Consider the following 57,671-nt stretch of genomic DNA (forward strand, 5'->3'; position numbering starts at 1 on the left):
GATCTTGTAGGTCATCACCTTCGGTTAAAACGGTGAAAAAGGCGGTAATAGATCCCTGTTCTTGGCTTCCGTTACCCGCTCGTTCTACTAAGGCTGGTAGTTTTGCAAAAACAGAAGGTGGATAACCTTTCGTTGCCGGAGGTTCACCTACAGACAGTGCTATTTCACGCTGTGCTTGGGCAAAACGTGTCAATGAATCCATTAAAAGCAAGACATCTAGCCCTTGGTCACGAAAATACTCCGCAATCGTCAAAGCGGTTTGGCAACCTTTTAATCGCATCAGTGCCGAGGAGTCAGCAGGGGCAGCAACTACCACTGATCGTTTACGCCCATCTTCTCCAAGAATCTCTTCAATGAACTCTTTAACTTCCCGTCCACGTTCACCAATTAACCCTACCACAACAACCTGCGCGGTCGTGCCTCGCGTCATCATCCCTAGGGTTACGGATTTACCCACACCTGAACCAGCAAATAGGCCAATACGTTGTCCTTTACCGACAGTAAGAAGCCCATTAATCGCTTTTAAACCAACATCCAAAGGTTCAGAAATTGGTTTACGTGCCAAAGGGTTGATCGGAACTGCGTTTAGTGGAGCTCGATTTTCAGTATAAATAGCACCTAAACCATCAAGTGGGTTACCAACACCATCGATGACACGACCTAATAGTTCCATCCCAACAGGCAAACCACTTTCTCGGGTTAAAGGCGTCACTTTTGCACCGGGCAAGATACCGGATATTTGTTCACTTGGCATAAGGAATAAGTTGTCATTAGCAAAACCTACAACTTCTGCCTCCATCACGCCAGACATGGTTTCCACATGACACAAACTGCCGACTGGTGCTCGGCAACCTGTCGCTTCAAGAGTTAACCCAACAACACGTACTAGCTTACCAGAAGCGATTGGACGACTGGTTAGCCCTTCGACTTTATATTGTTCAAGTCTTTCTGCCAGCGCCAACATCACGAGTGTCCTTGATGTCGGTTAGCGCCACAAAAACCTTGGATCACAGTATGAATACGATCTTCCATTCGATAATTAACGCTCGATTCTCCAGCTTCGATCTCCACGTCTCCGCGGTTTAACGCAGGCTCTGACGCTAACGACCAATTACGGCAATCAAGTTCGTTATCACCATAAGCGGCATGCACTATCGCGACATCTTCAGGGTTTAACTTAATGGTGATCGCATGTCCAGATATCGGCAAGGCTTCAACTGACTCTTTAAGGGTATCGAGAATGATCTGTGGATTAGTTTGAACTTCAACGTGGACGACCTCTTTTACCAAGGTCAATACCATATCAACAAGCTGTTTTTCTACCTGAGCATTCATTAATTCAAGTGGCTGAGCAAATTGATTGGCTAATCCCATAAAGATACTCACTTGTTGCTGGATGTACTCTTGTCCAGCAGTCACGCCTTCAAGCTTTCCAGCTTCATTGCCTTCGGAATGGCCCGCTTCGAAACCCTCTTCTTTACCCTTTTCATAACCTTGCTTAAAGCCAGCTTCTTGCCCTTGATGCAATCCATCTTGGTAGGCGCCTTGCTTGATCAATTCAATCTGTTCTTCGGTGAGTTCTAAAGGAGCCTCTGGTTCGGGTTCATCAAAATCAGGCATCCAACCGGGATCGTAATTAAACGCGGTATCTTTCGCTTGTTTATTTATTTCAGCCCCATAATCGGGCAGACCCCACTTTTTAGGTTGCTCAATGTTTTCATCTTCATCGGGGCGTAAGAAGCCTCTTTTTCTTTCACCTGACATATTGATACCTGTATAAAATGGAATTGGGGAATTTGGATTAACGTACAAACAATAATAATGAAGCCTCACGAGGAGGCTTCAGGGTCGTCTTTATAAGAACTCGTCTGCGCCGCCAGATAGCATAATCTCACCACTATCAGCCAAACGCCTCGCAACAGTAAGAATCTCTTTCTGAGCAGATTCAACATCGGCAACACGAACAGGAGGCATCGCTTCGATATCATCACGCATCATATCAGCTGCACGTTTAGACATGTTCTTGAAGATCTTCTCACGCAAGCCTTCGTCAGCACCTTTAAGAGCACGTTGTAGTACGTCTTGTGGCACATCACGTAGAAGTTTCTGAACGCCTTGATCATCCACTTCGATAAGGTTTTCAAATACAAACATGAGGTCTTGAATTTGAGTGGCCATGTCTTCATCTTGATCTCGGATTTGATCCATCAAGATGCCTTCAACGCTGTTATCCATGTAGTTCATGATTTCAGCAGCGGCTTTCAGGCCACCAATTTTCGCGGCTTGAGCACCTGCTTGACCAGCGAACTGTTTCTCCATGATCTCATTTAGCTCTGCCAACGCTGAAGGTTGTACTTCTTCAAGGTTAGCAATACGCATCATTAAGTCTAGGCGTACACGCTCAGGGAATTGAGACAGTATTTCGGCTGACTGATCCGACTCCAAGTAAGAGAGCACAATAGTTTGGATCTGCGGGTGCTCATTGATAATGATGCTAGCCACTTGTCTTGGATCCATCCATTTGAGTGAATCCAGACCTTTTGAGCCTGTACCCAGTAAAATTTGGTCAACTAAGTTGTTCGCTTTATCTTCACCAAGTGCGGCAACCAGAGCATTACGCATGAAGTCTTCACTACCCATACCGATATTGGTGTATTTCTGGATATCTTCGAGGAATGCGCGGTGCACAGCCCCAACCTTCTCTTGGCTCAAATCATTGGCTTTTGCCATCGCACTACCAACTCGTTGGACTTGCTTTGGCTCAAGATGGCGGATAATACCCGCTGCATCTTCTTCATTAAGGCTCAATAAAAGAATAGCGGCTTTTTCATCGCCACTGATCCCTGAAATATCAACTTCAGTTCCAGCGCCATCAGCGCCTTCTTCTTGGTTTACGAGTTCGTTAGGCATCCATCATCCAATTTTTCACAACTTGAGCAGCAAGCTCTGGTTCATTCGCGACAAGAGCACGAACAGCTTTAAGTACATCTTCATCTTTATGTAGATTTGGTAAATCGATACCTGAGCCAAATTCGAACAGCTCACCGCCTTCAATATCACCACCAATCAGGCTGGTTTCGCCATCGCTACCGATAGGCAAACCATCTGGGCCGTACATTGGGTCTTCCTCTTCTTCCGCAGGGTTAAGCAATTTCTTCATTGCTGGGCGAACCAGTACAAGAATCACAACGATGATAACCAACGCGCTTGCAAACCAACGGATCCAGTCATTAAAGTTCGGGTGTTCCCAAATTGGAACATCAGCGATTATGTCTGCCTCTTGAACGGCAAACTTCACGCTTAATACGTTAATTAAATCGCCTCGCGCTTCACTGAAACCAACCGTACCAATAAGTATTTGTCTGATGGTATCAATTTCGCTAGAAGTTAATGGTGTATAAGTGACTTCACCTGTTTCAGTATTAATTGAGCTGTGCTCTTTAATTGCCACTGATACCGTTTGACGATTAACAACGCCCGTCTGTTTTCGTTCGTGGCTGATAGTAGTATCAAGCTCAAAATTTCGAGTCGCTTCTTTATGGACAGAGCCTTGACCTAATATTGAACCATCTTTCATCTGAGCAACGTCTTGTGGAATTGAAGCATCAGCAGGTGGCTGGTTACTCAACGCACCAGGAACACCCGCAACCACATTGCCATTGTTATAATCTTCAAGCGTATATTCACTTCGAGTCGCCGGTGTACCAGGATCAAAGCGTTTACGCGTTTGTTCTACCGCGCTGAAATCAAGTTCAATATCCACTTGAGAAGTATAGTTACCGAGCCCTAAAATTGGGATAAGTACGGAGTCTATTTTTTCTCTTAGCTCTTGCTCTTGATTACGTTCTAACTCTTGCTCTTTACGACGAGCACTTGATAGTGGATCTTGTGAGCCTGAACTTAATAAGCGTCCGTGTTGATCTGTCACCGTGATACGAGATGTTTTCATACCAGGTACGGCACTCGCCACCATATCAACCACAGAGTCTATTTCTTGCTGACGTAAATTTGCGCCCATACTAAGAGTTAAAACAACCGATGCTGACGCGTCTTGGCTATGTCGAACAAAAACACTCTGTTTAGGTAGTGCCAATAGAACTTTAGCTTTTCTCACTTGCTTCATCTGTTCTATTGCTTTGGCAAGTTGACGCTCACGGCTTAACTTGAGACGCTCTTTTTCCAAGCGTTGAGATACACCAAAACCCATATCTTGTAACAGGATATCATCGCCTTCATTTCTGGCTTGATTCACTCCTGCTCGAACCATATTGAGTTTTAATGAACTGTATTCACTAGCTGGAACCTGAATGGTATTCCCATCCAATCGGTATTCGATTTTTTGCTGATCAAGATAATCAAGTACTGGGATCATCTCTTCGGTTTCATAAGCACCAAGCGGTCGCATCTCTGGCTCTTTGACCCAGAAAAAAAGCATCACAATCAACGCGACACAGATTGAGATTGAGAGAACCAGTACCACTTGTCTTAGAAGATCGAGATCACCAACAGCCATATCAAATTTAGACGAACTGCGCTCATCTAAATCTGGATTCTGTCCATCTAAATGGTTATCAGACGATGCCATCAATGCACTGTCAGCTCCATCTGTCACGGTTAAGTCTGTAGAATTATTATCGTCAGCCACTATTTACTACCCAAAATTTATACCGGCATATTCATCAATTCTTTGTAAGAGTCCACCAGCTTATTTCTAATCTGAATGGTCGCATCAAAGGCAACACCTGATTTATTTCTAGCGATCATGACATCTGAAAGTGAGACATCTTCATCACCGCGATCAAACCGCATTTGTAAGTTACCTGATGTCTTTTGTAATGAATTCACATTATTAATGGCTTGATTCAACATATCACCGAAGTCAACTCCGGCTTGCTTTCCCGTCACCGCAGGTCTGCTGTTTGTTGCTTCTAGCATCATGGTTTGCATTTCACCTTGTAAACCATCAATTCTCATTCTTACCTCAGAAGCCAAAGTTTTGACTATTCGTTATGCCCTAATATTGACAGAGCAAATTATATGCCATTCCTAATATGGTACAGCAAATTCCATTTATAGTGATTGTTTACTGATACTAATTTGGAATATCTATCCCAGCATCACGCATCTTAGCGAGTTTATAGCGTAAGGTTCTCGGGCTAATACCTAACTTATCCGCCATCTCTTTGCGCTTACCATTACACTCAATTAAGGTTTCAAGGATGATAGCGTACTCTTGATCTCGCAATTCACCACCTAACCCTTCACTCGGTATTTTTGCAACCGATGCATCCGCTTCTGCGATAGGTTTAATTTCAGGTGTGGCTATATTACCTTCAGATACAATATTTTGCAGGCTAGTAGCGTCTGCCCAATCAACGCCTTCTAATAAAATATGATCACAGGTAATGTTTGATTGCTCGCTTAAAATCAATGCTCGCTGAACAACATTATCAAGCTCTCTGACATTCCCTGGCCATGGGTACTGGAGTAGTTTATTGATCGCATCAGGTGAAACCGTCGGAACCGCCAAACCTAACTTGGTACAGTGGCGCTCAACAAGGTGTTTAGCCAATGGTTCGATGTCACCTTTACGCTCACAAAGCGCAGGCCACGTAATTGGGAAAACATTCAAGCGGTAGTACAAGTCTTCACGAAAGTTACCTTCTGACACGTATGTCTTCAAATCTCGGTTACTGGTCGCTAGTACTCGAACATCTAACTTAATGCTTTTGCGACTGCCCAAACGTTCTACTTCTCTCTCTTGAAGTACACGTAACAGCTTAGCTTGTAAGTTCATGTCCATTTCACTGATTTCATCAAGTAAAATGGTGCCACCTTGAGCTTGTTCGAATTTTCCAGGGCACGCCTGAATTGCGCCAGTAAATGCCCCTTTTTCATAACCAAACAAGGTTGCTTCTAGCATGTTATCGGGGATCGCGGCACAGTTAATCGCTATAAATGGGCCATCTTTACGATTTGAGGCGTTATGAATATAGCGTGACATGACCTCTTTGCCTGAACCACTAGGCCCCAAAACCATCACGTTCGCATCAGTTTTTGCGACTTTTTCAGCAAGTACTAATAATTTTAAACTTTTTTCATCGGCAACAATCGCATCGCCATTATCATCAGATTTTACAGGCGCATAACGGCTCACCATATTGAGCAATACTTCAGGGGCAAAAGGTTTTGCCATATAGTCAATCGCGCCTTCTTTCATTGCGGCAACGGCATCTTCAATATTGGCATAAGCCGTCATAAGTAAAACAGGCAGATTTGGCCAATGCTGCTTAATATTGCGCAGCAGTGCTAACCCTCCCATTCCCGCCATTTGGACATCGGAGACCACAATATCAACTTGGTTCGCTTTAAGTTTAACTAAAGCATCTTCTGCACAATCGGCCTCTAGCCATTCATACCCTGCGAGTGCCAAGGTATCAACGAGAGCCTCACGTAGACCTTCGTCATCTTCTACGATTAACACTTTGCTTTGAGCCATTATGATTCTCCAGTGTGATTTTTATCTAGCGGTAAGCACATGGTAAAACACGCGCCATCCCCTTCTTCTGATATTAATTCTAGTCGTCCCTCATGAGCACGACAGACCATTTGTACGACAGCAAGCCCTAAGCCTGTTCCCTGTGAACGAGTCGTAAAAAATGGTTCCATGATTTTACTTTGAATCTCTTTGGGAACACCCGGTCCACTATCTTGCACAGAAATACGTAATTCACCATTAACCGGTCGGAAAAAAACATCAATCTGTGACGCTTTACCAGCAATCTGGATGGCGTTAAGCACCAGGTTACTTAATGCCGACGCAATTGCATTGGAATTGCCAAGCATTTGCGTCTCTTCATGTTCTATCTCTTGGCAATAGTCGATCTGATTATTTTTCAATGCAGTTTCAACCATTGGTTGGTATTCAGCGACCAAATCCTGAATTGTAAATCCGCTCACAACTTTATTATCACCCCCCTTCGCAAAGAGCAGCATATCATTGACTTGTTTTTCTAAATCATGAAGTCGATCCATCAATTTGGATTGAAAGCGGTCTTTGGTTGCCGTGGGTAAATTGGGAGCGGCTAAATTTGAAGCGTATAACATTGCACTTGAAAGCGGGGTTCTGACTTGGTGCGCAAGAGATGCCACCATACGCCCTAATGAGGATAATCGCTGAAGGTCACCAACACGCGCTTGAAGTAACCGGGTTTCGGTCAAATCGGTCACAAGAATCAGTTGGCCTGTCGCAGAAGCGGAAATGGCTAGACGAACTTTTCGTCCATTCTTTAGTGATATTTCATGCCCATCATCTTCACGTGGATCAAAGGCACTTTGAATAATGGAAAACCATTTCTCACCGACTAGAGTCACACCCAGAATACGATGAGCTTCAGGGTTTGCTTCTCGAACTTCCCCTTGAGTATCGAGCAAGATGACCCCAGCAGGCATAACATCAAGCACTTGCTTATAACGTTCAACTTGATGCTCAACAGAATCTAAATGTGACTGATTCTCTATATTATTCGATGATGACATGTCGTCTTTATTCCTAACAGGCGCGGCTAAAAACTAGAATAGCCTGATATGCAAAAACACACCAGGCTATTATTATTTAATAAACAATAAGTTAACACCAGTCAAAAAATTGACCGCTATCCTCTATGAGCCGAACTCTTTATCGTTGTAAATTATACTTACGCATTTTTTCGACTAAAGTTGTTCTTCGCATTCCTAGCATATCTGCCGCTCTTGCCACAACGCCACCTTGAGCCTCTAGGGCTTGGCTGATCATATTGACCTCCAAGTCGGCTAACAGCTCTTTCAAATTCACCCCTTCTGGAGGAAGAGATTGTGGCGCGTTCATATGCTCAGCAAGTTCATCGGGTTGATCAAAGCTAAAATCTTCAGCGAAAATATCGGCAAGGGCATCTCTTTCTTGCTCTTCAACTGTGCCATAAAGCTGATTTTCAGGCTGAAATTCAGGAATGTCACTATAGCGATACTTTGTTGGTAAGTGATTAACATCAACAAGGCTATTTGGATATAGAATCACCATTCGCTCGACAAGATTTGCTAGTTCACGAACGTTACCAGGCCAACTATGCTCCATCAAAGAGTTAATAGAACGTGGGGTAAAGCAAATTGGCAAGCTACCTTCTGCTTCCATGCGAGTCATTAACTCTTGCAAAAGCAGTGGGATATCCTCTTTTCTGTCCTGAAGCGCTGGCATTTCAATTGGGAAGACATTCAAACGGTAATATAAGTCTTCACGAAATGATTCATCGTCAATCATCGTTTCTAAGTTTCGATGAGTCGCAGCGATCACTCTGACGTTAACTTTGATCGTGGTGTTTCCACCAACACGTTCAAAGCTGCGCTCTTGAAGCACTCGAAGCAGTTTAACTTGCATCGACATTGGCATATCACCAATCTCATCAAGAAACAGAGTGCCACCTTCCGCTAACTCAAAACGGCCTTTACGCGATGTGATCGCCCCTGTGAATGCGCCTTTCTCATGTCCAAACAGTTCACTTTCAAGTAAATCTGGCGGAATGGCTCCACAGTTAATAGGAACAAATGGGCCTTTTCTTCGAGCAGAATGGTAATGAACATTGCGAGCCACTACCTCTTTGCCTGTTCCTGATTCGCCGAGAATAAGCACATTGGCTTCGGTATTCGAAACTTGCTCAATTAAGTGACGTACATGCTGAATACCATGGCTCTGCCCAACTAAGCTTCTAAAGAGTGTGTTTTTTCGTGCTGAAGCTAAGACTTGTACGCCTTTACGACCGAGAAACTCTTTGCAGTGTCTTAAAGCATCACTTAATTGCGGGTAGTTTAAAGGTAGAGCAAGATCTCCTACATAATTAGGAAGATCATCGACTGGATATAGGTGTTCACCCATGATTAACAGCGGGATATGGTTAGATTGCGCAAGTTTATCTATCAGCAGCGGGGAAAAGCCACCGCCTTTGATCGAACCGATAATGCAGCCCGACCAGACACGAGACCAATCAATAGTATTGATCTGATCGGTGCTGATTACTTCGCAGAGTTCTCCAACGAATTCTAATATGTTGCTTAGATTTAAACGACTTTGAGCGTCGTCTTCAATTACAAGCAGTTTTGCTAAGCCTTGCATAAGTAAGAATTATTGCCTTAATTTTTGAAACGTTGCGGTCAAACTTTGAGATACGTCACCTGAAATAGCGCTATTTTTAACAGTTCTATAAGATAACGATAGACACATTACGGAAATCAGCAACAAAAAAGCCATTAGGCTGTCTAATGGCTTCTATTTTATTTGATTAAAAAAATAAGGCAACCAAGCAATTAGGCGATGTGAGCTTGGTTTAAACTTTAGTTATTTATATTCCTACTTCAGCAGCCGTTAAATTGTGATATTCGTTCGGAATTTGATCCCATGCTGATTTAATTTCGCGAATAATGTCAATTACATCATCAATGGGTTGAGGATCATTTTTGTGATTTGCCGTTGAAATTTGTGTAATCATAAATTCATAAAGCTGATCTAGGTTTTTTGCTATCTCTCCACCATCAGAGATAGAGAGACAACTACGCAAGCTAATGATGATATCTAGAGCTTTACCTAAACGTTCGCCTTTCACAGGAATGTTACCTGCTTGCATCGCTGCTTTACCTTGAATAAGGCGTTCGATAGCACCACCCATCAACATTTGGATCACTTTATGCGGGGACGCAGCGCTTAGCTGGCTATCCACTGATACCTTTTTGTAAGCTTGTAAAGAACCACGCATAGTATTCCTCTTTTATAAAAACTTTTTATATTGCTGAAGTGATTTGCTTCCGTGTCGATACTTTTGAAGTATTTGCCCGACTCGATTGGTTTCTGATTGCATCAATTCAACTAATTGTTTAGTTCGAGCAATAGCCTCATGCCATTGCTTACTTTGTTTAAATTCTGGGTTTTCACCTAGAAAATGCAGAGTACTCTGCAGCAACTGTTCTCTTTTATCGACCAAGGATACGATTTCTTCAGCATTAATTTCTTTTTCTTCTAATGCTTTCAGTAATTGGTGATCTAACTCACAAAGGAGTGTCAATTCTGCTTGCATCATATTAGCCTAATGCATTCATCATGCCAGAAAGCTGTGACTGCATATTTCCTGTCGCTTCTTGCATGGCGGTAAATTTCGAGTGAGTTCTCTTTTCTAAGCCTTCCATCCGTCGATCTAAAGTGACTTGATCATCACTTAAACGGTAATTCTGTTCAACCATACTTTTTTCGCGAGTACGAATCGCACCGGTTACACCAGTCATGCTTTGAATCGCATCTTCGACTTTTTTTGCAAAACCATTATTGCCACCAAAAAAATCTTCCAACTTATTGAAGTTATTATTTAATTGGCGATCAAGCATATCGTAGTTGATTTCAAGTGTACCTTGACGCGTGGTGGTGACACCAAACTCGGTTAAACTTTGAATATCTTTTGGTGCTTTAGAAATGCTGCTGGAGAAGACACTCTTTAAGCGAGAATCGGCACCTCTAACAATGCTGTCTCCCGCTAATGGGCCTTTCTGCCCTGTCGTTGGGTCAACCGAAGAGAGCTGCTTAGACATCTGATAAAACTGGTTATAAGCGGCAACGAACTGCTCAATATCATCTCGCACGCTTCGTCTATCGTATTCGATACCAATTTCTGCCGGAGCTTTATTCTTCTCTGTTTTTCCTTTGAGAGTTAAATCGACACCTTCAATTGCATCTTCAATAATGTTGTTATTACTCGACAACTGAGCAATACCATCTAAGACAACAACGGAATCTTGACCCGCTTGAACTTCCGTCATCCCATTATAACTGTCAAATGAGCGCTGAGCTTTTTCTAGATCGACTTGAGCTTTTTCCACTTTCTCAAGATGCGCCCTTTCTTCTGGTGATAACTTTGCTCGTTCAATCTGCTTTGCTTGTTCTGGTGTTAACTCTCCAGTTAAAACGGCATTTTCAATCGCTGCTTTTTCATCTGCGAGCTTTTTATCAAGCTGGATTTGCGCTTCTTTCGGCGTCACAAAAGAGTCAGTAAGCGTACCTGAAGCCGTATTTGTCCAGCCTGGTACATCGGGCGCTTTTTCGATCGCTTTCGAATCCAGTTCAGCTTCAGGCGTGTAATATGAATCAAGCAGCGTTCCTGAAGCAGTCTCTGTCCAACCTGGAATATTATCTTGTGGTAATAAAGAAGCGGTTTTAGCGGCAGCTTGCAGAGCATCCGTTGCCGCGTCCACAGGTAAGCCTGTCACGGGGTCAATCGTTTGAGCTTGTGGACTATTGGGATCGGTAGTGGCGTTTGGACCCGTTGTTTGATCTTGTGGGATTTGATCTTGTGAAGAAAGTGGGTCGTTGCCGTTGGCTTTATCTGAACCTTCTGAGTTAGCCCCTAGGCCATTAATCGCATTAGGATCGTCAGCCACTATCAGCTCTTGAGCCGCGTTTCTTGCTTTCTCTAAATCGGAAACACGCTCTTCAAGAGTTTTATATTCAAATGTTTTTAACGCATCACCGGGCTCGGCATCTACGTTAATTTTTATCGCATGGTCTTTACCTGACAAATTAGAAGCCAGTATAAGACGTGGGCCTTCAACGTCGTTAATTAAAGAAGCACGAACGCCAGGATTTTTACCGGCGCCGTTAATACCTCTAACAACATCAATCAATTTTGAATTAGCACTGATATCAACGTCGAAGTTTTTATCACCAAGCGAAACCTGCAGCTTGCCAGGGCCAAATTTAGTATCTTCCGGAATGACATCGGAAGCCACTTTGTGACTCTGAGCAAGCTGCAACACATCGATGGCATATTTACCAGCTATCGCATCTGTTGTTGCAGTTGCTGAGACAACTTCATCATTGGTGGTATCGACTTTTCGAACTGCAAAAGCCTTCTCCTGACGAAAATTTGTCATCAGATTTTTCATCGTATCTAGCGATTCTCTGAGTCGCCCATAAGCACTAATGCTTGAGTCATTCTTCATTCGCTCATTATCGATACGTTGCTGCTTTGGCACACGCTCCGCATCGACAATTTTGCTGACCATGGCATTTATATCCATGCCAGAAGACATCCCCATAGGGCCTAAACTCATTAAATCACCTCAAAAACGACTTATACCTTCTCCACTAGTAATCCGCTACTAGAGGTGTGGGCTGCTAAGCGCCGCAGTATCTCTAACATTTCTTCATCTGGTATCTGACGAATGATATCACCCGTTGTTGCTTCATAAATTGTCACAACATCTCGACCAGACTCTTCGTCCACTTTAAAAGAGACCCCTTTGTTGATGGAAGAAATAAATTCATTCATTTTTTCAACCATCTTCACACGCTGTTCTTTGTTTAGCTCTTGTCGTTCTTTTGCAAGTTCGATTACAGCTCCAACGGTAACATCGTGCTCTTCCACAACCTTTTCTGGTTGTTTGACCTCTTTAGAACGAGAAACATTAGGTGCGCCACTATTGTTTTCAGAAGCAATTTGTATGCCACTTGGCGAACCGTAAGGCTGGATGTTCGATGTGTAGGATGAAATGTCCATAACAATCTCCCTTCCGCCTCATGGGCTAGTAACAGTCATACCCTTATCTGCTACCACCTTTAAGCTATATGTTTAACTTTAGGTGTATTAGCCCAATAAGCTAAGAGCTGCAGATGGTGTCTGCTTCGCTTGAGCTAAGATTGAAGTACTCGCCTGTTGTAGGATTTGAGACTTAGTCATAGCGGTTGTTTCTTTTGCGTAATCCGTATCTTTAATTCGGCTTTGAGATGCGTTTACGTTTTCGTTGATGTTATCAAGGTTGCTGATTGCATGGTCAAAACGGTTTTGGAATGCACCCAGTGACGCACGTTGGCTATCAACACTTTTTAGGGCGCCATCAATAATAGACACCGCTTCTTGTGAACCCGCAACAGATGTTACATCAATATCTTTAACCGTAACATTTTTAGCGCTACCGATGCCAATCTCACCAGCCAAACCACCTGAGAATTCAACTTCACCATCCACTTTTTGAGTTGAAGCAAAAAGTTGCAGTTTGCCATTTTCACCAACCGACGCTTTGACTTCATCGTTTTGACCATTGATGTAAGTCGCAAGCTGCTCTAAATCATCGCCTTGTTTAGCGTTGATTTCGACTTCTTTCTCTTCACCTTGCTTATTAGTATAGGTCATTGTTAGATCGGTATCTTCAGATACTCTCCAACTAGGATCTTTACCTTCTTCAGCAGCGTAACTTTTACCACCCATCTCCATAGTGTCAGAACGTAAGCTATTCATAGAAAGCATCACGCCTTCACCTGAATCTGCACCGATTTGGAATGATTTAGTACCGAAAGTACCATTGAGAAGCTTGCTACCACCAAATGATGTCGTTTCTGCGATACGGTTTAGCTCGTCATTAAGTGCTGTTACTTCCTCTTGGATAGCAACACGCTCTGATTTTGAGTTTGAACCATTTGATGATTGTAGCGATAGATCACGCATACGTTGTAGGATGTTGGTTGTTTCATCCATTGCACCTTCAGCAGTCTGCGCAATAGAAATACCATCATTTGCATTTCGAACCGCCATATCTAAACCACGGCTTTGCGCGTTTAAACGGTTAGAAATTTGTAGACCAGCAGCGTCGTCTTTTGCGCTGTTGATTTTATAACCTGAAGACAAACGCTCCATTGATTTTTGAGTACCTTCAGCAGCACCGTTTAGGTGACGCTGTGCGGTCATTGCTGATACGTTTGTATTTACATTTATAGCCATAGTTGATCTCCTTAAGGCATTGTTTGATGGCCTTGGTGTCTCTCACCACACCTTGGCACATCTCATTTCTCTCAATCCCTTTAACGGCCCCTATATTAGAAGCTTTAGGAAAAAAATTAGTTTTTTTGTGTTTTTTTTCAACTAAAAAGAAAAATGTGATCAACTTCTAAACTATTGGGTGATTTCCTCTTAAAAATATCATCTCGTTTCAAACCAAAAGCCAATGAACAAATCGTTCATAAAACGCGCTACACGTATAAATAAACAACACAAAAATCACCCTATGCAGGACATCAAAAAGTGAAAGAAGCGTCTTCAGGCCTAACTTGGGGCGCTATCAGCACCCTATTTTATTATTTCCAATAAAAAACCCAGCCAACGCTGGGTTTTAAACTTTTTAACTATCTCTATTTTAATTCACCTGATTAAAGGTGCTTAAAATCATTAGCCTAGTAGGCTTAACGCTGAGTTAGGCGCTTGTTTCGCTTGAGCAAGAATTGAGCTTGATGCCTGACCAAGAATTTGTGTCTTCGTCATTTGCGTCGTTTCTTTCGCGAAATCGGTATCTTTGATACGGCTCTTAGAAGCATTAACATTTTCGTTAATGTTATCTAAGTTGTTGATTGCATGTTCGAAACGGTTTTGGAAAGCACCCAGTTCTGCACGGTGGCTATCGACATATTTAAGTGCTGCATCAATAACCGCTACTGATTCTTGTGAACCGCCAACCGTTCTTACATCAATAGTATCAACCGTTTCTTTACGACCCGCTTGCATGTCTAGCTCACCAGCAAGACCGCCAGAGAATTCAACGTCGCCCGATACTTTGTTGCTACCCGCAAACATTTGAAGTGCGCCATCTTCTGTAACTGATGCTTTTACTAAATCTGTTTGACCATTAATGTAAGTAGCAAGTTCTTCGATATCGTCACCCGCTTTCGCGCTGATGTTGATTTCTTGTTCTTGGCCTGCTGTATCAGTCAGCTTAATCGTAAGGTCGTTAGCGTCTGATTTAACCGCCCAATCTTTATCTTTTGCTTCGCCAGCTTGGTAACCTGTACCACCCATTTTTGAGTTATCTGAACGCATATCGCGTAGAGAAAGCATGACYGCTTCACCGTTATCAGCACCAATTTGGAATGATTTCGTGCCGTGAGTGCCRTTWAGTAGCTTGTTRCCACCAAATGATGTGGTTTCTGCAATACGGTTWAGTTCATCGTTAAGCGCCGTTACTTCTTCTTGAATCGCGACACGCTCAGCTTTTGAGTTTGAGCCGTTTGAAGATTGTAGTGACAAGTCACGCATACGTTGAAGGATGTTGGTTGTTTCATTCATTGCACCTTCTGCTGTTTGTGCAATTGAAATACCGTCATTTGCGTTGCGYACTGCAACATCAAGACCACGGCTTTGTACGTTTAAACGGTTCGAAATTTGTAGACCCGCTGCGTCGTCTTTCGCACTGTTAATTTTGAAGCCTGATGATAGGCGTTCCATTGAGGTTTGCTGAGCACTTGTCGARTTATTAAGGTGACGCTGTGCTGTCATCGCTGATACGTTAGTATTTACATTCACTGCCATGGTRATTTCTCCAATTGATTTTTCGTTGTAGCGGTTTTCGACGTCTCGAAAAACCAAGTAGTTCTCTCAAAGTTACTTTTAATAACGGCGCTAATTGGAAATTCTTTAACTTTTTTTAAAGGTTTTCTTATAAAAAAGGCAGTTATACCTAAAAAGGTGATGAAGTAAGAAAAAAGAACAAATAACTGAAAAAAATACTCAAGTATCAATCGATACGGTCGATGAGCGCACGAGCTATTCCACTGTTACTCACTCTTACTACGTATGCTTAGATACTTAGATACTTAGATACTTAGGGTGCTTTGATTTTAGAAAAAGGAAAACAATGTATGCCTGTAGAGTTGGCAGGTTATGATTTTTGGTTGAATGTAAGATTTATAATATAGGAGACTAGAACGCCAACTTGTAGATAGGTTTATTGTACTAATTCAATAAAGTTAACGCTAAATTGGGCGTCTGTTTGGCTTGAGCAAGAATTGAGGTACTTACTTGTTGCAGGATTTGTTGTTTGATCATTTGTGTCGTCTCTTTTGCGTAATCAGTATCCACAATTCGACTATTGGATGCGGCTAAATTCTCATGAACGTTATCGAGATTATTGATCGCGTGATCGAAGCGATTTTGCAATGCGCCGAGTTCCGCACGGTGGCTATCTACATATTTCATCGCCGTATCTAAAACGGATACGGCCCTTTGCGCGCCGCCTACATTGGTGATATCAATATCATTCACGGTTTCATAAGCGCCAGAGCTCATCGACAACTCATCCGCCAAGCTCCCACTAAACTGAATGGTACCTGCCGTCTTTTCACCCGCCATAAAAACCTGCAGTTGCCCCTCATCATTAACCGATGCTGACACCTGATCCGTTTTACCATTGATGTAAGTCGCTAACTCCTCGATATCATCACCAGCTTTCGCCTTAATATCGATGGTTTGTGGCTGACCCTGAGCGTCCGTAAATGTCATTGAGAACTGACGACTACCCGGTGACACTTGCCAACTGGAGTCCATCGCATTCATTGATGTATAACTAAAGCCGCCCATATCAATGCCATCGGTTCTCATATTATTCAGGCCAACTTGAACCGCTTCACCCGAACTGGCACCAATTTGAAATGAAGCCTTCCCAAACTGACCATTCAGTAGCTTCTTTCCACCAAATGATGTTGTCTCTGCGATTCGATTCAACTCGTCATTAAGAGCCGTCATCTCCTCCTGTAAGGCAACTCTTTCAGCCTTACTGTTAGAGCCATTCGAAGATTGTAACGAGAGATCTCGCATGCGCTGCATAATGTTTGTCGTCTCATTCATGGCCCCCTCAGCGGTTTGCATGATTGAAATACCATCATTAGCGTTACGAACCGCAACGTCTAAACCTCGCATTTGAGATTCGATACGATTGGAAATTTGTAAACCGGCAGCATCATCTTTTGCACTATTAATACGCCTCCCCGAAGCTAAACGCTCCAGAGATTGGTTCAGCATATCTGTTGCGTTCGTCAGATTTCTCTGGGCAACTAGTGCTGATACATTGGTATTAACGGTAATAGACATTCGCTCTGCAATTCACCAAAAATAAGGGTCTGTTCTCTTATCGGCGAAAATTGAGGCAACTTTAGTAAAATAAAAGGGAAACCATTCGCTTCCCTTTACAGGTATGTAACTAATTGAACTAATGACTAGGCCATAGATAGTGTTAGTAACACCTCTTGAGAAGGCGCGAAGAAATACGCGCCAGTGACCGCATGTGTAAATCGTAATAGCTGATCGGTTTTACCATCTGTTACGCCATACATACTTTCAAGCATTGCCGTAAAGTTATGCACGTTATTACAGTAAGCGATAAACAGCAGGCCATGATCGCCACTTGCGCTACCGTATGGAAGGCTATGACGAACTATTTTCAATCCCTTACCTTCCTCTTTAATATCAACACGACCTACATGAGATGCAGCAGGAACATCATCTAATTCAATAGAGTCTGGTTTCGTTCTTCCAATGACCTTCTCTTGAGCTGAAACACCTAAGCGGTTCCAAGCTGGCAGGTCATGCAAAAAACGTTGAACCATGACATAACTGCCACCAGCAAAATCCCCTTCTGAGACCAGTGCCACCTCTTTACGCTGTTCAGCTTTAGGATTCTCTGTGCCATCGACGAAATCCGTCATATCTCTTGAATCAAGATAACGGTAACCATAAGTTTCATCGACGACATCGACATCATCTGCGATCTCAGCCAATAATTTGCGTACCACATAGAAATGCAGGTCGTGGCGATTAGAGTGGCAGTGAATCAACACATCGACATTTGTACTAGGTGCAGTAATATCGCCTTCACCAAGCTCTGGGAATTCAATTAATTCTGAAGGCGCAGCTTGGCTAAAGTTCTTCCAAAAGGCATGAGAAAACGCAACGGAGACCGTGAGATCAGATCCAGGTTGCGCTTGATTGAGTTCTTCTACTAATGCAGGTAAGCCTTGAAGTTGAGTTAATACATCAGCGGCATTGCTTGTCACTTTTAGTTGAGCATAAAGTGCAAATGGGCCAGCTTCAGGCAATATTGCAGATTGCGGTTGTACCATGAGAAATCCTCTCTTATTTTTTGCTCAGTGTAATATTTTTCTTGCGGTATATCTTGATTCTGATCACTAAGCCTCTGAACTAAAATCAGGAATTTTAAAACAATCTTTTACGGTTCGACTTTTATATAAATAGATCGCAGCCCAAAGAAGTAGCAATAGTGTAATACCATTCGGCCAGCTAAAAAGCCCGTTACTCAAATAGACATGATAAGCCGTTTGAACAACTTGTAATAACACCACACACAGCGTCACCCAACGTCCCTGACTACTTATTGAATTAATCCATTTTCTATCGGGGCTACGTAGGTTAATCAACCACATATAAATAATGCTAGGTACTCCAACCACCAACCCAAGGTAGAGCATGGCATGATCTGGATAGACGATCTCTAATATTTTGGCACCACTGTCCCTGCTCGCGCCTGCCACAACAAAGACAACCCATGCCTTAGCGAGAAAAAGCCAACTTAACCATACCAGCAATGGGGCTTTTAAGAACCCATGCTGGTCATACTGTTCAAAAGCGTAGCGCACTTCACGGTCTCAAATTACAAAAATGAAAAAATCACTTTAACTTAATTCTTCGTAAAAGTTATAGTGAATAAAGAAGATATTATTTAAGTGTCGTGCTCACTTCAGCATTGCTCTTTGACCTAAGTTGACTAAGAACATGAAAACGAAAAACAACACCTCACTGGAAACGCAACAAGAAGCCATGAAAGTCGCAAAATCTATTCAAAAGCCTAACCAGACCAAAGAGCAAACAAAGCTCGTTGCAGCAGGTATTGAGAAAGGGATAACTCTGTATAAAAAACAGCAGAAAGAGAAAAGTCGTCAAGCGGATAAAGCGAAGAAAAAAGAGCAAAAATCAAAGCAACAACAAATCAAATCACAAGACGAGATATCAGACTCTTCATCGTCAGAGGTTCAGCAGTCCAAAACCTCATTACTGCCTTGGCTATTACTCGTCATAAGCTGGATCGGTTTTGCGCTCTATATTACGCAACAATAGGAAACATCACACAACAGCAGGAAGCCGTCCATAGTCTCAACTTCAGCTCAGTAATTTGAAATAACGATTATTGACTCGAAAGGAATACGAATGAGCGATGCATAGATCTAAAAAAGCCAGCATGATGCTGGCTTCGTTTTCCAAGTTTAAGCGGTAAAGCCTAAACTCGTTGCGATATCATCTTCTCGCTCGGTTACCCACTGACTATCAAATGGTCCCCAATCCGATAATTGATAATAGCCGTCATTGTGACGTCGTCCATCTTGAACAAACATCAACTCAATACCAATACCCGGCAATGCTTTCAATACATCTTGGATAGTACGGCGAGGCCAGCCCGTCTTCTCAATGAGTTTCGGTACATTTGGCCTTTCAAGGCTTTCCACTAACAAAGCTAAATACAGTCGCCTTGCAAAAACAGGACTCAGTTCCATTGACACCTCCATTACTGTGCAACAGTATTATTTCTTTTTTCGGTTTGTGTGTGTTGAGATTGATCAATAACTCTCCAATTGGCATGGTTTGTGCGCTTTTTTTTGGTCAACAAATTATTTATCGCTCTATTTTGTGTGTCTCGACGCTTCCTGTTAGGATTTAAACACAATAATAAAGTTGCAAACTTACTTGGTGAACCGCGTAATAATTGACTCATTGAGCAACTCAATTCGTTAACTACGCTAAAAATCACCAACTGCGTTTAGAAAGGAAGAGAAATGACAGCCATCATGTACGGCATCCCAAATTGCGATACCATCAAAAAAGCAAAAAAGTGGCTTCAAGCCGAAGAGATTGAATTTACGTTCCACGACTATCGAAAGCAGGGAATAACGGAAGCGTTAGTGAACGAATTTTGCCAGCAACTTGGTTGGGAAAACGTATTAAATAAGCGTGGAACGACTTACCGTCAGCTACCTCAAGAACAGAAAGATAACTTAGATAGCGACAACGTAATATCTCTACTTGTGGAGCAACCTGCAATGATCAAGCGCCCTATCATTTATATTGGCGAGCAGTATCATGTTGGCTTCAAAGCGGATTCATACGTTTCAATTTTCAAATAAAAGGATTTTCAAGGATGACAGATAGCCCAGTACTGGCCTTAGCAAAAGATTTAATTGGTCGCCAGTCAGTGACTCCCGAAGATGCGGGATGTCAAAAACTCATGATTGATCGCTTAAAAGCACTCGGTTTTACTATTGAAGAGATGATCTTTGAAGATACCACCAATTTTTGGGCTCGCCGAGGAACCGAAGCGCCACTGTTTGCCTTCGCAGGGCATACTGATGTCGTGCCCGCTGGACCATTAGAAAAGTGGGACACTCCACCATTTGAACCGACGATTATTGATGGCTACCTTCACGGTCGTGGTGCTGCGGATATGAAAGGCTCACTTGCCAGCATGATCGTAGCCGTTGAGCGTTTTATCGCTGAGCACCCTGATCATAAAGGTTCAATTGGCTTTCTCATCACATCTGATGAAGAAGGACCATTCATTAATGGTACGGTTCGTGTTGTTGAAGCACTAATGGCACGCGGTGAAAATATTGATATGTGTATCGTTGGGGAACCATCAAGCACCAATTCCGTTGGCGATGTAGTTAAAAATGGCCGTCGTGGTTCGATCACTGGCGATTTATGTGTCAAAGGGATCCAAGGGCATGTCGCCTACCCCCACCTAGCACGTAACCCTGTTCATCAATCACTGCTAGCCCTTAATGAGCTATCAACAACAACGTGGGATGATGGTAACGCGTACTTCCCTCCCACCAGCTTCCAAATCCCCAACATTCACGCCGGAACAGGAGCATCAAACGTTGTTCCTGGTGAGTTAAATGTTCAGTTTAATCTGCGTTTTAGCACCGAGCTTTGTAACGATGTCATCGTAGAGCGTATCCGCGCCATTTTAGATAAACACGATCTCGACTATGAGCTCAAGTGGACATTCAATGGCGACCCATTCTTGACGGACACTGGCGATCTACTCGATGCGGTTGTTTTTGGTGTAAATACCGTTAACCAACACAAGCCTGAACTTCTTACGACAGGTGGAACATCTGATGGCCGATTTATCGCTCGTATGGGCGGTCAAGTTGTTGAACTAGGCCCGGTGAATGCCACAATTCATAAGGTCAATGAGTGTGTCAAAGTGGAAGACCTAGAGCTTCTTGCCGACATGTACCAACATACATTGCAATATCTTTTCGCTAATAAATAAGGGCGAACCATGACTCCTGAGCAGCTAACAGGTCAAACAAACGATCATTTAGTTCCGGTCACCATTGGGCAAAAAGAGTTTTTAATTCATCCTAATGTACAGAACGATTTATTGGCATTATCTGCTGCTGCTCAGCAAGCTGGATTTCAAATGCACATTGCCAGCGGGTTTCGAGACTACGCTCGGCAAAAAGCCATTTGGGATAATAAATTCTCAGGGCATAGCACCATTAACGATACGCACAACCAAGCTATTCCTTTTGACTCTATGACCGAAGAGCAGAGAATATTTGCGATTTTGCGCTGGTCGGCACTGCCCGGAGCCAGTCGTCATCATTGGGGGACTGATTTTGATCTCTTTGCTGCAGACCGACTACCTGAAAATACAAAGCTTCAATTAGAAACTTGGGAATATGATACTGGTCATCAAGCGGAGTTCTCTATTTGGCTAAAAACGAACCTTGGAACGTTTGGTTTTTTCATCCCTTATTCTCAAGATCTAGGCGGCGTCGCGGTTGAGCCTTGGCATATTAGCCACCGTTTAACCGCAGCATCTTGCTTAGAGCAATTGACGCAAGATCAATTAGCCAGCCAAATCAAAACATTGCCGATTTTGGGGCAGGAACAGGTGCTACAGAACCTTCCTACCATCTATACTCAATATGTTACTAACATCCGTTCTTAACGTTACTGAGCCCAACAAAGCCAATGGGGACAAGTTTGGTTCCTAGAGCGAGAGGATAAATTCATGGAGTTTTTAACTAACCCGTGGGTGATTAGCATCATTGTGGTGAGCGTGGTGGTTGGAAATATTGCTGCGTTAAAATACACCGCAAACATGAAGTTTGGGCCGTTAGATCCATCCAAAAGAGAGAAGAGTGATTTAGATAAGCTCAATGAACTTGATCAAATCAAACAAGCTCAAAAGACAGAAATAGATAAGTAAAACGAATAAAGTGAAAAAGGGATCAAATGATCCCTTTTTATATCTTACTAACAATATGAACCAGATTACTCTTGTTCAAACATCGCAGACAATACTGGAGCGAGCGACTTAAGTAACGCCTCTTCTACCGGTTTACCACCAGCATCAGTCACGTTGATTGAAGTACGGTTGCCTAAATCACCAAACAAGAAGGTGTAAGTACCGCCATTAAGTTCAATCGGCTTAGTTCCAATGGACTCCCAGAATTCATCATCAGGAGCCGCATATTTCGCTTTCATTGTACCTTGAGATTGATTGCGTCCTTCAAGGCTAAACCCTAACTCAGGCAGTAAGCTTGGAAGGCGCTGCCACAAAATATTATATGGCGTACGAGCAATAATCACTGGGAAGCCACTACGGTCAACCCCCATACTGATAGGAATTTGTTTTACTAACTCTTGTGCTCGAATTGCGGCTTCATCACGCAAGTTTTGATCGTACTTAACGGTGACTAGATTGGTCATAAATGCGTTATAACGCTCTTTATTGGTCTGGGTCACTGGTTTTACCGTCGAACCCTCTCGCCAATCAATCAAGTTAACTTTAAACGCAAAACGATTGTTCGCTTTAAAACGAGTGATTTCGTAACGACTGCCAATTTCAGTCTCTTCATCTTCTGAAATCCAGCTAACCCAATCGGTTTCAACACGATCCGAGCTATTTTCAAGCAACGCAATGTTTCGAGTATTCAGCATATCGATTGCAGTTTGCCAAACTTTATCCATTTCGCCTTCAGTTAACAGCCATAAGGTGACTTCACCATTTTGGCGCTCTGCTCTTGCTCCTGGAATCAACTCGAGAACTTGCTGTGGCGGACGAATATCAACGTTTTGTCCAACTCCACCTTCGAAATCACCCATCGGGATATCAAAGTTTGGGTAGAACTGAGGCGTTGCATCTTCTGGTAAATTCAGCTGGGTCAGTTCAGGTGTATTTAGATATTCAAAATCATCTTTCGCTTGACGACGTCGATCAGCACCTCCAGAGCAGGCGCTAAGAACAAGAACAGCCAGTGAACCAACCACTAGCTGATGAGAAAATTTCATTTAGGCTCCTAAAATGCCGAGAAACTACATTCGGCATTGTGTGTTCAATTTAATAAATACAAGCTTCTGTCATTGCTTGAGCAACAAGTGGACGAGCTGATTCTGATAATTCAGTTAAAGGTAGACGTAATCCACCTTCGGCAATTAATCCCAATTTATGTACAGCCCATTTTACTGGGATAGGATTAGATTCAACAAACAAGTTTTTATGCAAAGGAATCAAACGTTCGTTGATGGCTTCTGCTTCTTCAAAGTTCCCCTCTTTTGCAAGACGGAACATCTTCGCCATATCCGCAGCCGCGACATTATTGGACACCGAAATAACACCTTGCCCACCACGCTTAACGAATTCTAGCCCCGTTAAATCATCACCACTTAGTAAGATAAAATCTTCGCCACAAAGTTCACGGTGAATTGAAATTCTTTCTAAATCACCCGTTGCATCTTTTAGCGCCACAATATTATCAATTTTTGATAGACGAGCAACGGTTTCAGGTAACAGATCGACTGCAGTTCTTCCTGGTACATTATACAAAATTTGAGGCACGTCACTTACTTCAGCAATCGCTTTGTAGTGTTGATATAACCCTTCTTGAGTCGGCTTATTGTAGTACGGAGTCACACTCAAGCATCCCACAATTCCAGATCCATTTAATAGACGACTAAAAGTCACCGATTCATGTGTAGCGTTTGCTCCCGTGCCTGCAATCACAGGGATACGTCCCTCAGCAAACTCGACCACCTTAGTTACCACCTTAACATGCTCTTCTATTGTTAAGGTCGCAGACTCACCTGTAGTTCCTACCGCGACGATGCCATCGGTACCAGCAGCAATGTGATGCTCTACTAGTTTCTTCAAGCTATCAAAATCGACTTCGCCATCTGAGTTAAAAGGTGTAACTAACGCAACGATACTTCCTGAAAACATATCTATCTCCCTTATTTGATTCTTTTTGCATGGTACTGTAATGCGATTGATAAACACAAGGGAATAACCCGCTTACTTAGTACAAGTTAGTGAATAATTATCAGTTGTTAGAGTTTTATCCAAATCCACACAACCGATTCGTATATTCAATGAATTTAAACTTAGTATAAAGTGACACACTTACTCGGTGTCATGTAATGGTGATATTTCATTTAGTGCCTTTAAAAAGCCTCCTCATCTCTCATCCCGCCCCGAGAACTGTGCTAACATGCAACCAATAATGGAATAAAAAATAAGTGATATTATGACTCAACATCTAGTAATCACAGCTGTTGGCGCTGATCGCCCAGGGGTGTGTAATCAAGTCGTACATTTAGTAACTCAATCTGGCTGTAATATTATTGATAGCCGAATCGCTCTCTTTGGGAACGAATTCACATTAATCATGCTGCTATCTGGCACAACCAATACGATTACACGAGTTGAAACGACGCTCCCTCTACTAGGGCAAGATCATGATCTCATCACCATAATGAAGCGCACCTCTCCTCACGAATATTTAGATAATAGCTATACTGTCGAAGTCTTTGTCGAGTCAGATGACAAACTAGGACTGACAGAGAAATTTACTCAATTCTTTGCCGATCAAAACATTGGTTTAGACTCACTCAGCGCAAAAACCATCAATAAATCCAAAGTGCAACTTGATAGTGACCAGTTCCATATTGCGATCACCGCTTCTATCAGTTCAGATTTCAACCTGATGCAACTACAAGAAGATTTTGATGCGCTATGTGCTGAGCTTTCGGTTCAAGGCTCGCTCAACTTTATAAAAAACAGTCAATAGAAAGGAAAATCGATGAATACGCTGACTGCTGGCACTCCTGCTCCAGCCTTTTCTCTACTCGATCAAGATGGAAAAACAATAACGCTTGCTGATTTTGCAGGTAAGAAAGTACTTTTTTATTTTTACCCGAAAGCAATGACTCCAGGTTGCACAGTTCAAGCTCAAGGCTTAAGAGACACGAAAAAAGAGCTGGATGAGCATAATGTTGTGGTGCTTGGTGTCAGTATTGACCCTGTTAAACGCTTAGGTAAATTTATTGAGCGTGACAACTTAAATTTTTCACTTCTTTCCGATGAAGATCACCAATGCGCAGAGCAATTTGGTGTGTGGGGAGAAAAGAAATTTATGGGCCGTACCTATGATGGTTTGCACCGTATCAGCTTTTTAATTAATGAAGAGGGGATCATTGAGCACGTTTTCAACAAATTCAAAACGAAGACTCATCATGAAGTGGTTCTTGATTACTTAAACGAAAAATAAGACTGGATCACATCATCTAGGCAACACCTTCTACAAAAAAGCCCTGAGTATGAACTTAGGGCTTTTTCGTTATTGAGCAAAAAGGTTTATGACTACACCATCATGCTTAGGCAAACAATAATCACGATTCCGCAACGTCAGATTCAATCTCAGTACTTGGCAGGGCGTTCCATACCGCTTTGACTAATGTGGCTAAAGGAATCGCAAAGAATACGCCCCAGAACCCCCATAACCCACCAAACACCAGTACAGCAACGATGATTGCCACTGGATGCAAATTCACAGCTTCAGAGAATAGAATCGGGACAATCACATTGCCGTCCAAGGCTTGAATAATGCCGTACGCGATCATCAACCAGTAAAATGGAGTGTCTAACCCCCACTGAAACAGACCAACAATGGCCACAGGAACCGTGACCGCAGCCGCACCAATATATGGAATCAAAACCGACAAACCAACGGCAACCGCCAGTAGCACTGAATAGCGCAAATCTAAAATGGCAAAAGTAATATAGCTCACACCACCAACGATCAAAATTTCCAACACCTTACCTCGGATATAGTTAGAAATCTGTTGATTCATTTCACGCCATACTTTCGTCGCTAAACGACGATTCTTAGGCAGTACTCCACTCGCCATTCTAACCATCTCTTCTTTGTCTTTTAATAAGAAGAAGATAAGCAGAGGCACAAGGATGAGATAAACCCCTAGCGTTGCGATACTGATAAGAGATGCCAGAGATCCTTTTACAACGCTCTCCCCCATGCCTAATACTTTGTTTTTTGCATTAGAGGCTATCGACTCGACAATCTGCAAGTTGGCGAGCTCAGGGAAACGTTCTGGAATGGCAATAATGAATTTTTGCAGTTCATTGTACATGTTAGGGATATCATTGATGAGGTTCCCCACTTGATGCCAAATCGTTGGAACCAAACCAAACAGAGCCAACAAGGTTAAACTGAAGAAAACCATAATAACAAGCACAACGGACAGGGTTCTTGGTATCCCCACACGGCACAATTGAGCAATGGGCCATTCAAGAAGATATGCCAATACTATTGCCACAAGCAGCGGTGCAATCAAATGGCCGAAGAAATAAATGGTAATGAAACCAAAGAATAAAATGGCGACCAAACTTACTGCATGTGGATCTGAAAAACGTCGTTTATACCAACGACTGATCATTTCAAGCATGTGACAATTATCCCTGTTTTAAAACGGTAATAGTGTAGAAACTACGATGAGCAACACTCTCAATATCAAATTTTTTGAGGCGCAAAAAGCTCACGATATCCTGCATAGAGCTAGTATCTGAAATCTGAATGGACAACGACTCGCCCTCTTGAAGCAAAATTGCACGCCGTTTAGCAAGTAATAGTGCCATTGGGCAACGTTCTTCACGTAAATCAAGAATATTAGGTTCCATTCTCAGACTCTATGCATATTATAAGGTACGTATTGTAATCGCTTTTTAGCCCCATACCAGCTTTTCTATTCTTTACGTTATTTGCTCTAGACAATCTATCAATAACAAGTAAATTCAATAACAGCAATAAACTGAAGAAACCAAATTAAGACTTTATTGTCTCAATGTCAGATGACTACGGAGTACCACTGACTAATATGTTTACACGCACTCGCTCACTTGTTTGCCTCTGTGTGGCCACCGCTTTAGGTTCGCCACTGCCTAGCTATGCTAATTCAAATTTAGCGAGTAATGCTAACTTGCCCGATATTGGGACAGCAGCTAGTGGTACGTTAACGATAGATCAAGAGATCATTTATGGGGATGCTTACATGCGAATGCTAAGAAGCAGCCAACCCATCATCAATGATCCCGTTTTAAATGAGTACATAGATAGCTTAGGGCATCGTCTTGTCGCAAACGCAAATGATGTCAAAACACCATTTAAATTTTTCATGATTCGAGATCGTAATATTAACGCTTTCGCATTTTTTGGTGGCCACGTCGCATTGCACTCTGGGCTATTTCTACATGCTCGCAGTGAAAGCGAGCTAGCTTCTGTCGTAGCACACGAAATTGCTCACGTAACTCAACGTCATTTAGCCAGAAGTATGGAAGACCAAGCCCGACGTTCACCAGCCACTATTGCAGCGCTCGCAGGCTCGCTTTTATTAGCTATCGCAGCACCAGAAGCTGGAATCGCCGCATTGACGGCAACAACGGCAGGTTCGATGCAAGGCACCATTAATTATACTCGTAGCAATGAGAAAGAAGCCGATCGCTTTGGGATTAATACCCTAGCAAAGGCAGGCTTCGAGGCCAAAGCAATGCCACGATTCTTTGGTCGATTGGCTGATGAATACCGATACGCAAGTAAACCGCCGCCAATGTTGCTTACTCACCCATTACCAGAAGATAGAATCACAGACAGCAGAGCGCGCGCACAAAGCTACCCTTCAATGCGCGTGATCCCTTCTCTTGATTATCATTTAACTCGTGCTCGTATTGTGGCGAGATATGCGGGTATTGAAAATGACTCAGCTCTAGACTGGTTTGAACGAACAGCCAAAAAGGCACCAAGTGAACTGAACCCATCATTTGAATATGGCAAAGCGCTGGTCTACCTAGATACCAAAAAGCTAGATTTAGCCGAGCCTATTTTACTTAAGCTACTCAAAAGTGATCCAGAAAATAATTTCTATCTTGATGCCGTGTCCGATCTTTACATCGCACAAAAACAACCAGAAAAAGCAATCACCTTATTAGAAAAGTCACTGAAAGCAAAACCAAGTAATTCAGTGCTCACAATTAATCTTGCGAATGCACTTTTAAAGAAAGAGCAATACCAAGAGGCCATCCGAATTTTACAACGCTACACCCATGACAACCCAGATGACGTCAACGGATGGAGCTTACTTTCAGAAGCGAATATTCGAATTGGCAGTAGCGATGAAGATCTTGCGGCACGCGCGGAAATACTGGCACTCAAAGCTAATTGGAATAAGGCGATTCAATACTATAGCCAAGCGAGTCAACTGGCAGAATTAGGCAGTTTAAAACAAGCAAGATACGATGCACGAATTGATCAGTTGATGATTCAGCGAGATCGCTTCATTGCATTGTAAAGTAAATAATTTATACAAATAACATGCACTTATTCAATGACTCAGCTGCTATGAATAAGTCATGATGAATAAGTACGATAATAATAATTAAACTAGGAGAAAAACATGCCAGTCGTCATTTACCACAACCCAAAATGCTCAAAAAGCCGTCAAACACTCGCTCTATTAGAAGAGCAAGGCATTCAACCTGAAGTGGTAAAATATTTAGAAACGTCATTTACCATTGATGATTTAAAAACACTCTATTCACAACTCGGCTTTGCATCGGTTCGTGAAATGATGCGTACAAAAGAGGCGCTATATAAGGAATTAAACCTAGGTGATGAATCTCTATCCGATGACGAGCTGTTTGAATCCATGGTGAAAAATCCAAAGCTATTTGAACGTCCAGTCGTGGTTGCGAATAACCAAGCAAAAATCGGACGCCCACCAGAACAAGTCCTTGAGATCATTTAAGATTTATTAAAAATGAATATTAAAATTCTCGTTTTATACTATAGCCGCCACGGCAGCACGTTATCGCTCGCGAGACAAATCGCACGAGGCGTTGAATCGGTTCCCAATTGCGAAGCCGTTCTACGCACAGTGGCCGATCTTAGCGATGATGTGCAACAAGCCAATGACCCGATAGCCTCCCTTGACGAACTTCGTCAATGCGATGGCTTAGCATTGGGCAGCCCAGTTTGGTTCGGAAACATGGCGGGCTCAATGAAACACTTTTGGGACAGCACAACACCACTATGGATCAGCGGCGATCTCATCGATAAACCAGCATGTGTTTTTACGTCTTCATCCTCGATGCATGGTGGGCAAGAAACGACTCAGCAAAGCATGATATTACCTTTGCTGCATCATGGAATGCTGATTTTGGGGATCCCCTACTCTGAGCCATCTCTACACACGACTCAAAGCGGTGGTACCCCTTATGGTGCTAGTTCTGTTTCCAGTAACTCGTCATTAACGAAAGAAGAGATAGAACTCGCGCAATACCTTGGAAAACGCCTAGCTAACGTCGCTCGCAAACAAAAGGAGATTGTATAATGTCGGAGATGTCATCCAGAACACGACAATATCGGTATTTAGCTCTATTTAGTAACCTCTTTCTACTTGCTTGGGTCGCATTGTGGCAGCTCTTCATTTCCCCGCACCCAGGTCTGTCGAACACAACTCTAGCCATTGCGTGGAGTATTCCGCTGCTACTTCCTCTTCCAGGCATTCTGGCTGGCAAAGCTTACACCCACGCATGGGCAAATTTCATTCTCATGCTGTATTTCCTGCATGCTTTAACCATCTTATATGTTGATGGCGGTGAGCGATGGCTAGCGCTGATCGAATTAGTACTCACCATGCTATGTTTTGCTGGGAATATTCTATTTGCTCGCGCAAGAGGCAAGGAGATGGGCTTAAAGCTAAACCGTCTTTCTGAAGTAGAAAAGCAAGAAAAAGCGAAATTTAACCAGGACTAACTCTCATAAGTTAAAGCCCACTGACTAGTAAAAACTCGCAGATTGACTCAAATATAGAGACATCGATAGAAAAAGAGCCCGCTAACATCGCTAGCGGGCTCTTTTCATGACCATCTCTTATTCATAGCAGAAGAGAGTGGGATAACACTATCTATCTATCCACTCGAATACGATAACAGGCTCACTTGGCTGAACATCTTCGGTTAAGCTAACTTGATCAGCTATAAAGGCTTCGTTGTCATTAGTGGCTACTACTGCTGATTCAACAACCGCGGTTTGAGGAAGCGTTTCTTGCGCAAGGCTAGTGCTTTGATCCGTCGTTTCCTGAGTTAGAACAGGCGCAGTCTCCACCACGTCAGACTCTGATGTAAATGCCGCAACTTGCTTAATGTTAGTCATCTCTTGCTCAAATTCACTTTTCGATGTTAATAAGTGAACACGAAATGTCACTTCATCGCCTTGAATCTTAAGGATATCGATAGAAGCTACTGAATTTAAAGACTTCAATTGGTTCTCTAGATGAAAGAAACTGACCGCACTCTTAATATTGATGAATTGCGCTAAAACAGATTCAGAAGATTCACTTGCAACATTCACAGCACTTTTTGTCGCGTAGTACTGACTCACCTGATCAATCAACTGAGCACTAATTTCAGATACTGAACCGTTTTCCTGACCAAAGACAGGTGAACGAGGAGAAGCAGAGATCGCTGCAGGTTGCTGGTCATACAGAGTCCAGCGCAATGAATTACCTTGAGCGCGCAATACTAAGACCGCATCAACAGGATAACGTTGGCTGGCTAAACTGATTGGTGAAACAAAACCGCCCCACAGGTCAGAAACCGCGATACCAGTAATATCATCAAAATCCCCGACAGGAACGGTAATAGGTAGGCCACGAGCATCCGCTTGTTCTCGTATAGACGTAATCAATGCAGAAGGTGAATGCTCCCAGCTAATGATTCGGTCATAATTTTGCTCTTCTACCAACCACACCAAAATATTGGCACGACTCTCTGGCCAATAAGGCAACTGAGCCTGAGTTAATAATGCGCGTAATTGTGGACCATTAAATGACATTTTTAGCGTTTGTTGCTGATCAAGTTCGCCATACCCCATTTGAGTTAAATATTGCGCACTCTGCCTTAGGGCTTTACGAACCACTTCATTTTCAAGTGCCACCGTCGAACCTGTCGCTCTTACAATAACTTGTTGCAAGCCTTGAACACGAGCCACTGTTTCCGCATCCTTCTCTTCATTATTAATAACGATTTCAGAACGATACAGATCCACTTGAGTCAATGCATAAGTTGGCAAGGATAGTAATCCCATAAACAGTAGAGCGAAGTTGCGCATAGTAATCCTAAAAATTAGTACTTAAGCGTTGATGATAAGCAACTATGAATGCAGGAGCAAGACAACAACTTCAGCGCTAGGTGAAAATTTGCACCTTTATTGTCGATTATCTCAACAAACATTAACTTTTTTTGCTATTTGCCAGTTTTTTTTGATCAAAACACTAAAGCAATCGTTTGCAGAGTGGTAGAATCCTGCAAATTTTATTTTCAGACTTACAGGGATACCAAATATGAAAAATGCAATTCAAGGTGCACAAATGCTATTTGTCGCCTTCGGCGCATTAGTTCTTGTTCCATTATTAACAGGGTTAGATCCAAGCGTTGCTCTATTTGGCGCAGGCGTTGGTACACTTTTATTTCAATTTATCACCAAACGTACAGTCCCAATTTTCTTAGCTTCTTCTTTTGCGTTTATTGCACCAATCATGTTCGGCATTCAAACTTGGGGAATTGGCGCAACCATGGGTGGCTTAATGGCCGCTGGGGTTGTGTATGTATTGATGGGTGCTTTAATCAAGGTGAAAGGCGTAGAGATCATTCATAAGATTCTTCCACCAGTTGTGGTTGGCCCAGTGATTATGGTGATTGGTTTAGGTCTTGCACCAACAGCGGTAAACATGGCGCTAGGTAAGAGTGGTGATGGCGCGATTCAACTTATCGATGGTAGCGCGGCATTATGGATTTCGAGTGTGTCACTATTTACAACTATTGCAATCAGCACTATTGGTAAAGGCTTTCTTCGATTACTGCCTATTGCTGGCGGTATCTTAGCGGGTTATGTTTTAAGCCTATTCTATGGCGTGGTTGATTTCACTCCTGTTGCACAAGCATCTTGGCTTTCAATGCCAAACTTTACGTTCCCTGAGTTCAATATCAATGCGATTTTATTCATGATCCCTGTCGCCATTGCACCAGCAGTTGAACACGTAGGTGACATGCTCGCAATCTCTAACGTAACAGGTAAGAATTACCTTAAAAAACCAGGTCTACACAGAACTATTGCTGGCGACGGAATTGCGACAATTGCAGCCTCTATGGTTGGAGCGCCACCGAATACAACTTACAGTGAAGTCACTGGTGCAGTAATGCTGACCAAAGCATTTAACCCTGTCATTATGACTTGGGCGGCGATTACCGCGATTGTTCTTGCACTTGTTGGCAAACTTGGCGCGCTATTACAGACCATCCCTGTACCAGTTATGGGCGGTATTATGATTTTGCTATTCGGTTCAATTGCAACGGTTGGCCTTAATACTCTAATCAAGAACAATGTGGATCTTCACAAGTCTCGCAACTTAGTCATCGTTGCTGTAACGCTAGTATTTGGTATTGGTGGTATGGCTCTGGGTGTCGGTGACTTTAGCCTACAAGGCGTAAGTTTATGTGGCATTGTCGCAATCCTACTTAACTTAATTTTGCCTCATGAGATGGGTGAAAACCATATTGTCGATAATGCTCAAATGGAAGAGAGTGAGCGTTAGTTTTCGCTGACAATCAAGTAAAAAATCGAGCACACAAAAAAAGCCATACCTTAATCGGTATGGCTTTTTATTTTCTAATCGATTTTAAACCCTACCAAGGTAGAGATTATTTAGTACCGAAGATCTTATCGCCTGCATCACCTAAACCAGGAACGATGTAACCTTTATCATTCAATTTTTCATCGATTGCAGCAGTATAAAGCTCTACATCTGGGTGTGCTTTTTTAAGCGCTTCAATGCCTTCAGGAGCCGCGACAAGTACTAGCACTTTAAATACCTTACAGCCTTGTTCTTTCAGTAGATCTAAGGTTGCAATCATAGAACCGCCAGTCGCTAACATTGGATCAACAACTAATGCAATGCGCTCATCAATGTTTGATGCTAGCTTGTTGAAGTACGGTACTGGTTCTAGTGTTTCTTCATCACGATAGATACCAACAACACTAATACGAGCACTTGGCATATGCTCTAACACACCATCCATCATGCCAAGACCAGCACGAAGAATAGGAACAACCGTCACTTTTTTACCTTTAATTTGATCCACTTCAACAGGACCATTCCAACCTTCAATTGTCACACGCTCTGTCTCAAAATCTGAGGTTGCTTCGTAAGTCAGTAGGCTACCCACTTCAGTTGCTAGCTCGCGGAAACGCTTAGTACTAATGTCACCTTCGCGCATTAGGCCAATTTTATGCTTAACTAGCGGGTGTTTTACTTCAACAACTTTCATTTCCATCTCCGGTTTTTAGGCAATATTTAAATAAACCTTCAGATTATACATCTTTCCATGCAAAGTTTCAGAGAAAATCCCCAGCAAAACTGTGTCAATTATGAATTTACAAAAGGCTAATAACTTATTCTGTGTTTCATAAAAGAGTGAAAATACTTCGGTCATTTGAGCTCATACCTTGATAGATCAATAGGTGAACAGTTTCAACGGAAATGACAAATAAAAAAACTTGCGCAAACGTTTGCTCTTTGAGTTTAAGCACTGGTAGAATAGCGCCGTTTTCACATCTAACTTAAGACCGAGGACTGTCCCGTGAGCGGTAATAACTCTTCTTTAAGCTACAAAGACGCAGGCGTAGATATCGATGCAGGTAATGCACTAGTTGACCGTATTAAAGGTGCCGTAAAACGCACTCGTCGCCCAGAAGTGATGGGTGGCATTGGTGGCTTTGGTGCCCTTTGTCAACTTCCAACTAAATACAAAGAACCCGTACTAGTTTCTGGTACCGATGGCGTTGGAACTAAACTCCGCCTTGCTTTGGATATGAAAAAACATGACACCATTGGTATTGATCTAGTGGCGATGTGTGTGAACGATCTTATCGTTCAAGGTGGTGAGCCTCTTTTCTTCCTAGATTACTACGCAACTGGAAAACTGGACGTTGATACGGCAGCTGATGTTGTGTCTGGTATCGCGGAAGGTTGTGTCCAAGCTGGCTGTGCTCTAATTGGTGGTGAAACCGCTGAAATGCCAGGCATGTATGAAGGCGAAGACTACGACGTTGCAGGCTTCTGCGTTGGCGTAGTAGAAAAAGAAGACATTATCGATGGCACTAAGGTTGCCGCTGGTGATGCGCTTATCGCTGTCGGCTCTAGCGGCCCTCACTCCAATGGGTACTCTTTAATTCGTAAAGTGCTTGAAGTCTCTGGTGCTGATAAGAATGAAGAGCTAGAAGGTCGTACAATTGGCGAACACCTTCTTGAGCCAACAAAGATTTACATTAAGTCAGCACTAAAAATGATTGCTGAACATGATATTCACGCTATCTCACACATTACTGGCGGCGGTTTTTGGGAAAATATCCCTCGCGTACTACCTGAAGGCACGAAAGCTGTCATCGATGGTAAAAGCTGGGAATGGCCTGCAATTTTTAGCTGGCTACAAGAGAAAGGCAATGTGGACACATTTGAGATGTACCGCACGTTCAACTGTGGCGTAGGTCTTGTGGTTGCTCTACCTAAAGATCAAGCCGATGCAGCTGTGGAACTTCTCAAAGCGGAAGGTGAGAATGCTTGGGTTATCGGTGAGATTGCCATTGCCGCTGAAAATGAAGAACAAGTTGAGATCAACTGATTCATTTCAAATCATAACTTAGTTTAATGAATGAGGGCTCTTGAGTCCTCATTCTGCTATCTAGCCTATAGAAAACCCTATAATTTCTAAGTACATTGTCTATCTGACATTCTAACGTTGAGCCAACAGCATGAAAAATATTGTCGTTTTAATTTCTGGTAGTGGTAGTAATCTACAAGCAATATTAGATGCTTGCGAATCTTCAATCACCGATGCAAAAGTGTGTGCGGTATTTTCCAACAAGCAAGATGCTTATGGTTTACAGCGAGCAAAACATTCAGCCGTAAGTGCTCATTTCGTTGACCCTCTCAACCATGATTCAAGAAAAGAGTTTGATCATGAGTTAATGTGCCAAATTGACGCTTACCAACCGGATTTGATCATTCTCGCGGGGTATATGCGAATTCTGAGCCGCGAGTTTGTTCAGCACTATGTAGGAAAAATGCTGAATATTCACCCTTCTCTGCTTCCTAAATACCCAGGCTTACATACTCATCAACGCGCCATTGACGCACAAGATAAAGAACACGGAACGAGTGTTCACTTTGTGACAGAAGAATTAGATGGTGGGCCTGTTGTTTTACAAGCCAAAGTCCCCGTATTTCCTGACGATAGTGCTGAAGATCTTGCCGAGCGAGTATTAACTCAAGAGCACCAAATTTACCCTCTGGTGACTAAATGGTTTATTGAAGGCCGATTAGCCATGATAGATGGAAAAGCGCATTTAGATGGTAAGATACTTGGTGAGCATGGCTACGCAGAAGAGTAACCCATTTAAGAAATAAACCCGTAAACATGTTCTAAGTTCGGTATTGACGCCATCACAGTTGATGACCGAAAAGCCGAACTTAGACAAATGTTTGTGTGACGAACAATAAATTACTCTAACGGCTGAGTCGGAGCTTGGCTGGCAACTTTAGCAGGCGCATAAGCCACATCCACTAACGCTTCCGCATTCCCATCGATCAGTTCACCAAAGTGGAATAACGCGAATTCATTCGGCTTCATTCGATGCCACTGCTCATTATCCGTTAAAGGTTGAGTCGCAATGACGGATACAACATCATTGGGTGTCGTCTCTTCTTGAAAGTTAATTTCAACGTCTTCATCAATCAAGCTCGCTTTACCAAAAGGCGCTCGGCGAGTGATCCAGTAAAGATGATTGGTACAATATGTCATGACGTATTCACCATCACTGAGCAACATATTAAATACACCTTTCTCTTTTAGCTTCTCACTGCACTGAGCAACATAGCGAAACATGCCTTCCATATCTTGTGGAGGCTCTGGGTATCGCTCTTCTAGCTGTTTAACGAGCCAGCAAAAAGCCATTTCACTATCGGTTTCGCCCACGGGACGAAAGCGCCCTGAATTGAGCTCTTGGTACTCAGTCAACTGCCCATTATGAGCAAAAGTCCAGTAACGTCCCCATAGCTCACGAGTGAAAGGATGAGTATTCTCTAAATTAACGCCACCACGGTTCGCTTGCCTGATATGACTAATGACAGCTCGACTTTTGATCGGATAATTCTGAACCAATTCAGCAATTTTAGACTCACAGCTCGGATTAGGATCCTTAAAGGTACGAAAACCTTTACCTTCATAAAAAGTAATCCCCCAGCCATCACGATGAGGTCCAGTATTTCCACCACGTTGCATCAAACCGGTAAAACTAAAACAGATATCGGTTGGAACATTAGCGCTCATTCCGAGCAATTCACACATGGCTTAACTTACTCCCTAATATATAAACCATCATTGGCGCTCACTTTCGCGCCAATGTTGAATCAATGGTATGTTGCTTATTCCATCTCTTTTTCAATGAGTTGGATAATGATATGAATAATTTTGATATGGATCTCTTGGATACGATCAGCATATCCAAAATGCGGCACGCGAATTTCAATATCAGCACAACCCGCCATTTTGCCTCCATCTTTGCCCGTCAAAGCAATGCTCTTCATACCTTTCGCTTTAGCGGCATCAATCGCATTAAGAATGTTTGCTGAGTTTCCAGAAGTGGACAGCCCAAACAATACATCACCTTTACTGCCCACGGCTTCTAAGTAACGCGAGAACACAAAGTTATAACCAAAGTCATTACTTACACATGAAAGGTGGCTTGGGTCTGAAATCGCAATACCAGGATAGCCAGGACGATCCTCACGATAACGCCCGGTTAGTTCTTCAGCAAAATGCATCGCATCACAGTGTGAGCCACCGTTACCACAAGATAGCACTTTGCCACCCTGTTTAAACGAGTCAGCAATCATTTTAGCTGCCGCTTCAATTTGGGCAATATTATGGTCATCCGATAAAAATGCATTTAATACGTCAGCCGCTTCTGTTAGCTCATTTTTAATTAGATCTTGATACATAGCGTGTCTCTTTATGATTTTGCAACATTATTGTTATGCAGCATTCTTGTCGCGTAAAAACGCCTTACAAAAACCAACTGCAAACAAATTAACTCAATTAGGAATGAGAGCCGTTTATTACTTTGAGTTTACCCACAAACATTTCAGAGTGTCGATAGTTAAGCTTCAAGAAACCAAGTTTTATTCCACTCCATCACTCTATTTGTTCAGTTAATCAGCACCAAGATCGCAATTTTAGAACGTTTACTCTACTTAGATCACTTTTTATACAGTTAGATGTTTTACATTTTATTAATATTTCATTTACACTTGTAACTGGTTAGACCTCTCCTGTTAGGTCAGGGATTTTAAAACAGACAAACGTGCACACGAGAAACGCGTTTGATAAGGACATATTTATGGATATCTTGCTCTCTATATTAGGATTTACGGTCGTGTTAGGACTGTGCTTCTACCACCGCACATCACTCACTCGGTCACTGTTATTACTTACCGCCACCATGCTTGCACTTACCGCCTTTGGTTATGCGGGGCTTATAGGTTGGTGTACTTATGCTTTATCTGTCGCCGTTTTCTCCGTCCCTAGTATTCGCCAAAGCCTTATCAGTCGAAAAGCTCTGAAAATCTTCAAAACAGTCCTTCCAGCCATGTCACAAACGGAGAAAGAAGCCTTAGATGCAGGTACCGTTTGGTGGGAAGCAGAGCTATTTAAAGGTAAACCTCAGTGGGACAAACTTCACAATATAACGCCACCTACGCTTTCAAAAGAGGAGCAGGCGTTTTTAGATGGTCCTGTTAATGAAGTATGTGCAATGGTCAATGATTACCAAGTCACTCATGAATCGGCAGACCTCTCTCCAGAAGTTTGGCAATATCTAAAAGACCACAAATTTTTCGCCATGATCATCAAGAAGAAGTATGGCGGATTAGAATTTTCAGCCTATGCGCAGTCCTTAGTTCTACAAAAACTTACCGGGGTTTCTGGTGTTTTATCTTCTACCGTAGGTGTTCCAAACTCTCTTGGCCCTGGTGAATTACTGCAACACTATGGAACTAAAGATCAATGTGATTACTACCTACCTCGACTTGCAGAAGGTAAAGAGATCCCATGTTTTGCATTGACGAGTCCAGAAGCGGGTTCTGATGCTGGTTCTATCCCTGATTTTGGTGTGGTATGTAAAGGGGAATGGGAAGGCGAAGAAGTTCTTGGTATGCGCCTGACGTGGAATAAACGCTACATCACTTTAGCACCTGTAGCGACTGTTCTTGGGCTTGCATTTAAGCTTCGCGACCCAGATGCGTTACTCGGCGATAAAGAAGATCTAGGCATCACTTGTGCACTGATACCGACTCATCTTAAAGGGATTGAGATTGGTACACGACACTTCCCACTTAATGTGCCATTCCACAACGGGCCAACTCGCGCTAATGATATTTTTGTACCTTTGAGCTTCATTATTGGCGGTTCTAAGATGGCAGGCCAAGGCTGGAAAATGCTGGTGGAATGCTTATCTGTCGGTCGAGGCATTACGCTACCGTCAAATGCAACAGGTGGTTTAAAAACAGCAGCACTAGCCACTGGAGCTTACGCGAGAATTCGTCGTCAATTCAAACAGCCTATAGGCAAAATGGAAGGCATCGAAGAGCCACTAGCGCGTATTGCAGGCAACGCCTATGTAATGGATGCGGCAAGTAATTTAACCGTCGCCGGGATCGACCTCGGTGAAAAACCATCGGTTATTTCAGCGATAGTAAAATATCACTGTACTCACCGTGGCCAACGAAGTGTTATTGATGCAATGGATATCGCTGGTGGTAAAGGGATATGTTTAGGCCCATCGAACTTCCTTGCTCGTAGCTACCAAGGCGCTCCTATCGCTGTCACTGTGGAAGGTGCTAACATTCTTACCCGTTCGATGATTATTTACGGTCAAGGGGCGATTCGTTGCCATCCATACGTGCTCACTGAAATGAATGCGGCTTACTCAGAGAGTTCTGATGCTGTTGAAAAATTTGATGCTGCTCTTGCAGGTCACACTTGTTTCACAATCAGTAATTTGATCCGTAGCTTCTGGTTCGGTTTGACTGACGGCATCGGCTCACACTCACCAACCTCTGATGCAACTAAGCGATACTACCAACAACTGAATCGTTACAGTGCAAATCTTGCTTTACTTTCAGATGTGTCAATGGTTGTACTTGGGGGTTCGCTCAAGCGTAAAGAGCGTTTATCTGCTCGTTTAGGCGATATTCTAAGTCAGCTATATTTAAGCTCAGCAACGTTAAAGCGCTTTGAAGATGATGGACGTCAGGTCGAAGATTTGCCACTTGTACATTGGGGCCTACAAGACAGCTTAAAACAAACAGAAAAAGCCATTGATGACTTCTTAGCTAACTTCCCGAACCGAGTGATTGGTGGTTGTTTACGCTTTATTCTACTTCCATATGGACGCGTTCGTTCAGCACCAAATGATAAGTTAGATAGCCAAGTTGCACAGATCCTACAAACACCGTCAGCGTCACGCTCACGTATCGGTCGTGGACAATACTTGGAACCAACGGAGAATAACCCTGTAGGAAGAATTGAACTGGCACTTGAGATTATTTTAGAAGCAGAGCCGGTGTTTACGAAAGTATGTAAAGCGATAAACGAACGTCGACCATTCTTACGCCTTGATCTGATTGCCGACATAGGTTTAGAGCGAGGTTTGATCAACGAACAGGAAGCCTCACTTCTGAGACAGGCTGAAATCCATCGTTTGTACACAATCAATGTTGATGAGTTTGAGCCGGAAGAGCTCGCGGCAAAGCCCCAAATCCCAAGCATGGATAATGTCGCTTAATTGATGCGTAGAATATTGATGCGTGGAATTGGGACAACGCTTTAAATATAAGATGTGAGTAACAAAAAGGGACTTCTATTAAATAGAGGTCCCTTCTTAAATTCCGCGATTTACTTATTTCTTTGGAGCAGCAAGTTGCATCTCTGGTAATGCCGCCTTTTTCGCTCGGATCTTGCCAATCACGAACCACACTAATAGCCCTAAAATGATCACCACGACATTTCCTATCGCAATAACCATCATACTTTTCTGCCTTGCCGCTTCACGGGCTGCAAGCATCTGCTGCTCCATTTCTATCTTTTTCTGCGCGGCAAGCGCCTCTTCTTGAAGACGCCTCGACTCCTCTATATCAACATCTTTTACGACACTATAAGTCTGCTCACTTATTGGAAAAACCAAGCCGCGCTGTGTGGCGGCGTCTGTCGCGAATATGCGCCCATTCCAAGAGTACTTTCCTAATTCAAGGTGGTTCTCTAGCATCAATGAGACTTTAAACGCCTCTTTCTCCGCTTGGCCTTCAACATAGTTGATAAGATCAGTCGGTGTCAGCTGTTCAATATGAGCCGCGATCGTTCCCGGAGCAATCATCCCTTGCTCTCCTGAGATCACAATATTATGGTCCACACCCTCTTTTCTAGACTGAATAAACGTGGTGGAAATCGGTGAAGGGTACACTAATACCGTACTCTCTTGAGCTCTTAAAAATACACCGTTACCTGACGTGACTCGAACCCGGTATTTACCTGGCTCAACTTCTATCGGTAAGCCTACCGTAAACACACCATCGCCCGCTTTTTCGTCTAACTGTTTACCGTCATCAAGAAATTCACCAACCACAATGGGGATTGGACGAGCCTCTTTCACCAACTCATCTTCATTCTCAACAAACTTAGTAAACGTCACCTTTAGTTTCACGCGATCTAAGAAGTCACGTAGCACCAATGGTTTATCACCTGTTTTGAGCTGAGCGGTAAACTTTAAGAATTCAGTTTTATACAGACGATTTGGAAATCGGTCTGTCCCCAAAGTGAGGTGTGACAATAATTTAATATTATTCTTGGGTGACACTTGCCCTACCGCCTGCCACGGGCCCGCCATAGGTTTATCAATAGAGATAATATCCATCGATGATTCTTGATACCAACGGACGCTATCAGGCGATCGCCATGAGTAATATTTTTTACCATCAGGGCGCACTAACACAACAGGTTGAGAATCTTTAGCTCTATAAATGACAAATGTTATCTGCTCGATCGTTGGATCCACTCGAAATCGATTATCGAGTAGCGACATTGAGGATTCAGGTGTCGCCCATGCGCTCAAAGTGACCAATAACAAACTGAAAGTAGCAAAAATCCTCAACATATATTCTCCTAAATGCGCCAGAGGCAACTTCCGTTCTCTTCAACGATATCTAAACGGGACTGATGTGCATCTAGTTCATCGGCCGTTGCATGTAAAACCTTTAATGCTTTCCGTCCAGAATCCGCTCGTTTTATGACGTCGACACCACCTTGCTGGCCTGCGTTAAACTGTAACGTCGTTTGACCACCCGTCATCAACAGGTAAACATCAGCCAATATCTCCGCATCGAGCAATGCGCCGTGGAGGGTTCGGTGAGAGTTATCTATGCCGTATCGATCACAAAGAATATCAAGGTTATTACGCTTGCCCGGGAAGATCTTCTTCGCCATGGCTAACGTATCTGTCACTTTGCAGTAGTCTGCCGTCTTACCAATTGCAGGATCAAGTTTTTCAAACTCGTAATCCATAAAGCCCGTATCGAAGGGAGCGTTATGGGCCACCAGCTCAGCACCTTTAATAAACTCAAGGAACTCTTCATGCACATCTTGATAGAAGGGTTTATCGATCAAGAATTCATCGGTGATGCCGTGAACTTCAACCGCTTCCGCTTGGATCTCTCGATCGGCTTTCACATACACATGAAAATGACGACCGGTCAATTTACGGTTAATGATCTCCACCGCGCCAATCTCGATAATGCGATGACCAAGGTAATGTGGACCACCTTCGGTATTCATACCTGTGGTTTCCGTATCTAATACAATGATACGTTTCTGTTCAGAATTGTTACTGGTATTCATAATGATATGTATGTCAGACTATGTGAATTATGTGCTTCTGCTAATAGTATCAAATCATGGCTAAACAAGTTGAAATTTTCACAGATGGTTCCTGTTTAGGTAATCCTGGACCCGGCGGATATGGGATCGTATTACGTTATAAACAGACCGAAAAAACGCTCTCCAAAGGGTATACCTTAACCACCAACAATCGCATGGAAATGCTTGCCGCAGTGGTGGCGTTGCAAACGTTAAAAGAGCCCTGCCAAGTTGTACTTACTACGGATAGCCAATATGTAAGACAGGGGATCACTCAATGGATCCATAATTGGAAAAAACGCAACTGGATGACATCAGACAAAAAACCTGTAAAAAATTCAGATCTCTGGAAAGCACTTGATACAGAAACAGCAAGACACCAAGTTGAATGGAAATGGGTAAAAGGCCATGCAGGCCATCGTGAAAACGAAATTTGTGATGATATCGCCAGAGCCGCGGCTGAAGCGCCAACGGAAGAGGATATCGGCTACCAACCGACCAGTTAGTCTATGGCTTATCTTTACCCACGCTATAATTTACCCCTAATGGCGATAAACGACGCTTAAGCTTCCAATGAGGTTTAAGCGGTTTGAGTGGGTAGGTTCTTTTTCTGGCGACGATAAAGTACATGCTGCCCATCGGGGATGCCCAATCACCTAAGCTATTCTCAAGCCAAGTCCACATCGTTTGATATCTTTGCATCGGAAACAGCGCATAGGTATCACAATGCACCACTTGATAATTAAGCACACCCAACCAATCTTTGATTCGATTCGGCGTGTACATTCGACCACTCCACGGAAAATTATTCTTCCGCCATGGAAACAAGCTTGCCAGCCCGGTAAAACTAAAAGGGTTATAGCCAGTGATGATCAAATACCCGTCATCCATCATTACCCGATCAACTTCGCGTAATATTCGATGTGGATCGTTGGCGTAATCTAACTGATGCGCGAGCACGACCGTATCAAAGCTTTTTTCCAAAAAAGGAAGGTGATTCGCATCCGCTATCACATTGTGCAGCGGATTTTTCAAATCTAAGTTAACTTGATGTTGAATATTACAGGTGCAACTGGCAAGCTCACAACTCAGCCCGCCAAGTTTTAGCATATGATAGCCAAATAGTTTAGGGCACCACTCATCAAGCCGAGTTTGGATAGATTCACATACCCACTGGCCGTTTTTTATTTCCGACCATGAATAGGGCTTTTCAAGCTTTTTCGGGCTACGTGCTGGCTTCATTAATAACCTGTCTCACATTTAGAGGCTGGAGAATCGACAATGTTACATATCAAAAGCATACCCGCATTTAATGACAATTACATCTGGCTAATTCAAAATAGCGATCGACGTTGCGCTGTTGTCGATCCTGGTGACTCAAAACCGGTTTTAGCCTACATAAAAGAGCACGATCTCACTCTCGATGCCATTATTATCACTCACCATCACAATGATCATATTGGAGGAGTGCCTGAGCTCGTTAGACAGTACCCAACCATTGATGTTGTTGGGCCTAAACATGAACCCATACCTACCCTTACCCACCCAATGGAAGATGGCGATCAGTTAGAGCTATTTGGCGAAGTATTCTTAGTGCTTGGCCTACCAGGGCATACTAAAGGTCACATTGGCTATGTGGGTGATGGAAAACTCTTCTGTGGGGATGTTCTGTTCTCGGCAGGTTGTGGTCGTATATTTGAAGGCACACCACAACAGATGTTTGATTCACTCAATAAAATTCTCTCACTTCCGCAAGAGACTGAAATTTACTGTGCGCATGAATATACCGCCAGCAACCTCGCATTTGCATTAGCGGTAGAACCAGACAACGATCTACTTCATCAATATAGAGAGCAGGTCAACCGCTTAAGAGCACAAAACCTCTCCACCATTCCTACGACGTTACGCCAAGAAAAGTGGATCAATCCATTCTTGCGCTACACACAGCCAAGCATTATGAAATCAGTATCAACCAGAACTCAACAAACCGATCCTCTGTCAATTTTTACTGCATTACGTGAGTGGAAAAACGAATTTTAACGATTTGATACTTGTCACTGGTATGAAGTGACAAGTATTATCAGCAGCCGTAAATTAAAAAGGCTGTATCAATGCGAGCTAAGTACAGCTGGGTTTTGGCATTACTACTATCGGGTTGCCAATTAACTCAGTCGAATAACAATACATCTCAAGATGAATCAAATGTCGTTGATGAGGCAACTCAAACACAACAAAATGCATCTACCATGGATACTGATAGCTCAGCGACGCAACAGCCAACGCTAACTACAGAATTAACCTCCACTCCTGTAAAAGCGACACCACAAAGCCAAGACGATGTTTGGCAACGAATCGCAATGCAGCTTGAGCTTGATGTTCCAAATCATAAAAGTGTCGACTACTACCGAACTTGGTACTTAAAGCACCCAAATCATTTGAAAACCGTTTCTCAACGTGCGGCTCCTTTTCTATATCTCATCACTGAAAAAATCGAAGCAAGAGGACTCCCCCTTGAGTTAGCCCTGCTTCCTGTTGTTGAGAGTTCATTTGATGCTTTTGCGTATTCTCACGGCAGTGCTGCCGGATTGTGGCAATTTGTTCCCGGCACTGGGAAGATGTACGGCTTAAAACAGAACTTTTGGTATGATGGCCGCCGCGATGTCGATGCCGCTACCGATGCCGCTCTTGATTATCTAACCTATTTAAATAAGCGCTTTGATGGTAATTGGAACCATGCGATTGCCGCCTATAACAGTGGCGGTGGTCGAGTATCAAGTGCCATTCGAAAAAATAGAAAAGCGGGAAAACCGATTGATTTCTTCTCTTTAGATCTTCCTAAAGAGACCAGTGGATATGTACCTAAATTGCTTGCGCTGGCAGATGTTATCGCAAACAAAGATAAATACGGTTTGAAACTTCCTGCAATATCTAACACGCCAGTGTTACAGCTTGTAGATCCAAATGAACAGCTTGATCTGGCCATTGCTGCTAAATACGCAGGCATGAGTGTAAAAGAGTTACAAAGCTATAACCCAGCCTATAACCAGTGGGCAACTGCGCCAGATGGACCATATCAGTTTTTGCTACCCATAGAGAATGTTGCCAATTTCAATCAACACGTTGCTGCGAATCGCGGCAAGGGAATGAAATTAGTTAGGTATAAAATCAAATCAGGCGATAGCCTCAGTGTTCTAGCAAAAAAATACAATACCACCACCAAGGTTATTCGTTCAGCCAACGGCATGAGCAACAATAGCATTCGTGTTGGTAAGTTTCTGATGATCCCAACCTCAACCAAAGACGATAAAGCCTATGCGCTTAGTGCTTCTAACCGCTTAGCGAAAACTCAGGCAACGTCTCGCGGTAAGTACAAGCTTACCCACAAAGTTAAATCGGGTGACAGTTTATGGACAATTGCACGTGCAAATAAAGTGTCACACCAATCGCTAGCAAAGTGGAATGGCATGGGCCCTAGAGATACGCTTCGTATTGGCCAAGAGCTTGTCATCTGGAAAAACGGCAGCGAGGGAGCCATTATTCGCACCGTTTTTTATAGCGTGCGTTCTGGCGATACGTTGAGTGGCATCGCGAGTAAATTCAAAGTAAAAAGTAACGATATTGCGAAATGGAATGGACTGGTTGGCAAAAAATATCTACAACCAGGCCAAAAACTCAAATTATATGTTGATGTAACCAAGGTAAGTGTATGACCCCTTCAAGTAACCCTTTAATTATGTTGGTCGATATTTTTCGATCGCCAACGTCTTGCTTCCTCGCTTTGTATCAACGAGGCGCTTGGGGCTGGCAACCTTATATTATCCTGATTCTGAGCCCGTTTTTATTTTGGGGCGCTTACTTTGCGAACGTCAATTTTGAATGGCTAAGTGCGGCACTTTCAACTCAACTGGCGATTGTTAACCCTGAACAGTTAAAACTATTAGACAGTAATACACTACTCGCAAGTGAGATCATCAGTGATGTCGCAGGACGTACGATGTCTATTCTCATGCTCGCTTTCTGGTTTAATTTAGCCACTAAGCCTAGCCAGCATAAGCACAGCTTTTGGCGTTGGTTTGCAGCAGCATCTGTGATCATGTTCCCGGCGGTTATTGGTGATTTTGCGAGCTACGTGAGTTTGTTACTGAAGCATGGCCAAGTTATGATCTATGCAGCGGATTTAAATAGCCTGAATGGTTTACTTAAACTGCCATTGACTCATGAGTGGTCACAATTTGCGAGCTCACTGCCACTGCTTATGCCTTGGTATATTGTCCTTGGTTACGCCGCTGTATTGACTTGGACTGAATTTGAGCGTGGGCAAGCTCTCGTTATTTCAGCCCTTCCTTGGGTTGGTTACTACGTGATCTGGGCATTCTACATTCTCGTCATGTCTCTGCTTGGTTAGTCTGTTTCCATTAACTTAAAGCTAACCTGCAAAGGGTTATGATCCGAAGCGTCCGTCATGGGCGCTTTTGCGTTTTTTAGCTCTAACCCTCGATAAAAGATATGATCCAAAGTGAGCCCCGTTACAAACTGAGTTCGATTATCCGGATTAAAATGCACTTCCTGTACCCCGAGCTCTCTCAATGAATTCTTCATGGCTTGAACGCGAGCATCACTCCAACTATTGAAATCTCCAGCGACAATCAATGGTCCTTTATGATCTCGAATGGATTTTTCGAGTTTGTTCAACTGCTGCTGGTACTCTTGTGTTCCAAAAGTAAAATTCACTGCATGTACGTTAATCACACCTAAAGTACTACCATCAGAGAGTTGATAATAAGCTCTCAATGCCGATTTAGGTAATCGCAACCAAGGCTCAAGGTCCATATAAGCACACGCCTGAATTGGTAGGTTTGTCGCTAGGTTTAATACCCCGGCACCCACATTAAAAACTTCAAATGCATTGGCTTGATTACTTCCCCAAGACTGTTCCGCAATCCAACCTTTTAACTCATCTGTCATGCTCGCTTCTTGCAACAACATCAGTTGGCGATATTCACTTAGCGATTCCAACTCTTCACGCCAATTGGAACGTTGCTGTTTGTAGATATTCCAAACTAATACATTTAGCTCGCCATTTTGGTCAATAGCTTCTGGTGATGGATTATCAAAACACTGTAATGACTTTTGATTTGAACCAGCAGCAGAGGAGATCACTTCTGGTGTCGGCGGTACAGAAAAAAGCATAGAAAACCCAAGAAAAACCAAGGTTACGAGAAACAAAACACTCACCAGTACTTTTTTCATTACCTATCCTATTTAAAATAATATCGACTCAGTACAGCTCGCTCCGAAGTCTCATCAAATAAAGCTGAGAGCGTGCTTATACCACTTTAAAGCAGAGGCGCTAACACCGTTATAGGGGAAATCTGTGCAATCAAAAAAGGAGCCTTACGGCTCCTTTTGATATTCTTATACGGCTTCTTCGTCTTCTTCGCCAGTTCGAATTCGAACCACGCGTTCAACTTCAGTGATGAATATTTTACCATCACCTATTTTACCCGTTTGTGCCGTTTCAATAATGGTATCAACACATTGATCTGCGACATCGTCAGTGACCACAATTTCCAGTTTTACCTTAGGTAAAAAATCAACCATGTATTCAGCACCACGATAAAGTTCTGTATGCCCTTTCTGACGGCCAAAACCCTTCACTTCAGATACTGTCATTCCCGTGATCCCTACATCCGCTAGAGCTTCACGTACATCGTCCAATTTAAACGGCTTAATGATGGCTTCAATCTTTTTCATGTTCATCCCTTAACTTTATTAATTTCGCTATTATCGGATAGCTATACAAAACATTCAATCTAAAAAAAGCCAGAGCTAACAAGCTCTGGCTTAGATTCTTATTCATGAAAACCTTGGTAATTGAATTACTTAAGACTTGCGTAGTACGCCGCTAAGTTAGCAATATCAGCATCATTCAGCATTGCTGCTTGAGCCTGCATGACAACCGCAAGGCCACCATTACGCTGTTTTGCTTTATATGCATTTAGTGACGATACAATATACTGCTCATTCTGACCTTTAAGATTCGGGTAACCAGGGATCATAGCAACGCCATCTGGGCCGTGACAAGCTGCGCAAATAGCGGCTTTTGTCTTACCTGCGGCGATATCACCAGCCATAACATTGCTACTTAAAAGGCCAAGACCTAACATCAATCCAATCACGACTTTTTTCATTGCTTTACCTATCTTTGTTATTATTTATATGAATATATATACAATTGTGGCATGAAATTAACCTACTTGTCCCAGACGAGTTCACAATCTTGACCAGAAAAGTGTTTATCCACAAATAGGCCGAGTACGGCGACAACCTGATCATCCAACATCAAAATAGGGATCCGCCTACGCTGCCAACTCGGCACACCATATTCTTGAAACAATTTTTTCAATTTCCGGCTATGCCCTCTTGCCTCAGGGTGAGCAACCAATCCTTCCGGAGCGAAGTGCACATAACAGCTAGATTCCTGCCCTTTTGGTAGGGTGAATTGCATTGTAATGCCTACCGTTTTCTCAAACGATAAATTCGGTGGCTCAGTTAAACTTTCACGATCATTCAACTGAGTCGAACGAGATGCAATTAAGGACACTTCACCTAACCTATCAGGCAAAAACAACGACTTATCAAGTTCAAGAGCATGCTGCCAATCACTCACATCTTGAACATGCTCAACAAAGAAAAGCTTATTCTGATAACGACGAACCTGCCCGTGAGGTAAGTTTAGTATAGGGTTAGCATCTTGCTGGGCATTGGCGACTTGTTTCCAAATCAGTTCAAGGTGGTGACGACTAGGCATCACCTGCTGCATATTTTCAAACCACATGCGAATCAATCGGGAACGAACACGATCACTCTGTTTACCAAGCTGCTTGATATCTAAACCCATGAACTCATCGACAAGACTTGAGTATCGGTCTGCCAGTAATTCATCCAATAATGACTCTTGCTCCGCACACAGTTGAGCACTACGATGAACCGTCGCCCTTAATTCAGGCCAACGCAGGAGTAAACTCGGAGCAATTTGATGGCGAATGAAATTGCGATCATAACGAGTGTCTTGATTGCTTTCATCTTCTACCCAATCAAGCTCCTTGGTTCGAATGTACGATTCAATCACCGAACGTGGTACTTGTAACAGAGGGCGTAATAATTGTCCTTGGCTAAATGGCATCGACTCAGCCATACAGGACAGTCCTCTCGGCCCACTTCCTCGCTTTAAAGCTAGCAGAAAGGTTTCAAGTTGATCATCGGCATGCTGACCGGTGAGCAGAAGGTCATGCTTTGACATATGCTTACTCAATACCGCATAACGAGCATCCCTCGCTTGCTTTTCGATGCTATTGCCATCATTCAGATCAAGCTGCACTCTTTCGACCACAACTGGAATATTGTTATCACCACACCACGTTACACACTTTTTTGCCCACTCATCAGCATGTTCACTCAAACCATGATGAACATGGACTGCCAAGCACTCAACATCTCGATTGTCTCGTTGAAATTGAGCCAATAAATCCAGCATAACCCTAGAGTCCATTCCGCCGCTTAACCCTAGAATAATTTTGGATTCCGGTTGACGATATTGATTAATTGATTGAGTAAAAGTGTCGAACATAGATGAACACATAGAGAGCCTAAGTAGAGTGCCAAGAGTATGGATAATCCGTGCTATTGAACAGAATCTGGATGACTAACAACAATCCGTATCAAATAGACGAAAGTATCCTAGCCTGCGACAAGTGGATAATCAATATAAGATAGATGGTGAAACTGCATCCACAAAAAAAGGCTAGATAACCATCTAGCCTTTCCAATATCAATATGTCTTACGAGCGATTAACAGTAACCGTAGCTCATTAATCGTTGGTAGCGACGTTCAAGCAGCGTATCTTGATCAAATTGCTCTAATTCAGCCAGTTGTTTAACCAATGTTGCTTTCATATTCGCAGCCATTTGGATTGGGTCACGATGTGCGCCACCTAGTGGTTCATCGATAATATCATCAATCAACTCAAGCTCTTTAAGGCGAGGAGCAACAAGCCCCATCGCTTCAGCAGCTTGTGGTGCTTTATCTGAATCGCGCCATAGAATTGAAGCACAACCTTCAGGAGAGATCACGGAATACGTCGAGTATTGCAGCATATTAACGTAATCGCCGACACCGATCGCCAATGCACCACCAGAACCACCTTCGCCAACAACGTTACAAATAACAGGCACAGTTAAACCTGCCATTACTTTTAAGTTTTTAGCAATAGCTTCTGATTGACCACGCTCTTCAGCGCCAACACCTGGGTAAGCTCCAGCGGTATCAATGAAAGTGATAATTGGCATGTTAAAACGCTCAGCCATTTCCATTAAGCGTAATGCTTTACGGTAGCCTTCAGGTTTTGGCATGCCAAAGTTGCGAATCACTTTTTCTTTTGTTTCACGACCTTTTTGATGACCAATAACCATCACTGGACGACCATCTAAACGAGCCATACCGCCAACAATTGCTTTATCATCAGCAAACGCACGATCACCAGCCAGTTCTTCAAACTCGGTGAAGGCATGCTCTAGGTAATCTTTGGTATACGGACGTTGCGGGTGGCGTGCAAGTTGCGCCACTTGCCACGCACCAAGATCACTAAAGATTTTCTTTTTAAGCTCTAAGCTTTTTTTCTCTAGTTGTTCAATTTCTTTGTCTAGATCGACCGCTGCGTCGCCACCATGGCGAGATACATCACGTAAAGCTTCAATTTTTGCTTCTAGTTCAGCGATAGGCTTTTCAAATTCTAGAAAGTTTAGGCTCATCTATGAATCCTTTTTTACTCAGCTCTCCGAAAGTTGGAGCTAAATTTTAGTTAAATTCGAGTTCCACTTGGCCATTTCCAAGTAGCAGTTTTAATTCATCTAGTAATGTATCAGAAGGAGTCACTCTCCACTCTGTACCAAGAGACAACCGCGCTCTTGCGTCGGAACGTTGGTAGTATACATTGACGGGAACAGTTCCCGCTCGGTGAGGCTCTAAGATTTGACTAAAGCGCTCAAAAAATTTCTCATCGACTTGTGATTGTTCAATAGAAATAGACAAACCACGAGCGTATTTTTCTCGTGCTTCTCCAAGATCCATAACTTCGCGCGCGGACATTTTAAGCCCACCATTGAAGTCATCAAAGCTGACCTGTCCAGAAATGACTAATATTTTGTCTTTTTCTAGCAATTCAGCATACCTTTCTAAGGCATCTGAGAATAACATCACTTCCATTCGACCCGATCGGTCATCAATGGTCATCAATCCTATTCGCGTACCTCGCTTGGTCGTCATCACTCGTGCGGCGATCACCAAACCCGCAATGGTCACCGATTGATCCCGCCTTGTCGGGGTCGCATCAGTTAGTCGACAACTGGTGTACTTAGCAAGTTCCTTTATATACGCATTAATTGGGTGCCCGGTCAAATAAAGCCCTAAAGTTTCGCGCTCACCTTCCAGCCATACTTTTTCAGGCCATTTCGGAACTTGAGTATATTTTTGCTCAACTTCTTCAGGGGCATCCGTTAATACGCCGAACATATCTGCCTGACCAAACGCTTCTGCTTGATGGTGTTGGCTCGCCGCTTTTACTGCATCATTTAATGACGCCATCATAGCAGCTCGGTGCGGCCCAAGGCGATCGAGAGCGCCAGAATAAATCAGCTTCTCGATCACTCGTTTATTGACTTTTTTCAAATCAATTCGCGCACAAAAATCAAAGAGATCTTTAAAGTGACCGCCCTTTTCTCGTGCCGCGATAATCACTTCAATAGGGCCTTCACCCACCCCTTTTATCGCGCCAATACCATAAACGATGGCACCATTTTCATCGACATTAAACCGATAAAGACCGGAGTTGATATCCGGTGGCAGTAACGTCAATTTCATACGCAGACATTCATCGACTAAGCCAATGACTTTTTCTGTGTTATCCATATCCGCTGTCATCACCGCCGCCATAAATTCAGCAGGGTAATGAGTTTTCAGCCATAAAGTTTGGTACGAAACCAGCGCGTATGCGGCTGAGTGAGATTTGTTGAAGCCATAACCTGCGAACTTTTCAACCAAGTCGAAGATTTTCATCGACAGCTCGCCGTCGACACCGTTGGCTATCGCACCTTCTTCAAAAGTACCACGTTGTTTCGCCATCTCTTCTGGTTTTTTCTTACCCATCGCACGACGCAGCATATCTGCTCCGCCTAAGGTATAACCAGCAAGAATCTGGGCGATTTGCATAACTTGTTCTTGATACAAGATAATGCCATAAGTAGGCTCAAGCGTCTCTTTCAGTGAGTCGTGTTGCCATTTTTCATCAGGATAAGATACCGCTTCACGACCATGTTTACGGTCGATAAAGTTATCTACCATGCCCGATTGCAACGGACCCGGACGGAATAGTGCAACCAATGCGATAATATCTTCAAAACAGTCGGGTTGCAGACGCTTGATCAGATCTTTCATTCCGCGAGATTCTAATTGGAATACCGCCGTGGTTTCTGAGTTTTGCAGCAACCTGAATGAAGCAGGATCATCCAACGGAATAGAATCGATACGAACCGGGGCTTTACCCTCTTTTTCTAAGCGAGGGTTCACTAACCCCAACGCCCAATCGATGATGGTTAATGTTCTTAAACCTAAGAAGTCGAACTTAACCAGACCGGCGGTTTCAACGTCATTTTTATCAAACTGTGTAACAGGGAAGTTACCGTCGGCATCACAATAAATAGGAGCAAAATCGGTGATCGTCGTTGGCGAGATTACAACCCCACCCGCGTGTTTACCCGCATTTCGGGTACAACCTTCTAGAATTCGGCACTTATCAATAAGTTCTCGAACTTCTTCATCGGCATCATACAATTCAGGCAGCGAAGGTTCCGCTTTGAACGCTTTTTCTAACGTCATTCCCGGATCTGGCGGGATCATTTTTGAGATACGATCGACAAAGCCAAACGGGTGACCGAGAACACGTCCAACATCACGTATAACCGCTTTTGCTGCCATGGTACCAAAGGTGATAATCTGAGATACCGCATCTCGACCATACATTTCCGCTACGTGATCAATCACTTGGTCACGTTTATCCATACAAAAGTCGATATCGAAATCGGGCATGGAGACACGTTCAGGGTTCAGGAAACGTTCAAATAGAAGATCGTACTCTAGTGGGTCTAAGTCAGTAATATCAAGAGCATAAGCGACAAGTGACCCTGCACCAGAACCACGACCAGGACCGACTGGAACATCATTATCTTTCGACCACTGGATAAATTCCATTACGATCAAGAAGTAACCTGGGAACCCCATGTCATTGACAACTTCAAGTTCGATCTTCAAACGCTCATCGTACTCTGGTCTTCTCTCTTCACGAACTTTTTCGTCCGGGAACAAGAATGCCAATCGTCTTTCTAACCCTTCTTCTGACTTCTTAATCAAATAGTCTTCAATTTTAAGACCTTCGGTTGGGAAGTTAGGTAAGAAGTACTCCCCAAGACGCACTGTTACATTACAGCGTTTAGCAATTTCCACCGAGTTGGCTAGAGCTTCAGGAATGTCCGCAAATAACTCGCACATCTCTTCTTCAGTACGTAAGTATTGCTGTGCGCTGTAGTTCTTAGGGCGACGAGGATCGACCATTGTAAAGCCATCATGGATCGCCACGCGAATTTCATGGGCGTCAAACAGGTCTTCAGTCAGGAAGACAACTTCATTGGTTGCTACGACAGGCAAATCGGTTTGCTCTGAGAGCTCTAAAGCGAAATGCAGATAGGCTTCTTCATCTGGTCTGCCTGTTCGAATCAGCTCCAAATAAAAGCGGTCCGGAAAGTGCGTTTTGTAGAATTCGACACACTGTCCGACAATTTCGGCATTCCCCTTCAACAATGCTTTTCCAATCTCACCACTTTTCGCGCCAGATAGGATAATCAGACCTTGCTTGTGATTAACGAGCCACTCTTTATCAATCACGGGGATATGCTGAACATGCCCACGTTGATAAGCTTCTGAAATCAATAATGTTAAGTTGTTATATCCAACATTATCGGAAGCAAGAATAGTCAACTTTGTCAGCTCATCACCAAACTCCGGCGACTGCATCATGAAATCAGCACCAATGATCGGTTTGATACCACAACTGTGTGCTGTCCCATAAAATTTCACCAAACCACATAGGTTAGTAAAATCGGTTAATGCAAGCGCTGGCATGCCCATTTCCGCGACCTTTTTGACCAACGGCGGCACTTTCGACAGGCCGTCGATCATCGAGAAATCACTGTGAACACGTAAATGTATAAACTTAGGGTCTGACATAAATAATTTGAGTTCTAAATAATCTAATCAATTGTTAATTCAGTGGATATGGAACCTGAATTAACCAGAATATGGCCGTAAATAAGCTCTGAATTGACTTATTTACGTAGAGAAGCATTGTATAGCAGCTTTTATTCGATACCCAGAGCTCTTTTAACTGGCTTGAAACTCTTACGGTGCTGGTCGATGACACCATGTTGTTCGATAGCAGCAAAATGGGCTTTGGTTGGATACCCTTTGTGCTGCGCAAAACCAAATTCAGGATGAAGTTTATCCAGATCTTCCATCTCTTGATCACGAACCACTTTGGCGATGATAGAGGCCGCACTGATCTCTTGAACTCGAAGGTCGCCTTTCACTACAGCAATGGCGTCCATTGATAACGTCGGCACTCGGTTTCCATCAATGAGAGCAAGATCTGGCTGAATAGCTAACCCTTCTATTGCACGCTGCATCGCAACCATCGTCGCTTGTAAAATATTCAAATGATCAATCTCTTCTGGAGAGCAGCGACCCACCGCCCATGCTAGAGCTTTTTCTTTAATCTCAGGGTAAAGTGCAAGGCGTTTTTTTTCTGATAGTTTCTTTGAGTCCGTTAGCCCTTCAATTGGATTATTCGGATCGAGAATCACAGCCGCTGTCACCACATCGCCAACCAGTGGACCGCGGCCTACTTCATCAACACCCGCAACAAGGGAATACCCCGTAGGATACTCAAATTCAGGCAGTTCTTGTTTCTCTTTTACGGTTTTTTTCATCAATTTTTTATCTGTCATATTAATCTGTTTGTAAACCAATCAAATTGAGTACTGCATTTGCGGCTTGCGTGTCTGCATCTTTACGGATCCATTGATGCATTTCAGTAAACGATTGAATCAATTCAACGTTATCATTAGCCAATACTTCTTCCATTGCGGGATAAAGGAAATCAGGGTGGCACTCTTCTTGAATGAACTCTTTAACCAACTCTTTACCCGCAAGCACATTTGGCAATGATACAAATTCAGTAATCGATAGCTTTTGTGCAATCCAGCCAGTGAGTTTATTGACTTGATAACCAACAACCATTGGTCTCTTCACCAACATACATTCAAGCGCAACGGTACCTGATGCAAGTAAAACCGCATCTGAAGCGGTCATGACATTTCTTGCGGTATCTTCAATGATAACGAAATCCAGCTCAGGTGCCGTCTCTTTCCAGATTGATTCAAATTGCTCTCGGCGTTTTTTGTTCACAGCAGCAACAACAAACCCCATCTCAGGGTGCTTAGCATGAATACGCTGGCAAGTCTCGATGAAAGGTTTAGCAATCAATGCTACCTCTCCTCCACGACTCCCTGGTAGCACTGCAAGCCATTGACGATCTTGATCTAAATTCAGCAGTTCACGAGCCGCGCGTTGATCACTTACTAATGGGATCGCATCAGCAAGAGTGTGGCCGATAAACTCACAAGCCACATTATATTTATCATAGAAAGCTTTCTCGAAAGGCAGAAATGCCAACACTAAATCTGTTGCTGCATCAATTTTGAATATACGCTTTGGTCGCCATGCCCACACAGAAGGACTGACATAATGAACGGTCTTTATTCCGATGTCTTTGAGCGTTTTTTCTAATCGAAGATTAAAATCAGGCGCATCGATACCTACGAATACATCCGGCGGGTTTTGCGTAAAATACTCAACTAGCTGATGTTTTACTTTTAATAACCTTGGTAACCGACCTAAGACTTCAACAAGCCCCATCACTGCCAACTCTTCCATATCAAACAGAGATTCGCAGCCTGAAGCGATCATCTTAGGACCACCAATACCCACGAATTCAGCATCAGGATATTGCTGTTTAATCGATTGAATAAAACCTTCACCTAGCGTATCACCAGAAAGTTCTCCAGCAACGATACCGATGCGTAATGGTTTTTTTGCGTTTAACATGTCACTTATCCCAATAACTGTGGCATAAAATCATACCAATCTAAAAACACAAAAAGACCGCTGAAAACAGCGATCTTTATTGACAGCAATAGCAACTGAACACTCAATCACAGCACTTGGTAAATAATAGTACTGAAGAAAGAATAGAATAGTACTTAGCGAATAATGCCACGTGTCGATTTCTCAAAGATATCAAGGAATCCTTGTAGAACAGGAAACTCTGCAAGTTCGCTGTTAATCTCGACTTTCGCTTCTTCTAAAGTATTGCCATTGCGGTAAAGCGCTTTATAAGCACGGCGAATCGCATGGATCTCTTTCTTTTCAAATCCACGACGCTTTAACCCTTCGATATTGATACCAAATGGTTTTGCATGGTTACCTTGAGCCATCACGTATGGAGGGACATCTTGAACAACAACCGATGCACCACCAATAAAACTATGAGCGCCAACGGTACAGAATTGGTGAACAGGAGATAAGGCAGAAACAATCGCGTAATCTTCAACGGTTACATGTCCCGCAAGAGTCGCATTGTTACCCATGATAATGTTATCGCCGACAACACAGTCATGCGCGATATGGACATTGACACAAAATAAGTTATCACTACCAACGGTAGTCACACCTTTATCTTGAACAGTACCACGATGCATCTGTACACTTTCACGAATGATATTTCTATCGCCTACAACTAGACGTGTATCTTCGCCTTGATACTTTTTATCTTGACACTCTTCACCAACAACCGCGAATGGGAAAATACGGTTATCTTTACCAATAACTGTAGGTCCCTTGATCACTACGTGAGACATAACTTCTGTCCCATCGCCAATTTCTACGTTGCCTGTAATATAGGTGAAAGGCCCTACCGTAACATTAGCGCCGATTTTGGCACCCTCTTCAACGACAGCAGAAGGGTGGATTTGAGCGGTTTCATGAATCATATTAAAACTCTCTACGTGCACACTTAAGTTCAGCGGAACAAACAACGTCGCCATCTACACGAGCGACACCATTAAATTGAGCAATACCACGACGTTCTTTAATGAATTCTACTTCAATGATCATTTGATCACCTGGGACAACCGGTTTACGGAACTTCGCTTTATCT

At 43.0% G+C, this 57,671-nt stretch carries 57 protein-coding genes and 1 pseudogene (2 of these 58 only partly in view); 19 read left to right on the top strand and 39 right to left on the bottom strand.

Features of this window, described 5'->3' with window-relative positions; translation table 11 throughout:
• The 17 genes from fliI to L4C39_RS05970 form a co-directional block, all read right to left on the bottom strand.
• Positions 1-964, bottom strand: the 5' portion of a protein-coding gene (gene fliI, locus L4C39_RS05890; RefSeq protein ID WP_017052502.1) for a flagellar protein export ATPase FliI. It extends 356 nt beyond the left edge of the window; the window shows 964 of its 1,320 coding nt (coding positions 1-964); it begins with the start codon at positions 962-964; its stop codon lies off the left edge, out of view.
• Positions 964-1,764 (bottom strand): flagellar assembly protein FliH, encoded by an 801-nt coding sequence (gene fliH / locus L4C39_RS05895; protein ID WP_017052503.1) that lies wholly within the window; start codon positions 1,762-1,764, stop codon positions 964-966. Before fliH ends, fliI begins: the two co-directional genes overlap by 1 nt.
• A 90-nt stretch (positions 1,765-1,854) precedes the next feature.
• Complete coding sequence (fliG, locus tag L4C39_RS05900) at positions 1,855-2,910, bottom strand: flagellar motor switch protein FliG (RefSeq protein WP_017052504.1); 1,056 nt, start codon at positions 2,908-2,910, stop codon at positions 1,855-1,857.
• Positions 2,903-4,585: a flagellar basal-body MS-ring/collar protein FliF gene (gene fliF / locus L4C39_RS05905; protein ID WP_429745248.1), complete on the bottom strand. Its 1,683-nt coding sequence runs from the start codon at positions 4,583-4,585 to the stop codon at positions 2,903-2,905. Before fliF ends, fliG begins: the two co-directional genes overlap by 8 nt.
• Before the next feature lie 77 nt (positions 4,586-4,662).
• Entirely contained in the window at positions 4,663-4,974 is a 312-nt protein-coding gene (gene fliE / locus L4C39_RS05910) for a flagellar hook-basal body complex protein FliE (protein WP_017052506.1), read from the bottom strand.
• Between the two features lie 118 nt (positions 4,975-5,092).
• A complete protein-coding gene (locus L4C39_RS05915) occupies positions 5,093-6,499 on the bottom strand; it encodes a sigma-54-dependent transcriptional regulator (protein ID WP_113796778.1) in 1,407 nt (468 codons plus the stop codon).
• On the bottom strand, positions 6,499-7,539 hold the full coding sequence (locus L4C39_RS05920) for a sensor histidine kinase (RefSeq protein ID WP_429744973.1): 1,041 nt from the start codon (positions 7,537-7,539) through the stop codon (positions 6,499-6,501). Before L4C39_RS05920 ends, L4C39_RS05915 begins: the two co-directional genes overlap by 1 nt.
• 139 nt (positions 7,540-7,678) lie before the next feature.
• Positions 7,679-9,145, bottom strand: a complete 1,467-nt coding sequence (locus L4C39_RS05925; RefSeq protein ID WP_113796774.1) for a sigma-54 dependent transcriptional regulator — start codon at positions 9,143-9,145, stop codon at positions 7,679-7,681.
• Positions 9,146-9,371: 226 nt separating this feature from the next.
• On the bottom strand, positions 9,372-9,782 hold the full coding sequence (fliS, locus tag L4C39_RS05930; protein WP_113796772.1) for a flagellar export chaperone FliS: 411 nt from the start codon (positions 9,780-9,782) through the stop codon (positions 9,372-9,374).
• A gap of 12 nt (positions 9,783-9,794) precedes the next feature.
• Positions 9,795-10,100, bottom strand: coding sequence for a flagellar protein FliT (gene fliT, locus L4C39_RS05935; RefSeq protein WP_113796770.1), 306 nt, complete (start codon positions 10,098-10,100; stop codon positions 9,795-9,797).
• 4 nt (positions 10,101-10,104) lie between these two features.
• Positions 10,105-12,123 carry a flagellar filament capping protein FliD gene (gene fliD / locus L4C39_RS05940; RefSeq protein ID WP_429744975.1) on the bottom strand — a complete coding sequence of 673 codons (2,019 nt, stop codon included), beginning with the start codon at positions 12,121-12,123 and terminating at the stop codon, positions 10,105-10,107.
• A gap of 20 nt (positions 12,124-12,143) precedes the next feature.
• Positions 12,144-12,569: a flagellar protein FlaG gene (gene flaG, locus L4C39_RS05945; RefSeq protein WP_429744977.1), complete on the bottom strand. Its 426-nt coding sequence runs from the start codon at positions 12,567-12,569 to the stop codon at positions 12,144-12,146.
• Between the two features lie 87 nt (positions 12,570-12,656).
• Positions 12,657-13,787 carry a flagellin gene (locus L4C39_RS05950; RefSeq protein WP_429744979.1) on the bottom strand — a complete coding sequence of 377 codons (1,131 nt, stop codon included), beginning with the start codon at positions 13,785-13,787 and terminating at the stop codon, positions 12,657-12,659.
• Between the two features lie 444 nt (positions 13,788-14,231).
• The gene (locus tag L4C39_RS05955) at positions 14,232-15,365 is read right to left on the bottom strand and encodes a flagellin (RefSeq protein ID WP_136995459.1); all 1,134 of its coding nucleotides are present in this window, start codon (positions 15,363-15,365) and stop codon (positions 14,232-14,234) included.
• Positions 15,366-15,788: 423 nt separating this feature from the next.
• A complete protein-coding gene (locus L4C39_RS05960) occupies positions 15,789-16,922 on the bottom strand; it encodes a flagellin (protein ID WP_429744981.1) in 1,134 nt (377 codons plus the stop codon).
• A gap of 125 nt (positions 16,923-17,047) precedes the next feature.
• A complete protein-coding gene (locus L4C39_RS05965) occupies positions 17,048-17,950 on the bottom strand; it encodes a Dyp-type peroxidase (protein WP_429744983.1) in 903 nt (300 codons plus the stop codon).
• A 66-nt stretch (positions 17,951-18,016) separates the two neighbouring features.
• Positions 18,017-18,484, bottom strand: a complete 468-nt coding sequence (locus tag L4C39_RS05970) for a DUF2919 domain-containing protein (protein WP_017054226.1) — start codon at positions 18,482-18,484, stop codon at positions 18,017-18,019.
• 136 nt (positions 18,485-18,620) lie between these two features.
• Here L4C39_RS05970 and L4C39_RS05975 point away from each other — a divergent pair, with 136 nt between their 5' ends.
• The gene (locus L4C39_RS05975) at positions 18,621-18,962 is read left to right on the top strand and encodes a DUF2956 domain-containing protein (RefSeq protein WP_017054227.1); all 342 of its coding nucleotides are present in this window, start codon (positions 18,621-18,623) and stop codon (positions 18,960-18,962) included.
• Between the two features lie 146 nt (positions 18,963-19,108).
• On the opposite strand, the gene L4C39_RS05980 is transcribed toward L4C39_RS05975, so the two are convergent.
• Positions 19,109-19,396, bottom strand: a complete 288-nt coding sequence (locus L4C39_RS05980; RefSeq protein ID WP_017054228.1) for a winged helix-turn-helix domain-containing protein — start codon at positions 19,394-19,396, stop codon at positions 19,109-19,111.
• 279 nt (positions 19,397-19,675) lie between these two features.
• On the opposite strand from L4C39_RS05980, the gene L4C39_RS05985 reads away from it, so the two are divergent.
• From L4C39_RS05985 to L4C39_RS06000, 4 genes are all read left to right on the top strand, one after another.
• Positions 19,676-20,023 carry an ArsC family reductase gene (locus L4C39_RS05985; RefSeq protein ID WP_017054229.1) on the top strand — a complete coding sequence of 116 codons (348 nt, stop codon included), beginning with the start codon at positions 19,676-19,678 and terminating at the stop codon, positions 20,021-20,023.
• Between the two features lie 14 nt (positions 20,024-20,037).
• Positions 20,038-21,177: a succinyl-diaminopimelate desuccinylase gene (gene dapE / locus L4C39_RS05990; RefSeq protein WP_261888999.1), complete on the top strand. Its 1,140-nt coding sequence runs from the start codon at positions 20,038-20,040 to the stop codon at positions 21,175-21,177.
• A 9-nt stretch (positions 21,178-21,186) separates the two neighbouring features.
• Complete coding sequence (locus tag L4C39_RS05995; protein WP_429744986.1) at positions 21,187-21,861, top strand: M15 family metallopeptidase; 675 nt, start codon at positions 21,187-21,189, stop codon at positions 21,859-21,861.
• 63 nt (positions 21,862-21,924) lie between these two features.
• On the top strand, positions 21,925-22,122 hold the full coding sequence (locus L4C39_RS06000) for a DUF2897 family protein (protein WP_017054232.1): 198 nt from the start codon (positions 21,925-21,927) through the stop codon (positions 22,120-22,122).
• 65 nt (positions 22,123-22,187) lie between these two features.
• Here the strand turns inward: L4C39_RS06000 and bamC are convergent, their stop codons facing one another.
• A complete protein-coding gene (gene bamC, locus L4C39_RS06005) occupies positions 22,188-23,207 on the bottom strand; it encodes an outer membrane protein assembly factor BamC (protein ID WP_017054233.1) in 1,020 nt (339 codons plus the stop codon).
• A 49-nt stretch (positions 23,208-23,256) separates the two neighbouring features.
• Entirely contained in the window at positions 23,257-24,135 is an 879-nt protein-coding gene (gene dapA, locus L4C39_RS06010; RefSeq protein WP_017054234.1) for a 4-hydroxy-tetrahydrodipicolinate synthase, read from the bottom strand.
• A 304-nt stretch (positions 24,136-24,439) separates the two neighbouring features.
• Here dapA and L4C39_RS06015 point away from each other — a divergent pair, with 304 nt between their 5' ends.
• Positions 24,440-24,982, top strand: a complete 543-nt coding sequence (locus L4C39_RS06015) for a glycine cleavage system transcriptional repressor (RefSeq protein WP_017054235.1) — start codon at positions 24,440-24,442, stop codon at positions 24,980-24,982.
• A 12-nt stretch (positions 24,983-24,994) separates the two neighbouring features.
• Entirely contained in the window at positions 24,995-25,462 is a 468-nt protein-coding gene (gene bcp / locus L4C39_RS06020) for a thioredoxin-dependent thiol peroxidase (RefSeq protein WP_113799017.1), read from the top strand.
• Between the two features lie 121 nt (positions 25,463-25,583).
• Here bcp and L4C39_RS06025 read toward each other — a convergent pair whose 3' ends face one another.
• Positions 25,584-26,657, bottom strand: a complete 1,074-nt coding sequence (locus L4C39_RS06025; protein ID WP_017054237.1) for an AI-2E family transporter — start codon at positions 26,655-26,657, stop codon at positions 25,584-25,586.
• 7 nt (positions 26,658-26,664) lie between these two features.
• The gene (locus L4C39_RS06030) at positions 26,665-26,889 is read right to left on the bottom strand and encodes a sulfurtransferase TusA family protein (protein ID WP_371729537.1); all 225 of its coding nucleotides are present in this window, start codon (positions 26,887-26,889) and stop codon (positions 26,665-26,667) included.
• Between the two features lie 197 nt (positions 26,890-27,086).
• Here L4C39_RS06030 and bepA point away from each other — a divergent pair, with 197 nt between their 5' ends.
• From bepA to L4C39_RS06050, 4 genes are all read left to right on the top strand, one after another.
• Entirely contained in the window at positions 27,087-28,553 is a 1,467-nt protein-coding gene (gene bepA / locus L4C39_RS06035) for a beta-barrel assembly-enhancing protease (protein WP_017054239.1), read from the top strand.
• Between the two features lie 105 nt (positions 28,554-28,658).
• Complete coding sequence (arsC, locus tag L4C39_RS06040; protein WP_113799018.1) at positions 28,659-29,009, top strand: arsenate reductase (glutaredoxin); 351 nt, start codon at positions 28,659-28,661, stop codon at positions 29,007-29,009.
• A gap of 12 nt (positions 29,010-29,021) precedes the next feature.
• Entirely contained in the window at positions 29,022-29,594 is a 573-nt protein-coding gene (wrbA, locus tag L4C39_RS06045) for an NAD(P)H:quinone oxidoreductase (protein WP_429744991.1), read from the top strand.
• Positions 29,594-30,019, top strand: coding sequence for a DUF2069 domain-containing protein (locus L4C39_RS06050; RefSeq protein WP_017054242.1), 426 nt, complete (start codon positions 29,594-29,596; stop codon positions 30,017-30,019). The genes wrbA and L4C39_RS06050 overlap by 1 nt, the downstream gene beginning before the upstream one ends.
• Positions 30,020-30,166: 147 nt before the next feature.
• Here L4C39_RS06050 and L4C39_RS06055 read toward each other — a convergent pair whose 3' ends face one another.
• Positions 30,167-31,375, bottom strand: coding sequence for a DUF2066 domain-containing protein (locus L4C39_RS06055; protein WP_429744993.1), 1,209 nt, complete (start codon positions 31,373-31,375; stop codon positions 30,167-30,169).
• A gap of 232 nt (positions 31,376-31,607) precedes the next feature.
• Between L4C39_RS06055 and L4C39_RS06060 the strand changes: the two genes are divergently transcribed.
• Positions 31,608-32,858 carry a uracil-xanthine permease family protein gene (locus L4C39_RS06060; protein ID WP_113799021.1) on the top strand — a complete coding sequence of 417 codons (1,251 nt, stop codon included), beginning with the start codon at positions 31,608-31,610 and terminating at the stop codon, positions 32,856-32,858.
• A gap of 106 nt (positions 32,859-32,964) precedes the next feature.
• Here the strand turns inward: L4C39_RS06060 and upp are convergent, their stop codons facing one another.
• Positions 32,965-33,591, bottom strand: coding sequence for a uracil phosphoribosyltransferase (upp, locus tag L4C39_RS06065; protein WP_017054245.1), 627 nt, complete (start codon positions 33,589-33,591; stop codon positions 32,965-32,967).
• A 312-nt stretch (positions 33,592-33,903) separates the two neighbouring features.
• Between upp and purM the strand changes: the two genes are divergently transcribed.
• Together purM and purN are read left to right on the top strand one after the other, a co-directional pair.
• Positions 33,904-34,944 carry a phosphoribosylformylglycinamidine cyclo-ligase gene (gene purM, locus L4C39_RS06070; protein WP_261888985.1) on the top strand — a complete coding sequence of 347 codons (1,041 nt, stop codon included), beginning with the start codon at positions 33,904-33,906 and terminating at the stop codon, positions 34,942-34,944.
• Positions 34,945-35,074: 130 nt separating this feature from the next.
• Positions 35,075-35,713: a phosphoribosylglycinamide formyltransferase gene (gene purN, locus L4C39_RS06075; RefSeq protein ID WP_429744996.1), complete on the top strand. Its 639-nt coding sequence runs from the start codon at positions 35,075-35,077 to the stop codon at positions 35,711-35,713.
• A gap of 110 nt (positions 35,714-35,823) precedes the next feature.
• Here the strand turns inward: purN and L4C39_RS06080 are convergent, their stop codons facing one another.
• A complete protein-coding gene (locus tag L4C39_RS06080; protein ID WP_429744998.1) occupies positions 35,824-36,669 on the bottom strand; it encodes a class II glutamine amidotransferase in 846 nt (281 codons plus the stop codon).
• Positions 36,670-36,746: 77 nt separating this feature from the next.
• Positions 36,747-37,322, bottom strand: coding sequence for a D-sedoheptulose 7-phosphate isomerase (gene lpcA, locus L4C39_RS06085; RefSeq protein WP_113799024.1), 576 nt, complete (start codon positions 37,320-37,322; stop codon positions 36,747-36,749).
• A gap of 398 nt (positions 37,323-37,720) precedes the next feature.
• On the opposite strand from lpcA, the gene fadE reads away from it, so the two are divergent.
• A complete protein-coding gene (gene fadE / locus L4C39_RS06090; RefSeq protein ID WP_113799025.1) occupies positions 37,721-40,165 on the top strand; it encodes an acyl-CoA dehydrogenase FadE in 2,445 nt (814 codons plus the stop codon).
• 114 nt (positions 40,166-40,279) lie between these two features.
• Here the strand turns inward: fadE and L4C39_RS06095 are convergent, their stop codons facing one another.
• A complete protein-coding gene (locus L4C39_RS06095) occupies positions 40,280-41,530 on the bottom strand; it encodes a TIGR03503 family protein (protein WP_017054253.1) in 1,251 nt (416 codons plus the stop codon).
• A gap of 8 nt (positions 41,531-41,538) precedes the next feature.
• Complete coding sequence (dnaQ, locus tag L4C39_RS06100; protein WP_017054254.1) at positions 41,539-42,270, bottom strand: DNA polymerase III subunit epsilon; 732 nt, start codon at positions 42,268-42,270, stop codon at positions 41,539-41,541.
• A 56-nt stretch (positions 42,271-42,326) separates the two neighbouring features.
• On the opposite strand from dnaQ, the gene rnhA reads away from it, so the two are divergent.
• Positions 42,327-42,794, top strand: a complete 468-nt coding sequence (gene rnhA, locus L4C39_RS06105) for a ribonuclease HI (RefSeq protein ID WP_429745001.1) — start codon at positions 42,327-42,329, stop codon at positions 42,792-42,794.
• A gap of 1 nt (position 42,795) precedes the next feature.
• On the opposite strand, the gene L4C39_RS06110 is transcribed toward rnhA, so the two are convergent.
• The gene (locus L4C39_RS06110; protein WP_017053961.1) at positions 42,796-43,530 is read right to left on the bottom strand and encodes a class I SAM-dependent methyltransferase; all 735 of its coding nucleotides are present in this window, start codon (positions 43,528-43,530) and stop codon (positions 42,796-42,798) included.
• Positions 43,531-43,569: 39 nt separating this feature from the next.
• Here L4C39_RS06110 and gloB point away from each other — a divergent pair, with 39 nt between their 5' ends.
• The 3 genes and pseudogenes from gloB to L4C39_RS06125 all read left to right on the top strand — a co-directional run bounded on the left by gloB (position 43,570) and on the right by L4C39_RS06125 (position 46,693).
• Positions 43,570-44,328 carry a hydroxyacylglutathione hydrolase gene (gene gloB, locus L4C39_RS06115; protein WP_371729532.1) on the top strand — a complete coding sequence of 253 codons (759 nt, stop codon included), beginning with the start codon at positions 43,570-43,572 and terminating at the stop codon, positions 44,326-44,328.
• A 260-nt stretch (positions 44,329-44,588) separates the two neighbouring features.
• Positions 44,589-45,998: pseudogene (locus tag L4C39_RS06120) on the top strand (LysM peptidoglycan-binding domain-containing protein); the annotation flags it as partial.
• Entirely contained in the window at positions 45,995-46,693 is a 699-nt protein-coding gene (locus tag L4C39_RS06125; protein WP_017053964.1) for a YIP1 family protein, read from the top strand. The pseudogene L4C39_RS06120 and the gene L4C39_RS06125, both read left to right, overlap by 4 nt.
• On the opposite strand, the gene L4C39_RS06130 is transcribed toward L4C39_RS06125, so the two are convergent.
• From L4C39_RS06130 to fabZ, 10 genes are all read right to left on the bottom strand, one after another.
• On the bottom strand, positions 46,690-47,538 hold the full coding sequence (locus L4C39_RS06130) for an endonuclease/exonuclease/phosphatase family protein (RefSeq protein WP_429745004.1): 849 nt from the start codon (positions 47,536-47,538) through the stop codon (positions 46,690-46,692). The genes L4C39_RS06125 and L4C39_RS06130 overlap by 4 nt on opposite strands.
• A gap of 165 nt (positions 47,539-47,703) precedes the next feature.
• On the bottom strand, positions 47,704-48,042 hold the full coding sequence (gene glnB / locus L4C39_RS06135; RefSeq protein WP_017053966.1) for a nitrogen regulatory protein P-II: 339 nt from the start codon (positions 48,040-48,042) through the stop codon (positions 47,704-47,706).
• A gap of 125 nt (positions 48,043-48,167) precedes the next feature.
• Complete coding sequence (locus L4C39_RS06140) at positions 48,168-48,479, bottom strand: c-type cytochrome (RefSeq protein WP_017053967.1); 312 nt, start codon at positions 48,477-48,479, stop codon at positions 48,168-48,170.
• Between the two features lie 62 nt (positions 48,480-48,541).
• Positions 48,542-49,918 (bottom strand): tRNA lysidine(34) synthetase TilS, encoded by a 1,377-nt coding sequence (tilS, locus tag L4C39_RS06145; protein ID WP_429745006.1) that lies wholly within the window; start codon positions 49,916-49,918, stop codon positions 48,542-48,544.
• 221 nt (positions 49,919-50,139) lie between these two features.
• Positions 50,140-51,099 carry an acetyl-CoA carboxylase carboxyl transferase subunit alpha gene (gene accA, locus L4C39_RS06150; protein ID WP_113799033.1) on the bottom strand — a complete coding sequence of 320 codons (960 nt, stop codon included), beginning with the start codon at positions 51,097-51,099 and terminating at the stop codon, positions 50,140-50,142.
• Between the two features lie 46 nt (positions 51,100-51,145).
• Positions 51,146-54,625: a DNA polymerase III subunit alpha gene (gene dnaE, locus L4C39_RS06155; protein WP_113799034.1), complete on the bottom strand. Its 3,480-nt coding sequence runs from the start codon at positions 54,623-54,625 to the stop codon at positions 51,146-51,148.
• Positions 54,626-54,756: 131 nt separating this feature from the next.
• Complete coding sequence (gene rnhB, locus L4C39_RS06160; protein ID WP_429745008.1) at positions 54,757-55,401, bottom strand: ribonuclease HII; 645 nt, start codon at positions 55,399-55,401, stop codon at positions 54,757-54,759.
• Between the two features lies 1 nt (position 55,402).
• Positions 55,403-56,560 (bottom strand): lipid-A-disaccharide synthase, encoded by a 1,158-nt coding sequence (gene lpxB / locus L4C39_RS06165; protein WP_429745010.1) that lies wholly within the window; start codon positions 56,558-56,560, stop codon positions 55,403-55,405.
• Between the two features lie 155 nt (positions 56,561-56,715).
• Positions 56,716-57,504: an acyl-ACP--UDP-N-acetylglucosamine O-acyltransferase gene (gene lpxA / locus L4C39_RS06170; protein ID WP_261888966.1), complete on the bottom strand. Its 789-nt coding sequence runs from the start codon at positions 57,502-57,504 to the stop codon at positions 56,716-56,718.
• 1 nt (position 57,505) lies between these two features.
• Positions 57,506-57,671 carry the 3' end of a 3-hydroxyacyl-ACP dehydratase FabZ gene (fabZ, locus tag L4C39_RS06175; RefSeq protein ID WP_029203513.1) on the bottom strand. It continues 287 nt past the right edge of the window, so only the last 166 of its 453 coding nucleotides appear in the window; its start codon lies beyond the right edge, outside the window — the gene reads right to left on this strand; its stop codon occupies positions 57,506-57,508.

It is taken from the genome of Vibrio clamense, assembly GCF_050337905.1.
Lineage (GTDB): Bacteria > Pseudomonadota > Gammaproteobacteria > Enterobacterales > Vibrionaceae > Vibrio > Vibrio cortegadensis.

What these genes read in the sequence shown, in the direction of transcription:
- L4C39_RS05915 (WP_113796778.1), bottom strand. Translation starts at nt 6,499, where the DNA reads ATGGCTCAAAGCAAAGTGTTAATCGTAGAAGATGACGAAGGTCTACGT.
- dapA (WP_017054234.1), bottom strand. Translation starts at nt 24,135, where the DNA reads ATGTTTTCAGGAAGTATCGTTGCGTTAGTTACACCTTTTAACTCAGAT.
- upp (WP_017054245.1), bottom strand. Translation starts at nt 33,591, where the DNA reads ATGAAAGTTGTTGAAGTAAAACACCCGCTAGTTAAGCATAAAATTGGC.
- fliF (WP_429745248.1), bottom strand. Translation starts at nt 4,585, where the DNA reads ATGGCATCGTCTGATAACCATTTAGATGGACAGAATCCAGATTTAGAT.
- gloB (WP_371729532.1), top strand. Translation starts at nt 43,570, where the DNA reads ATGTTACATATCAAAAGCATACCCGCATTTAATGACAATTACATCTGG.
- glnB (WP_017053966.1), bottom strand. Translation starts at nt 48,042, where the DNA reads ATGAAAAAGATTGAAGCCATCATTAAGCCGTTTAAATTGGACGATGTA.
- L4C39_RS06015 (WP_017054235.1), top strand. Translation starts at nt 24,440, where the DNA reads ATGACTCAACATCTAGTAATCACAGCTGTTGGCGCTGATCGCCCAGGG.
- L4C39_RS06080 (WP_429744998.1), bottom strand. Translation starts at nt 36,669, where the DNA reads ATGTGTGAATTGCTCGGAATGAGCGCTAATGTTCCAACCGATATCTGT.
- bepA (WP_017054239.1), top strand. Translation starts at nt 27,087, where the DNA reads ATGTTTACACGCACTCGCTCACTTGTTTGCCTCTGTGTGGCCACCGCT.
- lpcA (WP_113799024.1), bottom strand. Translation starts at nt 37,322, where the DNA reads ATGTATCAAGATCTAATTAAAAATGAGCTAACAGAAGCGGCTGACGTA.
- flaG (WP_429744977.1), bottom strand. Translation starts at nt 12,569, where the DNA reads ATGGACATTTCATCCTACACATCGAACATCCAGCCTTACGGTTCGCCA.
- fadE (WP_113799025.1), top strand. Translation starts at nt 37,721, where the DNA reads ATGGATATCTTGCTCTCTATATTAGGATTTACGGTCGTGTTAGGACTG.
- dapE (WP_261888999.1), top strand. Translation starts at nt 20,038, where the DNA reads ATGACAGATAGCCCAGTACTGGCCTTAGCAAAAGATTTAATTGGTCGC.
- lpxA (WP_261888966.1), bottom strand. Translation starts at nt 57,504, where the DNA reads ATGATTCATGAAACCGCTCAAATCCACCCTTCTGCTGTCGTTGAAGAG.
- L4C39_RS06055 (WP_429744993.1), bottom strand. Translation starts at nt 31,375, where the DNA reads ATGCGCAACTTCGCTCTACTGTTTATGGGATTACTATCCTTGCCAACT.
- L4C39_RS06125 (WP_017053964.1), top strand. Translation starts at nt 45,995, where the DNA reads ATGACCCCTTCAAGTAACCCTTTAATTATGTTGGTCGATATTTTTCGA.
- L4C39_RS06140 (WP_017053967.1), bottom strand. Translation starts at nt 48,479, where the DNA reads ATGAAAAAAGTCGTGATTGGATTGATGTTAGGTCTTGGCCTTTTAAGT.
- L4C39_RS05960 (WP_429744981.1), bottom strand. Translation starts at nt 16,922, where the DNA reads ATGTCTATTACCGTTAATACCAATGTATCAGCACTAGTTGCCCAGAGA.
- L4C39_RS06130 (WP_429745004.1), bottom strand. Translation starts at nt 47,538, where the DNA reads ATGAAAAAAGTACTGGTGAGTGTTTTGTTTCTCGTAACCTTGGTTTTT.
- L4C39_RS05950 (WP_429744979.1), bottom strand. Translation starts at nt 13,787, where the DNA reads ATGGCTATAAATGTAAATACAAACGTATCAGCAATGACCGCACAGCGT.
- L4C39_RS06030 (WP_371729537.1), bottom strand. Translation starts at nt 26,889, where the DNA reads ATGGAACCTAATATTCTTGATTTACGTGAAGAACGTTGCCCAATGGCA.
- arsC (WP_113799018.1), top strand. Translation starts at nt 28,659, where the DNA reads ATGCCAGTCGTCATTTACCACAACCCAAAATGCTCAAAAAGCCGTCAA.
- fliH (WP_017052503.1), bottom strand. Translation starts at nt 1,764, where the DNA reads ATGTCAGGTGAAAGAAAAAGAGGCTTCTTACGCCCCGATGAAGATGAA.
- purN (WP_429744996.1), top strand. Translation starts at nt 35,075, where the DNA reads ATGAAAAATATTGTCGTTTTAATTTCTGGTAGTGGTAGTAATCTACAA.
- fliS (WP_113796772.1), bottom strand. Translation starts at nt 9,782, where the DNA reads ATGCGTGGTTCTTTACAAGCTTACAAAAAGGTATCAGTGGATAGCCAG.
- lpxB (WP_429745010.1), bottom strand. Translation starts at nt 56,560, where the DNA reads ATGTTAAACGCAAAAAAACCATTACGCATCGGTATCGTTGCTGGAGAA.
- L4C39_RS05980 (WP_017054228.1), bottom strand. Translation starts at nt 19,396, where the DNA reads ATGGAACTGAGTCCTGTTTTTGCAAGGCGACTGTATTTAGCTTTGTTA.
- fliD (WP_429744975.1), bottom strand. Translation starts at nt 12,123, where the DNA reads ATGAGTTTAGGCCCTATGGGGATGTCTTCTGGCATGGATATAAATGCC.
- L4C39_RS05995 (WP_429744986.1), top strand. Translation starts at nt 21,187, where the DNA reads ATGACTCCTGAGCAGCTAACAGGTCAAACAAACGATCATTTAGTTCCG.
- dnaQ (WP_017054254.1), bottom strand. Translation starts at nt 42,270, where the DNA reads ATGAATACCAGTAACAATTCTGAACAGAAACGTATCATTGTATTAGAT.
- L4C39_RS05920 (WP_429744973.1), bottom strand. Translation starts at nt 7,539, where the DNA reads ATGTCATCATCGAATAATATAGAGAATCAGTCACATTTAGATTCTGTT.
- fliE (WP_017052506.1), bottom strand. Translation starts at nt 4,974, where the DNA reads ATGAGAATTGATGGTTTACAAGGTGAAATGCAAACCATGATGCTAGAA.
- fliT (WP_113796770.1), bottom strand. Translation starts at nt 10,100, where the DNA reads ATGCAAGCAGAATTGACACTCCTTTGTGAGTTAGATCACCAATTACTG.
- tilS (WP_429745006.1), bottom strand. Translation starts at nt 49,918, where the DNA reads ATGTTCGACACTTTTACTCAATCAATTAATCAATATCGTCAACCGGAA.
- L4C39_RS05965 (WP_429744983.1), bottom strand. Translation starts at nt 17,950, where the DNA reads ATGGTACAACCGCAATCTGCAATATTGCCTGAAGCTGGCCCATTTGCA.
- L4C39_RS06060 (WP_113799021.1), top strand. Translation starts at nt 31,608, where the DNA reads ATGAAAAATGCAATTCAAGGTGCACAAATGCTATTTGTCGCCTTCGGC.
- L4C39_RS06000 (WP_017054232.1), top strand. Translation starts at nt 21,925, where the DNA reads ATGGAGTTTTTAACTAACCCGTGGGTGATTAGCATCATTGTGGTGAGC.
- L4C39_RS06095 (WP_017054253.1), bottom strand. Translation starts at nt 41,530, where the DNA reads ATGTTGAGGATTTTTGCTACTTTCAGTTTGTTATTGGTCACTTTGAGC.
- L4C39_RS05975 (WP_017054227.1), top strand. Translation starts at nt 18,621, where the DNA reads ATGAAAACGAAAAACAACACCTCACTGGAAACGCAACAAGAAGCCATG.
- L4C39_RS05925 (WP_113796774.1), bottom strand. Translation starts at nt 9,145, where the DNA reads ATGCAAGGCTTAGCAAAACTGCTTGTAATTGAAGACGACGCTCAAAGT.
- dnaE (WP_113799034.1), bottom strand. Translation starts at nt 54,625, where the DNA reads ATGTCAGACCCTAAGTTTATACATTTACGTGTTCACAGTGATTTCTCG.
- bcp (WP_113799017.1), top strand. Translation starts at nt 24,995, where the DNA reads ATGAATACGCTGACTGCTGGCACTCCTGCTCCAGCCTTTTCTCTACTC.
- L4C39_RS05985 (WP_017054229.1), top strand. Translation starts at nt 19,676, where the DNA reads ATGACAGCCATCATGTACGGCATCCCAAATTGCGATACCATCAAAAAA.
- rnhA (WP_429745001.1), top strand. Translation starts at nt 42,327, where the DNA reads ATGGCTAAACAAGTTGAAATTTTCACAGATGGTTCCTGTTTAGGTAAT.
- L4C39_RS06025 (WP_017054237.1), bottom strand. Translation starts at nt 26,657, where the DNA reads ATGCTTGAAATGATCAGTCGTTGGTATAAACGACGTTTTTCAGATCCA.
- L4C39_RS06050 (WP_017054242.1), top strand. Translation starts at nt 29,594, where the DNA reads ATGTCGGAGATGTCATCCAGAACACGACAATATCGGTATTTAGCTCTA.
- bamC (WP_017054233.1), bottom strand. Translation starts at nt 23,207, where the DNA reads ATGAAATTTTCTCATCAGCTAGTGGTTGGTTCACTGGCTGTTCTTGTT.
- rnhB (WP_429745008.1), bottom strand. Translation starts at nt 55,401, where the DNA reads ATGACAGATAAAAAATTGATGAAAAAAACCGTAAAAGAGAAACAAGAA.
- fliG (WP_017052504.1), bottom strand. Translation starts at nt 2,910, where the DNA reads ATGCCTAACGAACTCGTAAACCAAGAAGAAGGCGCTGATGGCGCTGGA.
- accA (WP_113799033.1), bottom strand. Translation starts at nt 51,099, where the DNA reads ATGAGCCTAAACTTTCTAGAATTTGAAAAGCCTATCGCTGAACTAGAA.
- wrbA (WP_429744991.1), top strand. Translation starts at nt 29,022, where the DNA reads ATGAATATTAAAATTCTCGTTTTATACTATAGCCGCCACGGCAGCACG.
- L4C39_RS06110 (WP_017053961.1), bottom strand. Translation starts at nt 43,530, where the DNA reads ATGAAGCCAGCACGTAGCCCGAAAAAGCTTGAAAAGCCCTATTCATGG.